Raw genomic sequence first — 57671 nt, 5'->3', positions numbered from 1 at the left:
ACTGCACGTCGGCATCCAGCCCGGCCGATGTGGTGCCGGTCTGCAGTTGTAAAATGTCTCCCAGTTTGACGGGGGCGGCACTGAGCGCCGCCGCTTGCAGGTTGCCTAGAGCGGTAATCACTTCGGCAGTCGCACCATTGGCCTGAACTACGGTCGCAGCGGCCTGAATCAGCTGGGTCACCGAGGCTTGGGTGTTGAGTAGCTGGGTGTAATCGCCGGCGGCCACATTAAGGTTGATCGCCAGTTGGTCCAGGTATTTGAGCAGATTGATGTCCGTGTGGAGCAACCCGTCCCAGCCGAGTAACGTCAGGTTGACGTTGCCTCCGAGCAACCCCGAAAACACTGGGTTCAGAATATTCGATCGCGCTGTGTTGATACTGCCCAGCGTACTGCGGATGCTCAATTGGGCAACCGGTGGCTGTGGCTGGGCAGCAACGGCAGAAGCACGAAGTACGGTGTTGAGGCTGACCGACGCCCCACTGAACAACGCATACACAGCATTGGCAAAACTGGTGGCTACGGTGTGACTGGCGGCGACTTTGATGGCGGTCGCCTGGGTTGCACTGACGGTGAAGGTACGCAGACCGGTTGGCCCGGTAAGCAGAGTGCCGCAGGTCGTCGCCAGAGTGTTACTGGCATTGACGGCGAAGCCATTGCGCACGGCGCTTTGCCCGGCGTAACTGGCAGCGGTCAGACCGGACTGACAACTACCACCGCGACTCACGGCCTCAAGCGCCGCGGTGTCGACGACTCGCTGCAGCTTGCGCTGTTCCATGTACAGCCGACCGCTGTCGACCACCACCAGCATCAACACCAGCGCCAACCCCAGGGTCAGCGCCGCCATCAAACCGATTGCCCCCCGCTGCCGGGCCGGACCATTGAACTGCGAACGAGGCGACATGCCGCACTCCTTTGCCGGCGCACTGCCGAGCGCTACCTCCATTGATGGAGTTGAGTGTAGACGGGGCTGAGCGAGACGGCTGGCAGAACGCCACGTCACCTGACGACGAACCCTGTGGGATGGCGTCAACCTGAGGATGGGTTAGCGCGGTGGATAGTTCGCCAGAATCCGGCCGACCGTTTCTCGAACCGCAGCGCTGCGATCCGCCGGGTTGGGGGTGCTGCTGAGCATGCGCTCATCGCTGCCGCGCCACACCAGTTTGCCGTCCTTGCCATCGAGCAGGTCGATCTGGAGGGTCGCGACCTTGTAGGTGATGTTGCGCGTTTCGTTGTACATCGGCGCGCCCCAGTAACCATTCCACGGCCCACCCCAACCGCCGCCATAGTTGGTCGTCACTTGCTGCTGACGATCCTCGACGATCAGGTAAGTCTGCACACTCAAATCACCCTTGGCGCCGGCCGCGGCCGGGCGCAAGCCGCGCTGATCGAGTTGATCGGCGACCGCTTGGCGAATGCGTTGTTCGGTCAGGTCGCTCCTGATCCGAGGGTCATCGGGGCGGTATTGCAGGGCGGGCTCTTTCCAGCTCCAACTGCGATACGCGGCAAAGTCGCGGCTGGCATCGAAATCATGATTGACCGGGTTGGCGGCGCAGGCGCTGAGCAGCGCGGCCATGGCCAGTAAAACGAGACGGCGGAACATGGAATTTCTCCGGTTGAAGACATGAACCTGCGACAGCGCCCCCATTGCTGAGCGCTAACTCGGAGGATACGCCGACAAGGCTTTTTCCACAGCCTCGCGAATGGCATCGGTGCGATCGATCTGGCTGCCCTTGTCCGCCGTTTCGGCGCTGGCACTCCAGACCGGTTGACCGGTGCCGGCATCGAACAAGTCGACCTGCACCACCACTACCTGCTCTTGATAAGTGCGCACGATGGGCACCGTGTTGTACATCCCGTAACCGCGACCATAACGGTCATAGCCGCCGTATCCACCGTAGTAACCGCTGTTGTCCTGCACCTGGCGCAGGCGGGTTTGCAGGCTCAGACGGGCGCTGACCAACAGGTCGGCCGGGCGGTTGTCATGCAACGGGCGCAAGCCGCGCTGGTCCAGCCCATTGCTGACCGCTTCAGCCACTTGCGCCGAATCGGCCCACGCGGTGCCGGGTGGCAATTGTCCGTTGAGCCACGCCCAACTGCGATAACGCCCGTAATCGCGTGGTGGCGCCGGGTAGGCGCTGCGATCAAAGGTGTTGGCCGCTTGCGGCGGCGCGGGCGGCAAGGGTAGCGACTGCGCCACATAGGGGTTGTTGCCCTGGCAGGCGGCCAACCCCAGACACATCAGCAATAACCCGCATTGAGCGTTCATTTCAGGCTCCGATCAGATCGGCCGGCAGATCCAGTGCAAGTAACGCCCAAGCCCGGCGAAGCTTGGGTGACGACGGTGAGCGAGTTCCATCTCGAGCAAATCCACGAGTTCGGCGCGGGCCTGGAATTCGACCGGCATGTAATCGTGGAACACCCTCACCCCGCTTTGGGTTTCGACCTGCCACAGGCCTGCGAGTTGCGTCGCCAGTTCCCGTGGGTCGAGGGGCATCTGCGGGGTCAGGCTTTGTTTTTCGCCGGCCATGACGTTCTTGCGCATCTTCTTGAAATGGCCTTTGAGCAGGTTGCGGTAGATCAGCGCATCACGGTTGTAGAACGCCAGGGACAGCCAGCCGCCGGGCGTGGTCAGTTGATGCAACACCGGCAGGATCGCGTGGGGTTCGGCCAGCCATTCCAGCACCGCGTGGCAGATCACCAGATCGTAGGGTTCGGTGAGTTGCCCGAGCAGTTCCTGCCACGGCGCCTGAATGAACGTCGCGGTTTGCCCGGCATCGGCAAACCGCTGGCGCGCACCTTCAAGCATCGGCTCGGCCGGCTCGGTAAAGGTCACATCATGCCCGCGCTCGGCCAGCCACAGCGACATGTGGCCCAACCCGCCACCGATGTCCAATACGCGCAACGGTCGATCCGGCAGCGCTTCGGCAAGGTCCGCCTGCAACACTGCGAGGCGAATCGCGCCTTTGGCACCGCCGTAGATTTTTTCGGCGAAACGGGTCGCCAACTGATCGAAATGCCGGTCGCTCATCAGCTGAACCGCCGTTCGCTGTCGGCGAGCTTGCTGCGCACCACGTCATTCATGTCCAACCCCAACTCGCTGCACAGCAGTAACAGATACAGGACGATATCGCCGACTTCCTGCCCGGCGTGGGCCAGTTTGTCCGCCGGCAACTGACGCGACTGGTCTTCGCTCAGCCACTGGAAGATTTCCACCAGTTCGGACATCTCGACGCTGGCGGCCATGGCGAGGTTTTTCGGGCTGTGAAATTGCCGCCAGTCATTGCGGTCGCGAATGGCGTGCAGGCGTTCGGTCAGTTCAACAAGGTTCATCGGGCTCTCCTGAAGGCGTATAGCTTCGGGGGGATGCCGGTTGAAGGCAAGGGGCTGTCACAGGATTGAGGCAAACCCTCTATAGTTGCAGGGAACTCGGCCACCCACGTTGTGGCCCAAGGCTCAGCTCTTTCATCAGGATGCACACATGCAGGTAGAAAGCTTTTTCGAATGGCTCGGCCAGGCACTCGGCTCGGTCATCCGCTTTATCGTTGATGGCCTCAGCGGGCTGTTCAACCTGTTGAGCAATGCCGGCGGCAACTTTGTCGACGGTTTGGCCAGGACCTTGGGCATGGATACGTCGATCATCAGCATCATCGCGCTGATCGTCGGCTTGATGCTGCTGTGGTCCGCGATCCGCGCATTCATGAATGCATCGATCATTGCCGGGATCATCTGGTTGCTGCTGGGGTTATGGCTGCTGAGCTGGATCATCCACTGACACCGCAAAACCCTGTGGGAGCGAGCAGGCTCGCCCCCACAATTGATCGCCTTGCAACCCGCATCAATCGCTACAATCCCCGCTCCCCCAAGGAGCCCGCATGTCCAACCTGATTACCGACTGGCGTGACCGCCCGACTCACCGCAAGGTCTGGGCGCTTGCTGCGCCGATGATCCTTTCCAATATTTCCGTACCACTGGTGGCGCTGGTCGACAGCACTGTCATCGGCCACCTGCCTCACGCCCATCAATTGGGCGCGGTGGCGGTCGGGGCCAGCCTGTATACCTTTCTCGCCTGGGCCATGGGTTTTCTGCGCATGGGCACCACAGGCTTCGCCGCGCAAGCGGCCGGGCGCAGTGATGGCGCGGCGTTGCGGCAAATTCTGTTGCAAGGTCTGCTGCTGGCGCTGGGACTGTCGCTGGTGCTCGGCACTTTGGGCGTACCGTTAAGCGGCGTGGCGTTGCACTTCATGCAACCGTCGGCGGAACTTGATCAACTGACCCGCGACTTTTTCCACACCCGGTTGTTCGGCTTGCCCGCCGCGCTGGCCAGTTACGCGCTGGTCGGCTGGTTCCTCGGCACGCAGAACGCCCGGGCGCCGCTGGCGATACTGCTGACCACCAACCTGATCAACATCGTGCTAAACCTGTGGTTCGTCATGGGGCTGGACTGGGGCGTGGTCGGCTCGGCTCGGGCTTCCGTGATCGCCGAATGGAGCGGTGCCCTTCTGGGGCTAATGCTGACCCGCAAAGCATTGCGCGCCTATCCGGGGCATATTGTCTGGGCCGCCCTCAAGGTGTGGCAGAGCTGGCGCCCGCTACTGGCGGTCAATCGCGACATTTTCATCCGCAGCCTGGCGCTGCAATCAGTGTTTTTCATGATCACCGTGCAAGGCGCTCGTCTCGGCGATGCCACTGTCGCGGCCAACGCATTGCTGCTCAACGGCCTGCTGCTGACTGCTCACGCGCTGGACGGTCTGGCCCACGCGGTCGAGGCGTTGTGTGGACACGCCATCGGTGCCCGTGATCGCCTCGCGTTGCGCCGTTCTCTGGTGGTGGCCGGCGGTTGGTCGCTGATCGCCAGCCTCGGATTCGCCACGCTGTTTTTGCTGGCGGGGCATGTGTTTATCGAAATGCAGACCAACATCCAGAGCGTGCGCGACACGGCGTTCATTTATCTGCCCTACCTCGCCGTGCTGCCGTTGATTGCGGTCTGGAGTTACCTGCTCGACGGTCTGTTCATCGGTGCCACCCGTGCGCGCGAAATGCGCAACGGCATGCTGCTGACAGTGCTACTGCTGGTGCCGTTCGCGTGGGCGCTGCAAGGTTTGGGCAATCACGGTCTGTGGATAACGTTTCTGTTGTTCATGGTGCTGCGCAGTCTCACCCTCGGCGCGCAAGCCCTCTGGCTCAAGCGCAACGACGGTTGGTTCAGCGGCGCGACTCACTGAGTCGGCGTGTGTTCGATGAACCCGACCACTTGATCAAGCACCGGCGCCAGTCGACGCAGTGGCCGTGACAGCGTCGCCACCAGTGTTATGTGATTGGGCCGCGAGTAATACAAATCCTGCACCGGCACCCCGACCTCGCGCAGTTTGCGCGCAAGGCCGCCGGTGTTGCGTGTCGGGTTGACCAGATCATCTTTGTTCGCGGCGATCAGCAGAGCCGGTGGAGCGTGGCGACTGACGTGATTGATAGGCTGCGATTGCGGCGGTGAGTCCGGCCAGAAAAACACCGGGCGCACGTCTGGATTCTTGATCGGCAGAAAATCATAAGGCCCGGCCAGACCGATCCAGCCGCTGATGTCACCGGGCGACATGCCCACAGCCGCGAGCCAGTCCTTGTCCAGCGCCAGCATCGCCGCGTTGTAGCCACCGGAGCTGTGGCCCATCAGATACAAGCGCTGCGGATTGCCGGAAAACTCGCGGATGTGCGTTTTGGTCCAGGCAACCGCCCGGGCGCCATCCTGCAAGAACTGCGGGTAACGCACCTGCGGATACAAGCGATAATCCGCCACCACCGCGACTATCCCCCGCGATGCCAGCGCCTCACCGACAAACGTGTAGTCTTCACGCTCGCCACTGTTCCAACTGCCACCGTAGAAAAACACCACCACCGGCGCATCCGGCAACGCATGATGCGGCACATACACATCGAGCTTCTGCCGGGGATCGTCGCCATAAGCAATGCCCCTGGTTTTGTCGAACGTGGTGTCCGGGGTCAGCGCATTGAGCAGTTTGACCGGTGAACAACCGCTCAGTGCCAACAGCAACACGCCCCCCAGCATTGCGCCGAACCCTTGCCGGAAAAAACCTGCCATACGCGCAGAACCTCATCTCAAAATTGATCGCCGTGCCACTGGCGACGTACATGGTCAAGCCGCTCCTGCTGGGTCAGCCCCACCGGGGGAGGCACCAGCACGGCACGCGGATGCAGCAAGCGTAGCCACAACCAGCCATCGAGCACGGTGCGGTCGCTGAACCCCAGCTCCAGGCCTTGCTGGACATGGGAGGCCATTGCCGCGTAATCGGTTCCCAACGATTGGCACCAGCGCCAGATGTGCTGCTCCAGCAGGCAGGTTTGCAGGCGCTCGCGCTGACGACGGGTGAGGTTTTCTTCAATGTTCAGTGGCTCGACGGCCAGCCCGGGGTTACGCAACTGCTGCCAACCCTGACTGCCAATCGCGTAGTCGGCCCAGGTGCCACCGAACCAACGCAACAGGCGGATCGGCCCGAGCCAGCGACTCAATTCGCCAGCGTCGCAGGCGTCGAAAAAATAGCTCGCGGTCTGGCGGTTGTAATAGCTGAGCAAGGCCCGATGGCTCAAGCCGAACGAGACCGTGAGCATGCGCTGCAAGTGGCTGAGCAGCTCCTGCGCCGTTGCCTCGCTGCCCAGCAGCAGACCGCGCCAGGTATCCGGGTCGCTGTGACACAACGACGCCAATGCCGGGCAATCGTGCAAGTCGACCAGCACCGGACCGTGCTCACTGACCGGTTGAAACTCGGTACCGTCAAACAGCCTTAAGCGCCGCACTCCGGGGAAGCCCTGATGCAATATCGTCAATGCTCGTGCGGCATCCGCGCCGTCGAGCAACAGCCATTGCGCCGTCGGCTCATGCGCCGCGCCACTCATGTTGCGCCGCTCTGTTCAAGCGCCGCGACCAGCCGACAACTGCAGACCGACTCTGCGCAGTGGCTGAAACTGCCACCTCCCGGAATCAGGCACAGCAGCAATAATGGTTCGCCCGACGTCAGCAGTTGCTGCAAGCCTTCACTCACCAGCCGGTCCGGCACAGGCACAGGCACCGGCGGCTCATCGCTGATCTGCGCCTCCATGACCGACGGCAGGAGAACGCCGCTGATCACCGGTTGATCTGGATCGCCCTCAAAGAAACTCACCACCACTTCCACGCCATCGCTCAGCGCCGCCAACGGCGCATCGGCCAAGGCCGGTGCGAGCGGCAGCCAACAATGACTCGGCGCCGCACCTTCGCCCTGATAGAGCCAATCGAACTGCACCGCCACCGGCCGACTGCAGTCAGGCTGCGGCTCATCGACCGTCACCACCCAGGCCCGCTGCAGGCTGTGCATGCGTGGTCTCGACGGCATTGCGGCCGCCGCAGACGGCGGCAACTGCAGCGCGCCGAACAGTCGGTTGGCATAGGGCAGATCAAGGGCCGGATCCGCGCTATGTTCAATCCGCGTCAACAACCAATGGCGATTGCACTCGGCGAACGGATGATCGGCCAGGCGCAGCCATTGACCGCTGCGCAACGCCGCCAAATCACTGCGTCCTTCAGCATTTGGCGCCTGCCACGCGCCCTCGCCCTGAAACGATTCCAGCAATTGCCAATGGTGTACCGCGGGAGAAGAAAAAGGATCGGCGTGCTCGCCTTGATACTGCGCGACGTCAGCCAATGGCAACTGTGCCGGATCATCGCCGAACACCAGGCAATGCCGGTCGTGCGCGTGTTCAAAGAAATAGTGAATCCGTGCCTGCGCGCACAAGCGCTGGAGCAGTTGCAGATCGGACTCACGGTATTGCGTGCAGAACGTGCGGGCCGGGTAGTCGCCGCGCAACGCGAAGCGTCGCTGAGCGCCGACAATCCCGTGTTCCCTGAGTACCTGATCGATGATCTGCGGCACCGTTCGGCCACTGAATATCCGCTGACTGATACGCAGGTCAAGGCAACCGAGTTTCGGCCCCAGACGGATCCGGCTCAGCCGCGAACCGTGCCCGTGCTCATGCTGGACAAGACTCTGCAACTGCCCGTGCAAGCCCTCCCCCGACGGTCCGAAACACAGGAACGCCGAACGGTAAAGCAGGCCGGCGAGATCCAGCTGCGGATCGTCGATCAACACATCGATCTCGAACGCAAAAGGCTCGCTGAGGGCTTCGCTACCGGTAAAGGCCAGGACTTCGAAAGGGGCGGACAGGCCCGCTACATCGAGACGAAACGACGACTCGTTGACTGGATCGAACATGGGCGGATCTCTACAGGAGGGGCGGTCGGGGATTCTCGCCGAGACCCCGTGCCGAGTAGAGTGCCGAAGTACAACTTAGGAAATGACCTACGCGAAAAGCAGACCGGATGACTTTGCCGGCCTGGATAGCCAAGCATTTCGCGAAGATTTTGGGATGTATCCCACCGAGCCATCCGATTTTTCCGCAGCGTTTGGGAAAATTTCAGACAACCCGGCGAGATTGCAACCTGGCCTCAGGAGGACAGGTAGGAGGAGCGGGTCAGGCCCAGACGCAAGGCATCGAGAAATTGCGTACGTTCGCTGGCACTGATGCGGGCACTGGCGCATTTGTCGCGGTAGTGAGTCATCAGTTCTTCCGGCGACAAGTGCACGTAACGCAGCATGTCTTCGATGGTGTCGTGGGTTTCGATGCCGGCGTGGTACACGCTGCCATCAGCGTTCTGGTAGATGTTCACCGAGTCGGTGTCACCGAACAGGTTGTGCATGTCGCCGAGGATTTCCTGATAGGCGCCGACCAGGAACACACCCAGCAAGTAGTCTTCACCTTCGTTCAGGCCATGCACGGGCAGGCTGGTCTCGATGCTCTGCTCGTCGACGTACTGGTTGATCTTGCCATCGGAGTCGCAGGTCAGATCCTGCAGCACGGCACGACGCAGTGGCTCTTCGTCGAGGCGGTGCAGCGGGATGATCGGCAGTACCTGATCAATGGCCCAGGTGTCCGGCAGGCTCTGGAACACCGAGAAGTTGCAGATGTACTTGTCGGCCAGCTTGTCGTTGAGCTCGTCGAGTACCTGACGGTGTGAACGCTGACGGGCTTTCAGCGAGTTGTGCAGGCGACGGCACACGGCGAAGTAGCACTGCTCGGCCAGGGCTTTCTCGGCCAGGGTCAGTTTGCCGTCGGCGTACTGAGCTGCCACGTCGCTCATGTAGTGCGTGGCGCGCCAGTAGGTTTCGGTGACCATTTCAATGTCGGTCGGACCCAGCAGGTCAACCAGCCACTGCACGGTTTCCGGCAGCGATTCCTTGTTCTCGATCTTCGGCACGTCGTCGTTGTGTTTCTCGACGTCGGTTACCTGCACCACCAGCATCGCGTGGTGCGCGGTCAGCGAACGGCCGCTTTCGGAGAAGATGTGCGGGTGCGGCAGGCTTTGCGCGTCGCAGAACTCCTTGAGCATCCCGACCACGACACCGGCGTAATCGTCCATGTCGTAGTTGATCGAACTGGCGTTGCGCGAGTGCGTGCCGTCGTAGTCGACGCCCAGACCGCCGCCCACGTCGATGTGATCGACCGGCAGACCAAGATTGCGCAGCTCGCCGTAGTAACGGATCGCTTCCTTGAAGCCGTGCTGATAGTCAGCCAGGTTGGCAATCTGCGAACCCATGTGAAAGTGCAGCAGGCGAATGCCTTGATCCAGGCCGGCCGCGCGGAAGCGCTCGACCACCGACAGCAGTTGCGCCGCCGACAGACCGAACTTGGACTTCTCACCACCGGTGTCCGCCCACTTGGACGACGCCAGCGACGACAGACGCACGCGCAGGCCGACCTGTGGCTTGACCTTGAGCGAGGCGGCTTCGTCGATCACCAGCGCGACTTCGGACTCTTTCTCGATGACGATGAACACGTTGTGACCGAGCTTCTGGCCCATCAGCGCCAGACGAATGAACTCGCGGTCCTTGTAACCGTTGCAGACGATGGTGCCGCCCTTCGGCGCCAGTGCCAGCACGGCCAGCAGCTCAGGCTTGGAGCCGGCTTCCAGACCGATGGAGACGTCCTGAGTGGCGATGATGTTCTCGATCACCGCTTCTTGCTGGTTAACCTTGATCGGGTACAGCGCGGTGTACTTGCTCTGGTACTCCAGGCGCTCGATGTTCGCATCGAAAGCACCGGTCAGTTGACGGACACGGTCTTGCAGGATGTCGGGGAAGCGAACCAGCAACGGCAAGGACAAACCGCTTTGGCGCAGTTGGTCGACTTGCTCGAACAAGTCGATAGGCGAACTGTTCGGGCCGTTCGGACGAACTTCGACGCGACCGGCGTCATTGATCGCGAAATACCCGGCCCCCCAATGGCGAATCCCGTAAACACTGCGGCTGTCCGCAACTGTCCATTGGCTGCCATCGTCTTTGCGTGTGCGTCTTACGGACATCGAAGTCCCCTATAAAGAAGTCATAGTGCGTCGCCTGATCTCAGGCCGGCGCAGTCTAAAGAATGAAAATGACGGTTCGTCAGCGCGGCGGTAGACCGCGCTGACAGCGTGGAGTTTAGAAACCGGTCATGAACAGGCTCTGTGAAACCATGGAGACGACGCCGATGCTGAAACTGTTCAGAACCGGATCAAGCCGCAGGTGGGTTTCACAGAGGCTGCTAGCCGCCGGACTTCTTCGCTTTGAAACCGTGCTTGATCAGCTCAGCCAAGAGTAGCTCGACATGATCGCCCTGGATTTCGATGATCCCGTCTTTCAACGCCCCACCGGTGCCGCAACGTTTCTTCAACGTTGTCGCCAACTCTTTGAGCGCGTCTTCAGCCAGCGGCACGCCGGTGATGGTGGTCACCGTCTTGCCGCCACGGCCCTTGCTCTCGCGACGCACGCGGGCAATGCCGTCACCGGCCGGGATCACGGTTTGTTTGCAGATACAGGCGTCCACCGGTTTACTGCATTCCGGGCAATGACGACCTGCGTCGGTGGAAAATACCAGGCCACCTAGGGCGGCGAAGGATGCGGCTTTTTTGGCCACCGGCAATCCTCTTGGGAGGACAAAGACTGATCGCAACCTTGGGCAAGGTTATCGACCGCGAAGCCCCACTCAGGCAGGGGCAGCGCTACTGCACCGACGCTTCACTGAAAGCAGTCCGGTACAGCTTGAAAAGGTCGCGCAGTGTAACGGCAAAAACGCCGATTGCTAAGAGCCAATCAGCGCCAATTTATGTGTTCTTTGCGACGTCGCTTTGCTGAGCCTTCAGATAGCGCTTGAGCGCAGCCAAAGAGTCCGGGCAATAAGGCTTTTGCTCGATTTCGCGCATCACTTGTTCGACGGGAATGAAGCGCGCTTCCAGCACTTCCTCGGGCTGCAGGATCAGCGGACCATCCCACACCGCGGAAAACGCCGAACACCACAGACGGTTGCCGGTGTCTTCGAAGTAGAAATGGTCGTGAGCGGTAAGTTCAACGCCGCTCACACCCAGTTCCTCTTCCAGCTCACGGGCCGCCGACTCGGCGTAAGTCTCATTCGCCTGAACCATGCCGCCGGCCGCCACGTCCCAGTAACCGGGATAAATGGCCTTGCTCAACGTGCGCCGGTGTACGCAAAGGTCGCCGGCAGAATTGAACAGCATGATGTAAGTGCCGCGACCGATCAGCCCTCTATCGCGCAAATCGGCACGTACCAAGGCACCGAGCAGGTTGTCCTGCTCGTCAACCCAGGCAATGTGTTCGGCATCCGAGGCAGCGCGATGCGCCGCCTCTTTGGCGCTCTGAGTCATGAATCAGCCCTGATTGAGCAGTTGACGCAAATCGATGACGGCGGCATTAGCCCGGGAAATATAGTTGGCCATGACCAGCGAGTGGTTGGCCAACACGCCGAAGCCACTGCCGTTGAGGATCATCGGGCTCCAGACAGGCTCCTGCGAGGCTTCCAGTTCGCGGATGATCTGACGCACGCTGACGGTGGCGTTCTTCTTCGCCAGCACGTCGGCGAAGTCGACTTCGATGGCGCGCAGCAAGTGCGACAGCGCCCAGGCCTGACCGCGAGCTTCGTAGAAAACATTGTCGATCTGCATCCACGGGGTTTCGACAACTTCTTCGTCGACCTGCGGCACTTGGCCAACGGCCGGCGCTTCGGTTTTCAGCGCGGTGTTGAGTTTGACCCGGCCAACGCTTGCCGAAAGCCGTTGCGACAGCGAACCCAAGCGGGTGCCGACATCGCCCAGCCAGTTGTTCAGGTTATCGGCACGGGCGTAGAACAGCGCGTTTTTCTGGGTCGGATCAGACAAGCGTGCCTGATAACGGCTCAAGGAGTTGATGCCTTCCTGATACTCCGACTCACTGGATGGCAGGATCCAGCTCTTGTTGTCGAAGTTGAAACGCGGTTCGGCCTTGGCCAGATCGGCATCTTCCGCCGACTGCGATTGCGAACGGGCGAAGTCTTTGCGCAGGGCACGGGTCAAGTCGCGCACTTGCACCAGTACGCCATATTCCCAGCTCGGCGTGTTGTCCATCCACAGGCCTGGCGGGAAGCGGTCATTGGAAATGTAACCGCCCGGTTTGTCGAGCAAGGTACTGGCAACGGTCTTGAGGGTTTCGACGGTGGTGTAGCCGATCACCATTTGCTTGCCTTCTTTCTCGGCAGCCACCTGCGCGTTTTGTGCCACCGCAAACAGCGCCGGCTCCTGGCTCCAGTACCAGCCAAGGCCGATGGTCACCAATAGATAGATGCCGACCAGCGTGGCCAGCGCACGGCTGAACAACACCCCGCCGGCATAGCTGCGGGTTGCCGACTTCGGCTCGGCAGCACGTTCAGGCGCGCTGCCCGCGCGGTTTTTCCAGTCCAGCATGGCGATATCCTTTCAATCACTTGGGTTCAACGGTTCGACCACAACCATACAACAACGTGCCTTGGGCCGGCACCCGCCATTAAAGATAAGCAGTAATTCGTTCGAGCGAATGAAGCAACATTTGAACTAAGGGTTTCCCTGATACCGACTCCCCACATCCATAGCGTCGCAGGGCAGTGAAAACCCTCGCACAGCGCATTCACTGCACTGATGAGATGGGCACCTGAAAATCACTCAGAGTTAAGCAGATCACACAGCAAATTGCCGATTCAACGGGACTTCGCCGATGAACAGGTCAAAAACAAAACCAACGGGTCAGGAACTGAATAGTGACGCACTGCAGATTATTGACTCATGACACTCGTCTAAGGGAAAAGAGGTGCTAGCATAGAGCCACCAGTCGATCTCAGCATGCAGCCTAACTAGTAGTCAGGATATGACCGAGCCAGAAGACCCCAGCCGTGAGCGTCTCAAGCACCACTTTGCCCAGCGGGTAATTCATCAGGCACGTCAGATTCTTGAGATATGGCAGCGCCTGCAACGCAGTGAGTGGTCCACCGTCGACCTCGCCGAACTGAGCGAGGCCAACTTGCGCCTGCTGCGTTTTGCCGAGCGCTTCGAACAGCCCGAACACACCCAGCTTGCGCGCCACATCGGTCAATCGCTGGAAGCGGTGGATGCCAATCGTGGCCGACTGAGCAGCGGATTGATCACTGAACTCAATCGCCTGATGCAGCGCCTGTCGCGCACCGGCCTGCGCCATGGCGACCAACTCGACCAGACCTTTCTGCCGCCGCTGCGCAAACCGATCTACGTCATGCTGCAGGACCACGACCGCGCAGAGCGGCTGGCCAAACAACTGGAATTTTTCGGCCTGAGCGCTCAGGCGCTTGATAGCGTGCCAGCGTTTCGCTCCTCGATGGTCGAGCGTTTGCCGGCCGCGATCGTCATGGACGTGGATTTCAGCGGCGCTGGCGTGGGTCTGAAGCTCGCCGCCGAAGCGCAAGTGGGCCTGGACGAGCCGCTACCGTTGCTGTTCTTCAGCCTGCACGAAACCGACACCCCGACCCGTCTCGCCGCCGTGCGCGCCGGCGGTCAGGAATTTCTCACCGGCACCCTCGAAGCGTCGAGCCTGCTGGAGAAGATCGAAGTCCTCACCTGCGTCGCTCAGTACGAACCTTATAAAGTGCTGATCATCGATGATTCCCGCGCCCAGGCCTTGCACACCGAACGCCTGCTCAACAGCGCCGGGATCGTCACCCGCACGCTGATCGAACCAATTCAGGCCATGGCCGAACTGGCGGATTTCCAGCCAGACCTGATCATCCTCGACATGTACATGCCGGCCTGCACTGGCACCGAGCTGGCCAAGGTGATCCGCCACAACGACCGCTACGTCAGCGTGCCGATCATTTACCTGTCGGCCGAAGACGATCTGGATAAACAGCTCGACGCCATGAGCGAGGGCGGCGACGACTTCCTGACCAAACCGATCAAGCCACGCCACCTGATCACCACCGTGCGCAACCGCGCCGCCCGAGCGCGCAACCTCAAGGCGCGGATGGTGCGCGACAGCCTGACCGGTTTGTACAACCACACGCACATTCTGCAGTTGCTCGAAGACTGCTCGTTCCGCGCCCGCCGCGAGAACAAGCCGCTGAGCTTTGCGATGCTCGACATCGACCACTTCAAACGGGTCAATGACAGCCACGGCCACCCAATGGGCGACCGCGTGATCAAAAGCCTCGCACTGTTCCTCAAGCAACGTCTGCGCAAAACCGATTTCATCGGCCGGTACGGCGGCGAAGAATTCGCCATCGTCATGCCTGACACCGATATCGAAGCCGCGCACAAAGTGCTCGACGAGATTCGTCAACGCTTTGCCGAAATCCACTACCCCGCGCAACCGCAAGACTTGTGGTGCACCTTCAGCGCGGGCGTGGTGGAAATGCATGACGATTCCGACAGCCTGATGATGGCCAGCCAAGCCGACGAAGCGCTGTACCGCGCCAAGGGTGCCGGACGCAATCGAGTGCAGGCCGCGCGGGACTCAAAGCAAAGTGCCATCTTTTCATCAGAATCAACCGATTCGGTCATAACCTTGTAATAGAACCGCAATAAATTCAGGCGCTTACCATTTCTGCCGTTGGTAGCCGTCATGCGCCTGAAGTTGCTCACCAATCTCAATACTCTGCTGCTGGTCGCCGTGTGCGTGGCACTCGGCGCCACCCTGTGGTGGTCGCAAAAAGCCCTGGAGCGTCCGTATCTGCTGATGGAGCGCTATCTCGGGCTGTCGCAGCAATTTCAGAATGAGGTGGCGCGCAATGTCGAGGACTACCTTGCCAGTGGCGATGCACTGCGCCTGAGCAGCGCCAGCCAGGCCATCGAAGGCTTGCAAAAAGAACTCGGCGACTGGCCTAAGGCACTGGCCGACACGCTGCACCCGAGCCTGTCGAGCCTCGAAGAATTCAGCAAAACCGATCTGCTCGCTGCCGGCAAACTGGCCGGTGATCCGCAGGCACTCCTGCTACAGGCCGAACGCGAACTGAGCGCCAGCCTCGAGCAACTCAGCACTTACGCCAATGGCAACGCGGCCTACCTGACGCCGCTCCTCGTCGCGTCTCAGCACGTGGGCAAACTGTCGTTGGCGCGGGACAAACTGGTCAGCAGCGGACGCAGCGAACTAGCCGCCGACGTTGAGCGAGAAGTCAGCAACATCCGCGCCCAGGCGCAGGTGATCGACGCCCTGCCCCTGCTCGGCGTGGTCGCCAGCAATGAATCGAACAGCGATGACTTCGCCGCGATGATGGGCATCGAGAACACCGAAAAAGCCGTCGCCGAAGACGCCGGTGTCGGCCTCAAGCGTGAACTCAACAGCCTGCTCGGCCGCTACCCGGCGGAACTGGAACGCACCCGCGAGCAGATCCAGAAACGCACGGACCTGAGCAGCGCCACACACTTGAAAATCGCCGCCGTGCAGCAAGCCATCGCCGGACTGGAGCCGGTGGTGCGCGCCCAGCACGGACAAATCCAGGGCGAAGTGCGACTCATGCAGGGCGCGATGATCGGCTTGATTCTGTTGATTGCGCTGCTGATCGATACCCTGCAGCGACGGCTGGCCCGCACCCTGACCCACCTGGCACCCGCACTGTCGACCTGGGCCGAAGGCGATTTCAGCCGTGACATTCAGTTGGGCAAAACCAACCGCGAACTGCACGACATCGAAGCCTCGCTCAACCGCCTGCGTGCCTATCTGGTCGATCTGGTCGGCACCATTCGCGGCAATGCCGAGCAAGTGGCGGGCAGCAGTCGGACCCTCGCCGAACTGAGCAACGATTTGCACAGCGGCGCCGAACATCAGGCCGGTGATACGGCGCTGATCCGTGACTCTCTCGGCGAACTTGAGGCCACCATCCAGCAAGTCGCCGACGATGCTCAGCAGGCAGCGGATGCCAGTCGCCATGCAGGCCTGGCCGTCGAACACGGCCAGACCGTCATCGGCCAGAGCCTGACGGGACTGCACGCACTGGTGGGTGAAGTGCAGGGCAACGCGCAGATGATCGAGCATCTGGCCGAAGAGTCGGCGACCATTGGCGGCGTACTGACGGTGATCCGCTCGATTGCCGACCAGACCAACCTGCTGGCGCTGAACGCAGCGATTGAAGCGGCACGCGCCGGAGAAATGGGCCGCGGTTTCGCCGTGGTGGCCGAGGAAGTGCGCTCGCTCGCGCAGCGGACGGCGGGGGCGACGGCAGAAATCCAAACACTGATCGCTGGCCTGCAAACCGCCGCCCGGCAATCGGTCGAAGGCATGCGCGCGCAGGTCGAACACGCCGAAGCCACGGCCAATCAGGCGCAAGCGGCGGATGGCGCGCTGGATAAAATCGTTGGCGCGATCCAGACCATTTCCGACACGGCAATTCGCATTGCCGATGTCACCGCCCAGCAGAGCGGCGCGGTCAGCGAGATTCGCGATCACAGCGAACGGATTCATCAACTGGGTGGGGATAACTTGCTGCGAATCGGTCAGGGACGTGAACAGGGTGAGAACCTGCTGGTGCTGGGCGGGCAACTGCATACAGCCGTTCAGGCCTTCCGCGTTTGATCGATCGCCTTTGCGGGCAATCTCCCACAATCAATCGGTGTTGTTCACAATCCTGTGTGCGAGCTTGCTCACGAAGGCGTCCAACCATCACAAATGACCGGATTTAATGACACGGTCACAAATTTCGCGCAAACATCGGCCATCGTGCTGGCTATTGCATAGAACTGGACAGTCACAAAGCCTTTGCGGCATAGTCGCCGGGTTCTGACGATTGCTCACTCATGACAAGGACTACGCGGATGGCAACCCTACTGGTGCTGCACGGCCCCAACCTGAACCTGCTCGGCACCCGTGAACCGGGCACCTATGGGTCGACGACCCTGGCGCAGATCAATCAGGACCTGGAACGCCGCGCCCGCGAAGCAGGCCATCATCTGCTGTATCTGCAAAGCAATGCCGAGTACGAATTGATCGACCGCATCCACGCCGCTCGCGGCGAAGGGGTGGACTTCATCCTGATCAATCCGGCGGCTTTTACGCACACAAGTGTCGCATTACGTGACGCGCTGCTGGGAGTGAGCATCCCATTCATCGAAGTGCATTTGTCCAACGTGCACAAACGCGAACCTTTCCGCCATCACTCTTACTTCTCCGACGTAGCGGTAGGAGTGATCTGCGGCCTTGGCGCCAGCGGTTACCGACTGGCCCTGGAGGCTGCACTAGAGCAGCTTGAACACCAAGCTATACGCCCCTGACCGACCCTTGGGAGTTGATGATTCATGGATATCCGTAAAGTTAAGAAACTGATCGAATTGCTGGAAGAGTCCGGCATCGACGAGCTCGAGATCAAGGAAGGCGAAGAGTCCGTACGTATCAGCCGCCACAGCAAGACCCCGGCTCAGCAGTACTACGCGCCAGCTCCGATGCAAGCGCCGGCCGCTGCACCTGTCGCTGCTGCTGCTCCGGTGGCTGCTGCCGCCCCGGCTGCCGCTGCTGCTCCAGCGCTGAACGGCACCGTTGCCCGCTCGCCGATGGTCGGCACTTTCTACCGCAAGTCTTCGCCAACCTCGCCGTCCTTCGTCGAAGTCGGCCAGACCGTGAAGAAAGGCGACACCCTGTGCATCGTTGAAGCCATGAAGATGATGAACCACATCGAAGCTGAAACCAGCGGTGTGATCGAGTCCATCCTCGTCGAAGACGGCCAGCCGGTTGAGTACGACCAACCGCTGTTCACCATCGTTTGAACTGCGGAGAGCCTTTGATGACTGCGAAGTTGGAAAAAGTTCTGATCGCGAACCGCGGTGAGATCGCCCTGCGGATTCTGCGTGCCTGCAAAGAGATGGGCATCAAGACCGTCGCCGTTTACTCCAAGGCCGATAAAGAGCTGATGCACCTGGGTCTGGCAGACGAATCCGTCTGCATCGGCCCGGCGTCTGCCGCCCAGTCTTATCTGCACATCCCGGCCATTATCGCTGCCGCTGAAGTGACTGGCGCTACCGCCATTCACCCAGGCTACGGTTTCCTCGCGGAAAACGCCGATTTTGCCGAGCAGGTCGAGAACTCCGGCTTCGCTTTCATCGGCCCGAAAGCCGACACCATTCGCCTGATGGGCGACAAGGTATCGGCCAAGCACGCGATGATCGAAGCAGGCGTGCCAACCGTTCCAGGTTCCGACGGCCCGTTGCCGGAAGACGAAGAAACGGCGCTGCGCATTGGTCGTGAAGTCGGCTACCCGGTGATCATCAAAGCCGCTGGCGGCGGCGGTGGTCGCGGCATGCGCGTAGTGCACAAGGAAGAAGACCTGATCGCCTCGGCAAAACTGACCCGCTCCGAAGCAGGCGCGGCGTTCGGCAACCCGATGGTCTATCTGGAAAAATTCCTGACCAATCCGCGTCACGTCGAAGTACAGGTGCTGTCCGACGGCCAAGGCCAGGCCATCCATCTGGGCGACCGCGATTGCTCGCTGCAACGTCGTCACCAGAAGGTTCTCGAAGAAGCGCCGGCACCGGGCATCGACGAGCAGGCTCGCCAGGAAGTTCTGGCTCGCTGCGTCAAGGCGTGCATCGACATCGGTTACCGTGGCGCGGGCACTTTCGAGTTCCTGTACGAAAACGGTCGTTTCTACTTCATCGAAATGAACACCCGTGTTCAGGTGGAGCACCCGGTTTCGGAAATGGTCACCGGTATCGACATCGTCAAGGAGATGCTCAGCATCGCCGCTGGCAACAAGCTGTCGTTCACGCAGGATGACGTGGTGATCCGCGGTCACTCGCTGGAATGCCGGATCAACGCTGAAGACCCGAAAACCTTCATGCCGAGCCCGGGCACGGTCAAGCATTTCCACGCCCCAGGCGGCAACGGCGTTCGCGTCGATTCGCACCTGTACAGCGGTTATGCGGTTCCGCCGAACTACGACTCGCTGATCGGCAAACTGATCACTTACGGCGCCACCCGCGACGAAGCCATGGCTCGCATGCGCAATGCCCTGGACGAAATCGTGGTTGACGGGATCAAGACCAACATCCCGCTGCACCGTGATCTGGTGCGTGATGAAGGCTTCTGCAAAGGGGGGGTGAACATTCACTACCTCGAGCACAAGCTGGCAGGCGAGAAGCACTAAGCTTCAGCCCGCACCTGACAGAGCCGCCTTCGGGCGGCTTTGTTGTTTCTACAGTTTTCAAATACCCCTTGCGGGAGCGGGCTTGCTCACGAATGCGGTGTATCAGATACATTTATTTGTCTGGCACACCGCTTTCGCGAGCAAGCCCCACACAGGGTGCAATGCCGCTCCCACAAAACCTGCGCGCTCGCGTAAACTTGCGCGCTTCTCGCTGGCCGCTAGGCTGCAATCATATTTTTTCAAAGGTGCCCGCCATGCCTTGGCTGCAAGTACGTCTGGCCATCAGCCCGGAACAAGCCGAAACCTACGAAGACGCGTTCCTTGAAGTCGGCGCCGTATCGGTGACCTTCATGGACGCCGAAGATCAGCCGATCTTCGAGCCGGAACTCAACACCACCCCGCTGTGGGCGCACACACATCTGCTGGCCCTGTTCGAGGGCGGCACCGAACCCGCACCGGTACTGGCCCACCTGGAACTGCTGACCGGCAGCCCGCTGCCGGAGCATCACAGCGAAGTCATCGAAGACCAGGACTGGGAACGCAGCTGGATGGACGGTTTCCAGCCAATGCGCTTCGGTCAGCGCCTGTGGATCGTGCCGAGCTGGCACGCCGCGCCCGAGCCTGACGCGGTCAATCTGCTGCTGGACCCGGGCCTGGCCTTCGGCACCGGCACCCACCCGACCACCGCGCTGTGCCTGGAATGGCTCGACGGTCAGGACCTGAAAGACTGCAATGTGCTGGATTTCGGTTGCGGCTCGGGGATTCTGGCCATCGCCGCCCTGCTGCTCGGTGCGAAAGAAGCCGTCGGTACCGACATTGACGTGCAGGCACTGGAAGCTTCGCGTGACAACGCCGGACGCAACAACATCGCCGAAGAGCTGTTCCCGCTGTACCTGCCGGAAGATCTGCCGCAGGTCAAAGCTGACGTGCTGGTCGCCAATATCCTCGCCGGGCCGCTGGTTTCGCTGGCCCCGCAACTGTCCAGCCTGGTCAAGTCCGGCGGGCGCCTGGCGCTGTCGGGCATTCTTGCCGAACAAGGTGAAGAAGTCGCTGCCGCGTATGCTCAGGACTTCGACCTCGACCCGATCGCCAATCGCGATGGCTGGGTGCGCATCACCGGACGTCGGCGCTAGAATGGCCGCCTGCATAATCCGGATCGCCGCATGACCGACAGCTTCGTCACCCAGTGTCCGCATTGCCAAACCAGTTTCCGTGTCAGCCATGCTCAATTGAGCGTGGCCCGCGGGGTGGTTCGCTGCGGCGCCTGCCTGCAAGTATTCAATGCCGCCAAACAGCTGCTTGAGCAACACGCCGGCAAGGACGCGGTGATGCCGGTCGCACCGCCGATTGAAGCGCCGCCCGCCGAAGAGCTACCGGCTATCGAGCCACCAGCCATCGTCGAACCGCCCGCGCCGCGCGCCATCAGCCAAAAGCAGTGGAGCGCCTCGGAGCTGGATCTCGACAGCCTGGATCTGGATGAAGAGCTCGCCCGCCTCGAACAACGGGAAATTCAGCCAGCCAGCGAACTCGGTCGCCCGCGCGAAGACGCCCTGAGCGCCCGTCGCGACAGTCACGAGCCGGAAGAGTCGACATGGCCCGACAGCCTGTTCAGCGCACCCGCTGACGAGCGAACGCCGGGACCCGAAGCAGAAAAGGATATCGTCGACATCGAGCCAGTCAAATCGGCGCGGACCGAGCCATCGCTGTCGCTGGAACCGGTGGACCTGGATGACGAACCCGCGATCCCGCAACTGCGCCTGCACGACCCAATCGATCCGAATGCCCGCCGCGAACGCCGGTCCGCCAGTCACGAAGCCGATGACGACGATCTGCCGTTGATCGAACCGCAACGCAAAAAACGCGAGCGCAGCGAAGTCCTGCAAGACCTGACCGACGACCCGCTGCAACTGGACTGGCAGAAACGCCGCTCACCGTGGGGCCGCCGCCTGCTATGGATGCTGTTGGTGCTACTGGCAGCCGGCGCCCTCGCCGGCCAATACATCGCCTATCATTTCGATGAGCTGGCGCGCCAGGATCAATACCGCCCGTGGTTCCAGCAACTCTGCCCGCAGATCGGTTGCACGGTGCCGTCCAAGGTCGATATCGCCCGAATCAAGAGCAGCAATCTGGTCGTGCGCAGTCATCCCGAGTTCAGCGGCGCACTGGTCGTCGACGCGATCATCTATAACCGCGCGACGTTCTCCCAGCCGTTCCCGCTACTGGAACTGCGTTTTGCCGACCTCAACGGTCATCTGATCGCCAGTCGTCGCTTCAAACCGGGGGAATACCTCAGCGGCGACCTGGAAGGTCTGGCGGAAATGCCGCCACAAACACCGATCCACATCGCGCTGGACATTCTCGACCCAGGCCCGAAAGCGGTGAATTACAGCCTGAGTTTTCACTCGCCCGAGTGAACCGCTTCATCGTTTCCTGATTGACGGCAGTTTTCTGACTGCGCCGTGCCCAACCAAACCGCTGGCGATAACAGATTAACTGTTCAGATTTTGTTCAATTCAGCCTTTATCCAGTCATCGAGAGCGGGTATCATGCCAACCCTTTTTCGAACTCTCATGATCCGGCCCCACTTCAGGGAAGTCCTATGTCGGCGGTACGCATCGGCCCATACACATTGCAGAACGGCTTGATTCTCGCCCCGATGGCGGGGGTCACCGATCAGCCCTTTCGTCAGCTCTGCAAGCGTCTGGGCGCAGGGCTTGTGGTCTCGGAAATGGTCACCAGTGACATGAGCCTGTGGAATACCCGCAAGTCGCGCATGCGCATGATCCACGAAGGCGATCCCGAGCCACGCTCGGTGCAGATTGCCGGTGGCGACGCGCAAATGCTGGCAGAGGCGGCACGGGCCAACGTCGAATTGGGCGCACAGATTATTGACATCAACATGGGTTGCCCGGCAAAGAAGGTCTGCAACAAGGCCGCCGGCTCCGCGTTATTGAAAGATGAAGCATTGGTGACCGAGATCCTGCAGGCCGTCGTGGCCGCGGTTGATGTGCCGGTCACCCTGAAGATCCGCACCGGATGGGATCGCGACAACAAGAACGGCCTGACCGTGGCGAAGATCGCCGAGCAGGCCGGGATCACCGCGCTGGCAGTGCATGGTCGCACTCGCGCCGATCTGTACACCGGCGTTGCCGAGTACGACACGATTGCCGCGATCAAGCAGGCCGTGTCGATCCCGGTATTTGCCAATGGCGATATCGATTCACCGGAAAAGGCCCGTTACGTGCTTGACGCGACCGGTGCCGATGGCCTGTTGGTAGGCCGTGCCGCTCAAGGGCGGCCATGGATTTTTCGCGAGATCGATCACTTCCTGCGTACCGGCGAGAAATTGCCGGCGCCGAAGCTGGTCGAAGTGGAACGCATTCTGCTTGAGCATCTGGCCGCACTTCACGCTTTCTATGGAGACGTGATGGGCGTACGCATTGCTCGAAAGCATGTGGGCTGGTATCTCGCAACCTTGCCGGGCGCCAGGGAGTTTCGCGCCCACTTCAATCGTTTGGATGGTACGGAAACACAATGCGCCAACGTTCGGGAGTTCTTCGCCGAGCGTTACAAGAGCCTGACAGGGGACGAAGAAGGGGTGGCCGCATGACGATGATGACCGAGACTTTAGTGAGTGGAACAACACCCGTGAGCGACAACGTGAATTTGAAACAGCACCTCAACACCCCGAGCGAAGAAGGTCAGACCCTTCGCGGGAGTGTCGAGAAGGCGCTGCACAATTATTTCGCCCACCTTGAGGGCGCGTCCGTCACGGACGTGTATAACCTGGTGCTCTCCGAAGTCGAGGCTCCCCTGCTCGAAAGCGTGATGAACTACGTCAAGGGCAACCAGACCAAGGCCAGTGAGCTGCTGGGACTTAACCGCGGCACACTGCGCAAGAAACTCAAGCAGTACGATCTGCTGTAAGCATTCAATCAAACCAGAAAGGCGCCCGCGTAAAACCGGTCGCCTTTTTTGCTGACTTCCTTTGCTTTTGATGGAAATTGAGATGACCGACCAGACTACCCGCCTGCCGATCCGCCGCGCCTTGATCAGCGTTTCCGACAAGACCGGGATCCTCGAATTCGCCAAGGAGCTAGAAGCGCTGGGCGTCGAGATCCTCTCCACCGGCGGGACGTTCAAGCTGCTGCAGGACAACGACGTTGCCGCAGTGGAAGTCGCGGATTACACCGGTTTCGCAGAGATGATGGACGGTCGGGTGAAAACCCTGCACCCGAAAATCCACGGCGGCATTCTCGGCCGTCGCGGCATCGACGACGCGATCATGAACGAGCATGGCATCAAGCCGATCGATCTGGTTGCCGTTAACCTCTACCCGTTCGAAGCCACCATCAACAAGCCTGGCTGCGACCTGCCGACCGCCATCGAAAACATCGACATCGGCGGTCCGACCATGGTCCGTTCGGCCGCGAAAAACCACAAAGACGTAGCGATCGTGGTGAACGCCAGCGATTACGCCAATGTCCTCGAAAGCCTCAAAGCCGGTGGCCTGACCTACGCTCAGCGTTTCGACCTGATGCTCAAGGCCTTCGAACACACCGCCGCCTATGACGGCATGATCGCCAACTACATGGGCACCGTGAACCAGGCTGCCGAGACACTGAGCACTGAAGGTCGCAGCGAATTCCCGCGCACCTTCAACAGCCAGTTCATCAAGGCTCAGGAAATGCGTTACGGCGAGAACCCGCACCAGAGCGCGGCGTTTTATGTTGAAGCCAAACCGGCCGAAGTCGGTATCGCCACCGCGACCCAACTGCAGGGCAAAGAGCTGTCGTACAACAACGTGGCCGACACCGACGCTGCCCTGGAATGCGTGAAGAGCTTCGTCAAGCCAGCCTGCGTGATCGTCAAGCACGCCAACCCGTGCGGCGTGGCTGTGAGCCCGGACGCCGAAGGCGGCATTCGTCAAGCTTACGAACTGGCCTACGCCACCGACACCGAATCGGCGTTCGGCGGCATCATCGCCTTCAACCGCGAACTGGATGCTGAAACCGCCAAAGCCATCGTCGAGCGTCAGTTCGTCGAAGTGATCATTGCCCCGTCGGTGAGCGAACAAGCCCGCGCCATTGTGGCGGCCAAAGCCAACGTGCGCCTGCTGGCCTGCGGCGAGTGGTCGGCTGACCGCGCTGCCGCGTGGGACTACAAGCGCGTCAACGGCGGCCTGCTGGTACAAAGCCGTGACATCGGCATGATCGGCAGCGAAGACCTGAAAGTCGTGACCAAGCGCGCTCCGACCGAGCAAGAGATCAACGACCTGATCTTCGCCTGGAAAGTCGCCAAGTACGTTAAATCCAACGCCATCGTCTACGCGAAAAACCGTCAGACCATCGGTGTCGGCGCCGGCCAGATGAGCCGCGTGAACTCGGCACGTATCGCCGCGATCAAGGCGGAGCACGCTGGCCTGCAAGTGGCGGGCTCGGTCATGGCATCGGACGCGTTCTTCCCGTTCCGCGACGGTCTGGACAACGCGGCCAAGGTCGGTATCACTGCGGTGATCCAGCCGGGTGGTTCGATGCGTGATGCTGAAGTGATTGCAGCGGCCGATGAAGCCGGCATCGCCATGGTGTTCACCGGCATGCGCCACTTCCGTCACTGATTCAACGCGATCCAAATGTGGGAGCGGGCTTGCTCGCGAATGCAATCTGTCAGCGACAACGGTTTCGACTGACACTGCGCTTTCGCGAGCAAGTCGAATCGTCGCACCGCCGCTCCCACAAAAAAGCAGCTTCATTGCTGCCTCCAGAATGAGCGTCATCCGAGGTTTTAGAAATGAATGTTTTGATCATTGGCAGCGGTGGCCGTGAACACGCCCTGGCCTGGAAAGTGGCTCAGGATCCGCGCGTACAGAAGGTTTTTGTCGCGCCGGGCAACGCCGGTACGGCGATCGAAGCCAAGTGCGAGAACGTCGCCATCGACGTGCTGGCCCTTGAGCAGCTTGCCGACTTCGCCGAGAAAAACGTTTCCCTGACCATCGTCGGCCCGGAAGTGCCGCTGGTGGCTGGCGTGGTTGATCTGTTCCGCTCCCGTGGCCTGGACTGCTTCGGTCCGACCGCCGGCGCTGCACAGCTGGAAGGCTCCAAAGCCTTCACCAAGGATTTCCTGGCGCGCCACAAGATCCCGACGGCCGACTACCAGAACTTCACCGAGATCGAGCCAGCCCTGGCTTATCTGCGTGAAAAAGGCGCGCCGATCGTGATCAAGGCCGACGGCCTGGCCGCCGGTAAAGGCGTGATCGTTGCCATGACACTGGCTGAAGCGGAAGACGCCGTGCGCGACATGCTCGCCGGCAATACCTTCGGTGACGCCGGTTCGCGCGTGGTCATCGAAGAGTTCCTCGACGGTGAGGAAGCGTCGTTCATCGTCATGGTCGACGGCAAGAATGTACTGCCCATGGCCACCAGCCAGGACCACAAACGCGTCGGCGACGGCGACAGCGGCCCGAACACTGGCGGCATGGGGGCTTACTCCCCTGCCCCGGTGGTCACCGCCGACGTGCATCAGCGCGTGATGGATCTGGTGATCTGGCCGACCGTGCGCGGCATGGCCGAAGAAGGCAACGTCTACACCGGTTTCCTCTACGCGGGTCTGATGATCGACAAGGCGGGCAACCCGAAAGTCATCGAGTTCAACTGCCGTTTCGGTGATCCGGAAACCCAACCGGTGATGCTGCGTCTGCAGTCGAGCCTGGTTCTGCTGGTCGAAGCGGCTCTGGCACAAGCGCTGGACAAAGTTGAAGCGCAATGGGACCCACGTCCAAGCGTCGGCATTGTACTGGCCGCCGGCGGTTACCCGGGCGACTACGCCAAGGGTGCAGCGATCAACGGTCTGGACGCAGCCGCAGGCCTGGAAGGCAAAGTCTTCCATGCCGGTACTGCGCTGAAGGATGGCAATGTGGTGACGGCCGGTGGTCGCGTACTCTGCGCCACTGCCATGGGCGCCAGTGTCGGCGAAGCTCAGCAGCAAGCCTACAAGCTGGCGGCGGCCATCGACTGGGAAGGCTGCTTCTACCGTAAGGACATTGGCTACCGCGCCATTGCCCGTGAACGTGGCGAAACCCAGGAATAAGCTGTGCATCAAGTCCGGCCTGGGATACCGTTCCTCGCCGGGCTGTTCCGCCGCCGCGCATCGTTATATTCTGGCATCAACCTACGAAGGGATTTCGCCGTGCGCTGGCTCAGGATTGCCATAAGCTTCACCGTCACGCTGCTGACCTTGCTCTGCATGCTCCCGGCCCTGGCCGCACAAGGCAGTGGCTGGTCGGTATTGCTTGATGATCAGGGCAATCTGCAACTGAGCGACATCCGCTCAGCCCGCTACACCAATCAATTCAGCCCCATCGACCTTGACCGCCTCACGGCAGCCGAGCCCGATGGCGCGTTGTGGCTGCGATTCAGACTGGCGCCCGGCAAGCACGAACAAGTGCTGCGCATCTTCGCCCCCGACCTTTCACACCTCAATCTGTACGTGCTGGACGGCGACAAGCTGATCGAGCAACGCAACACCGGCAACGACCAGCCCCAGTCCGAGCGGCCGCTGCCGAGCAGTGACTTCCTGTTGCCGCTGCCCCAGAGCGACAAGCCCCTCGACGTTTATCTGCGGATGGTTTCCGACCATCAGTTGCGTCCGTACATCACCTTGCAATCAGCCGTGATGAGCGCGGCCAACCACAACCAGACGCTGCTCTACGGCCTGCTGTTCGGCTGCCTCGGCATGCTGATCCTGCACAATCTCATCCGCTACGCCTACACCCGCTCTCGCAGCAGTCTGTGGCTTGCGGTCTGCGAAGTTCTGCTCAGTCTGAGCCTGCTACTGTTGCTTAACCTCGCAGGCCCCTGGCTGCCGAACTGGCACGCGATCCAGACCCCGGGGGCTTATCTGGCCCTGCTGCTGACCGCCCCGGCGGGTTTGATGTTCGCCTACCGATTCTTCGCTCCGCTCGGCCCGCACCCGCTGAATAAACTGTTGCTGGGCGACATTCTGTTCATCGTGATCTGCAGCCTGCTGCTGTTGTTCGTCAACACCCTGCCGCTGAACATCATCACCTACGCCTTGGTGGCCCTCGCCGGCCTGAGCATGCTGCTGGTCGGCTCCTACCATTGGCAGAAGGGTTATCGTCCGGCACGCCTGTTCGTCGCAGCAATGGTTGTGTTCAACATCGGCACACTGATTATCCTGCCAGCGCTGCTGGGGCTGACCCTGGTCGCTCCGCAAGGCCTGATCATGACCCTGATGGCGTTCATCTGCATCAGCGGCCTGCTGATGAGCATCGCTTTGGGCGAGCGCCAGCGCAGCATCACCGAAAGTCGTTTCAGCATCAGCCGCGACCTGGCCGCCAGCAATGCCGAGATCAACGCCAAGGCCGAATTCCTCGCCAAGATCAGCCACGAGATCCGCACGCCGATGAATGGCGTGCTGGGCATGACCGAACTGCTGCTCGGCACGCCGTTATCGGTCAAGCAACGCGACTACGTGCAGACCATCCACAGTGCCGGTAACGAACTGCTGACGTTGATCAACGAGATCCTCGACATCTCCAAGCTCGAGTCCGGACAGATCGAACTCGATGACGTGCAATTCGATCTCAACGCCCTGATCGACGATTGCCTGAGCATCTATCGGGCCAAGGCCGAGCAACAGAACGTCGAACTGATCAGCTTCATTCAGCCGCAAGTGCCACGGGTCATCAGCGGTGACCCGACCCGTCTGCGTCAAACGTTGCTGAGCCTGCTGGAAAACGCCCTGAAGAAAACCGATGAAGGTGAAGTGCTGATCGTCGTCGCTCTCGACGAGCGCAGCGCCAAGCCACGCCTGCGTATTGCCGTACAAGACAGCGGCGCGCCAATGGAGCAGGAAGAGCGCGATGCCCTGATGCACGCCGAACTGCACAGCAAGCACTTCCTTTCGGCCAATCGTCTGGGCGGTAATCTCGGGCTGGTGATCGCACGCCAACTGATCCGTTTGATGCAAGGCGAATTCGGTATCAAGAGCGGCGCCAATCAGGGCAGCACCTTGTGGCTGACCCTGCCACTGGACCCCGACCGTCTCGAACACCCCACCTCCGATCTCGACAGTCCGCTGCAAGGTGCGCGGGTACTGGTCGTCGACGATAACGACACCTGCCGCAAAGTACTGGTGCAGCAATGCAGCGCCTGGGGCTTGAACGTCAGCGCCGTGCCATCGGGCAAGGAGGCGCTGGCGCTGCTGCGTACCAAGGCGCACCTGCGCGATTACTTCGATGTGGTGCTACTTGATCAGAACATGCCAGGCATGACCGGCATGCAACTGGCGGCCAAGATCAAGGAAGACCCGAGCCTGAACCACGACATCCTGCTGATCATGCTCACCGGCATCAGCAATGCGCCGAGCAAGATCATTGCGCGCAACTCGGGGATCAAACGCATTCTGGCCAAACCGGTGGCGGGCTACACCCTCAAGACAACCCTGGCGGACGAACTCAACCAGCGCAACAAAGGCCAGGTGGTGTTCCAGCCGCAAGTGGTCACCCCCGCCACGGCGGCAAAAGTGCCGAGCGACTTCCGCATCCTCGTCGCCGAAGACAACACGATTTCGACCAAAGTGATTCGCGGCATGCTCGGCAAGCTCAACCTGCAACCGGACACCGCCAGCAACGGCGAAGAAGCCTTGCAAGCGATGAAAGCCCAGCGATACGACCTGGTATTGATGGATTGCGAAATGCCGATTCTCGACGGTTTCTCCGCGACGCAGCAATTGCGCGCCTGGGAAGTCAGCAACCAACGCATCCGCACGCCAATCGTCGCGCTGACGGCGCACATCCTTGCAGAGCACAAGGAACGCGCGCGCCAGGCCGGGATGGACGGGCACATGTCCAAGCCTGTCGAACTGTCGCAGTTGCGTGAATTGGTCGAACATTGGGTCGCACAGCGTGACCAGCAAAACCGGACGGCATCGACCTTCTGAGTGGCCTTGTATATCGATTCGATCAAATCTGGAGACTGCTCAGGTATTTAAGCGAGCCGGTTATCACCGACTTTTTGACCTTTTCCCGAAACTGGGCGTAGTGAAGTGTGTTGAAGGTGATGACTGCAAATTGCTCAACGCTTTCGCAGACCAGTGATTCATCCTCGGAGTACAGGAATCCGGGCACCTGGCGCTCAATCTTGAACTGTCGAGAATAAATGCCCATCTCCACCTTGTTCGGCCCGCTCATGATGCAGGGGATCAATTGAAAGATACCGACACTGCCGTGCAGGCTGGTGGACTCGAACACATCTCGCGCCGATGCGTTTCGCTCCATCGCCACCAGCGCACGACGCATGGGCTCGGAAAACGCCTCGCCCATGAGGGTTGAGATCCGCTGCGCGCCCTGGCCGGCCATCAGATTGTTCTGCAAGGGCGGCAAGGTTTGTGGCTTCGGCACATCCCAACCGACAAACTTGAGTACGTTGCGGTAGTACTCGAACCAGTCCCCCGATAACCCATCTTCAAACGCCGCGCGCGTAGCCCTTTGTGCATAAGCGGTGCTCATGCAGATGTCATCTCGGTGTGACGCGGGCAGGCCACCGGCAAATGACACAACGCTACCACCCACCACCGCTGCTTGCGGTGTCATCTGATCCGTCATGATTCAATCTCCGTTGGCAGGGTCAACGTCGCAACATTGCCCGCGACCTTGCCGCTGACTTTCAAGGCAATCGCATCACGCGCAGGGCCGTAAAGGGTTTCGGAAAGATTTGCCCGAGCGTGGTGCACGTAAACCAAACCTTGCAGATCACAAGTGGGGTATGGCTGCTGGAATGGATTGGGGCCTAATACTCGTCGAGTTTTGAACTCGACATACGCACTGGTGATCGAGGTGGGAGATTTCGCGCATATCACCAGCAAACGTACATCCGCCAGCGGCGCTGGCTCTGCGCTCGGCTCGGGCTCAACTGATGCCTGCATGCAACGGCGCAGCAGTTGGAGCGCGGGATCGTCGCCCGGCAACTTTGCAATTCGCGCTAGAACCGTGGCGATTGTATGGGTTTCACCCAAAGCACCGTTAGTCAACATGGCAGTAAACACGTCGGGCGCGAGTTCTTCGGCGTCAAGACTGAACTCCCATGTCTGTTTCGTCTTTTTCTGGCGCAACCAGAAGTCATCGAGAACACCTACATAAGCGTCATACCAGTTTATCCCGGTGGATTTTTCGACCTTTTTATTAGCCACCAATTGCGCCAGCAAGGTCGAGTTGAGCAGATCGTCGTAAGCCGCCACACCATCAGCCTCAGGCACAAGCACAATGGAATTACCAACAACCACCGTTAAATATTCGTCGACCATATCATCCCCTTGAATATAAAAACGGGCAGTCGACATTCGACTGCCCTGCGTTACTTATTAAATCTCGAACTCTTCGATTTTAGTAAGCGCATTCAGACCCAATGCATTGCGGATATACTCGCGCGTTGCGTTGGCGACATCATTATTCTTTTCAAATACTGTTTCGCCGCGGTACATTTTTACGTTGCGAATATCCACATCGACAAACAACACTTTGTCCGATGTGTTCCTGCGCAGAAAACGAACGGCACCGACAGCCATTTTGGGTACGCCGTTTACTTCGGTACAGGCACCGGTGGAGATACCACCTACGCCGTTATTCAGAAGGTTTCGTTCATACAGCGTTAACGCCGTCTCACGTTTGCTGAGGGCCGCAACGGCATCAGTTGCCACTTTCAGCATCAATGCGCTGGTCGGACCGGGCACTGCGACACCCGCGAGAACAGAGCCCAGAATCTCCAACACCAGTTTGTCCATGCGGACACTGGTGCCGCCGACTTCAAGATCACTGTAGTAGATACTGGTAGGCGTCCAGCCCGTGGAGGTCATGGCCTTACGGAAATGAAGATACCAATCCTGGCCTTGATCTTCCTGAGGATACTTTTTGTTCGCCGCCAGGCTGGCGAAAAGAAAGGCATTTTGCGCATCGGTTCGATTTACCTCACTGAGGTTACCCGTAAAGGACAAGATACCTTCACCCACGATAGAGCCTTTACCCGGTACTTCAACAGCATCCCCTGCGGTAATACCCGAGGTAAAACTGCGACTATGAATAGCAGGCACTTGATCGACCTCATACTGCTGAATATCTTTTAAGCAGCTAGCAATAAACCCTTGTTGCATTACTTGGTTACTCATAACGAATTCCTTATCATCATTTAAACAAGTCCTCATGAACTTGCGAAAACAACAATAACCAACCCACCAAGAACGCACAAACTTAAACATGTAACACCAATTACCAAAACAAAAAAAACAGCAACTAACAAGCAAACAAACAAACAAACAAACAAACAAACAACTATGCATAACACTCTAAAAGACAATACCCACAAGTCCTTGAACGACTGATAGACTTCTCCCTACACTCTACTGCTGCGAGCCAAGACCATGCTCCACGTGTTATTCAGCGTTTACCTGAAAATGCTGGTTCTCTACAGCCCGTTCTTCGTGCTGTCCTGTTTCATCAGCCTGACCCGTGGCTATTCGCGCAAGGAGCAACGCCGCCTGGCCTGGAAAGTGGCCGTCGCCACGCTGGTCTCCAGCGTTCTGCTGTACTTGTTCGGACGGGTGATTTTCGATGTGTTCGGCATTACTGTGGATGCGTTCCGCATCGGCGCCGGCAGCGTGCTGTTCATTTCGGCACTGGGCATGGCACAGGGCAAACCCGCAGTGCAGGCCGACAATGTGCAGCAGGATGTGACTATCGTCCCCCTGACCATTCCATTGACTGTCGGCCCCGGCACCATCGGTGCCTTGTTGGTGATGGGCGTCAGCCAGCCGCACTGGGACGATAAACTCACGGCGATCATGAGTATTGCGCTGGCCAGTTTTACCGTTGGCGTGGTGCTTTATCTGTCCAACCGTATCGAACGGATTCTCGGCGATCAGGGTTTGCAGATCGTCAGTCGCTTGATGGGATTGTTTGTTTGCGCACTGGCAGCGCAGATTATCTTTACCGGCGTTAAAGGGTATCTGGTGCACTGAGCAGGGTTATCGACAACGTCTACCCAGCGAACGCCGAGCCCGCCAGTGGGCCCATTCCTGCCCGGCATCAAAAATAAAAAGGTCGCGAACTGTTTGTTCACGACCTTTTATTTTTAGTCTGGCTCGATGTTTCAGACGATCTTTTGAATGACCTTTTCAAGGGTCGCAACCCCTTGATCGACTCTGGCTTGCGACAAGGCTTTCAGCCAATGTTCGACCCCATGCATGTGGTGCTGACCATCGATCCGGACACTTATCTGCACTGGCACACCCGGCTCACCCTCATCGGATTTCACGTCCCGCACAATCAGGCTGTGAGCATTGTCCGGATCGGTGAACACCAGTTGCCCATCGACCAGCGACATCATCAGCCGCTCGCTGGCGGCCATGTCCAGAACCAGTGTGCAAGCGCTTGGCATTTGATCTCCTGAAGAACGCCGACTATCGACCACGATGCAGCTCAACCGCTGCCACGCCTGTTCCGACACCCGATAGCTCGACACCTGCGAACCGAAAGCCAGAATCAACGTGTCGACGCCGTCGGGTAACAGCTCCATAACCTGCGCGATCTCACCGCTCAACTCGAGCGACAGGACGTCCTCCTCACGATGCGCATAGTTACCGGGCCCCCACGAACGATCGGCAGCGTCAGGGCTGAAGATCAGGCCGTCAATCGGGTCAAACAGCATCGGTATCGACGCCTGGCGAGTACCGAGAAACACCGCCCACTGCCCGTCGGCCCGTCCTGTAACAGCGAACAGGCGATCCAGTTCCGGCACGTAATACTGATAGCGATCCGCAGACTGCTCGACTTGCAGTACCGAGGCGTGGGATTGCCCATCCAGCAGCGCCTTCAAACGCGCCTGCAACTGTGCAGGCGTCTGCCCCTGAACCTGCGACCACTGATTCTCGACACTGACGATGCGAGCAGGCTGCTGGTCGAGCAGTTCCAGATTGATACCTTCGCGGGTGCGCCCCAACAGACCCTGCCCATGTTTGAGCACCTGGACGAACGCCCATTGCGGCCAGACTTTTTGTACCAACGGCAGTTGCTCGGCAGACACCAGCCGCGTGCCATCGGCAAAAGCCTGGCGCAACGTCTCGAACGTGACCAACGCCTGCCGGTAAAGCTGCCCCACAGAAACATCCAGCAGCCAGACGGCCTGTTTGTCAGGCGTCAGCCCCAGCAGTTCCAGCTCCTTGCCATCGGCGTTGTCGACCAGCACTCCCTGCCCGTCAATGCACCACACAGCCACGAAGCCACTACCGGACACGTTGCTTAACCCGATGATCGGGAAAGGTGCGCCTTTGTACGATTCGGCCAGCGCAGGTAGCGCGGTCAGCCAGTCCGGGTGCCTTTTCAGCCATTGCTGGCCGAGGCCGACAAACTCAAGAGCACCGTGTTTATCGATCTCCAATAGCCGGCCATCGGCCTTGGTGGCGATGTAGCGTTTACCAGCCTGCGTGACCGCGATGACGTCACGCTCAAGCACTTCGTTTCGATAAAAACCACCCGCCACTCCAGGCGCCACGCCTCGGCTGATCAGCCGGCTTTGCTTGCTGTAAAAGAGCATCGCGAAGTCATCAGGCTCATGCGGCATCAGCATTACCATGTCCCGGTCACTGCCCAGTTCGGCGCGAAAGTACTTGCCGGTGCCACCCTCGCCAAGCCAGGCCTGATCGTGCAGACCTTCAAGAATGTAGGCCCGGGCGTGAACGAACAAGGCGGATTGCCAGGTGCTTGTCCCGGCCATCATGCCCGGTGTTTCATCCCTGAAAGGACGTGGCGTCGCGAAGTGATTGATCAGGGAAGCCCAGTACACGGCGCCTGGCTTGTTGACATAGTCGCGCGCAAGAGACGAAGTCTTGATCCCCGTCAGCACCACGTTCCAATCCGCGATCCGGTAATGCAACGTGACCTCGACCTCCGTCTGCTCAAGCATGCGTTGCGATACCCGCAGCGTACCGTCGTCATCCTGTAGGCAGCCGATGATCTTCGAGCCACTCGCCGGGTTCATCAAACGAAAACGGTGAACGACTGTGCCGGTGACCGCGTCGACACACCACACCGTCGCGTGATCAGGGTGGTAGAACCAGGCATGGTCGACGCTGGCACCACCGAGCACGATCCCCTCCCTGACAACAACCGGCAGATTGCGGGCATACAACATTCGATCCCGCAGCACATCATAGAAAGCGGTGGTGAACACCGATCGCTCACCCGGAGTGAAAGGCACCTTGAACGCGTAAAGAGGCACATACCCGGTCACCCATCGCTGCTCGTTTACCCGTTTACGCAGATGTGCCAGAACCTGCGCCATGCTGCGGCTGGCATCAAGCGTGATCGAGACCAGATGCAATCTGAGGTCATTCCAGTCGATCCGGAATAACTCGCCCCCGGCCAGCTCAATAAACCCGTCGAAGGCATTGAGCACAATGCCGTCGACCTTCAGTTGGGGATCGTCGAAGGTCACGCGTTCGAGGCTGGCCCAAGGCGCGCGAACCACCCATTGAGCGCGCCCTTGCGGGAGCGTCACGGCGACAATCCCTGGTGTGAGCCAGAAATGGTAGAGCCCGGTTTGAGCGGTGATTTCATAGGAAACCAGATTTTTCCACTCCGCCGGCAGCTCCGGCACCACCAACTGACGCACATGCTCGTCCAGTTGCACCTCGATCGTCGTCGGCTTATAGACCGGGTGCAGTTTGTAGAGAATGTGCGGAAACGGTGTGTTGACCGTGAAATAGAAACGCTGATGACCATGCTCGTCGTACTCCAGCTTTTCTACTGCGCTGTTACGCAAATCCGGGTACCAGGTTTCAATGCTACCGCTGGCGTAATCCAGCAATGCCAGGCCAGGCACAACGTACGAGGCGAAGGATGTCGGGACCTCGCTGCTGGCCCGTGGTTCGTGCCATTCTCCGGGCATTGGCGTGTAGGCAAAACCCGGCGTTCCGAGTTGGTATTCGTAACCGTAATAACAGGTCGGCGTACACGGCAGCACGACCGTCTGGATATCGTCGGGCACGACCCTGACCAGATCGATTCGCCCGGGCAGTCCCAGCGACTGACGGATATCGATGGCTTGATGAATTCGCTTCGGATCATCGTTGTACTGCGGTAACTCCAACCCTGCGCGATCCATGGGGTAGAACTTCTGGCTGTCAAAATAAACCTGGCTATTTTGCAGATCCAAGCGCGTGACGACCGCCTCCGGTTCGAAGCGCAGCACACGGCCCTTGCGCGTGTAACCGGCCGTTCCGTAAGCATTCTGAATCTTGCGCAAATGGGCACCCACGGCCCGGGCCTTGTCGCTGATCTGCCCCAGGTTACTGGCGATGGCCGATACACCGATGCCAACACCGAGCAACGGCACTGACACAATAGCGGCGGCAGCGCCGACGGTTCCACCCGCGGCCAGTGCGACGATATCCAGCCCCAGCGCTGACGCATCGAACACCAGTTGCGTGGCCAGCCGCGAGCGCTGCTCCTGGTGGGTGGCAACCGCCAGGCCGTAAATGTCGAAGCCGATATTGGCCACGGAAAAAACAGTCCCGACGCCTGTGGCTGCACGCCCCAGAAGCCGTCCGGACAATGACGATTGGCGTAGCGCCAGACTCTGCTCACTGGCCGCCACCTGACGCACCAGGCGGATTGTCTGTAGCGAATCGCTCAACACGCCATACCCCAACTGGGCGTAACTGACATACACCTGCACCTGCAGGGCTATCGACAATGCCGGGACCTGACCGTGGTCGGCCTGATAGTCGCGATGACGCATTTCGGTGATCAGCGTCTGGATCGCAAAGGCAAAACTCAAACGACTGCCGCCATCGGCTTCACCCGATGCGCGGTCAGCGCCTGCCAGGCTTTTCACCAGACGCTGCACATGTTTTTTGACGTTGCTTAGCCGCGAATCGAGGGTGGTGATATTCAAGGTCTTTTGCGGGTTGCGCGCATCCACCAGCGTCACGCTGTAACGGCTATCGGAATCTTCCCGAACCGTTTCCAGCAGGGGTAAATACTCGCGCCCCACTTTGTGTTCAGTGCGCAAGGCATGAGTGGCCTGTTCAAGCTCACCTGCCCAGTACCGAGCATCGAGTTGCGCCAGACTGGCCCCCATCCGGCTGTTGTCGTTCAACGAGCGTGTACGCGCGATGGCTTGTTTGTCCCACACCGTGGCGGTTTGCGTGTCAACAACGGCGGAGTTTTGCACAAAGCCGTCCAGCAGCAGATTCACCGAAACAACCTTTTGCGCAATCGCCGCTGTATTCAACTCGATGACGTTGAAGTGCGGATTAACTCCGTCACCCAGACCGTACAACCTGGCCAAGGCGCCGTTCTCGGCACTCAGGTAATGCGCCACCCCCTGCTTCAGTTCCTGTACACCTGCAAACCCATAGATCGCAAAGTTCGGCTCATAAAAACGAAAGACGTTCTGATCGCCCACTCTGGTTTTCGCCACCAGCAAGGCGTGATTACCGGTATCGAGCAGCATGACGACGGGCGCCGTTTTCGCCTCAAGCGCCTGTGCGATGTGTTCCAGGCTTTGGCTGCCCAACGGTTTGCCGACATCACTCAGAGGCAAGTCATGCAATTCATCCAGCGCCTGCAGCAAGGTCCGGGCGTCTGCGTCTTCAGGGGTCTGGCTGGCGTTGGCCACCCTGCCGATCAACGCCCGCTCCGCTGACTCGCCACGAGGCAGTGCCGCCGCCATCAACAGTGCCAGCGGATAACACCTGCGGCCGGGGTCACCGGTTGTCTGCATCAGCAGGTCTTGCGGCACCTGCCGGGAAGAAACGGCGCCTGCCTTGACAAATGCCTCACGAACCTGGGCACCGCGATTGAGGATGCGCAGGTGATAGTGACGTTGCGCGGTGTTGTTGATTTGCCCGAGGCGCTCGCCCCATTGACTCAGAGTCAGCGGTTCGTTGAGCGCGAGCACTTTGAGTTCGCGCGCCGTGTGTTTGCCGGATACGCCACCGCGCGCAAGGCCTGCCTGAAATGCCGGTGACGGACGCTGGCGCAAGGCTTTTTCAATGGCATTGAAACGGGCAAACACTCCCCCTTCAGAGGTTTCGCGAGCGATAGTCAGCACCTCTTGCCATGCGCCGGCAAACCCGTTGGCATCCAGGTGCATGGCACCGAAAATACCGCCCAGCATGACCCGCTGCAGCGGGCTCAACTGCTCAAGCGTCAGTGAACCGTGAGCAACATGGGAGAACAGCTCGTTCAAGTTTGTGGTGGACTGCGCCCCATGAGAAACGGGTAAGTCACTGTTAGGCTGCGCGAGGATTTCCTGGCGTGCGTCGAATCCGATGGAAACGTTTTTGTTGAAGGTGATGTCACCACTCAACTTGTCCTTCATTGCACGATTGAACGGTTCGCCCAACTCATCCATCAGTTGTTGCAATACCGAGGTCAACAGCACCGGCTTGCCTTCAATCACCGGCCAGCCTTGTTTGAACGTCAGGGTCTGCTGATTCAGCAACTCTGCCAGATTGCCGGCATAACGTGATTTGAGTTTGCCGGTTTGCCATTTTTCCTGCTCTTTCGCCAACCACTCTTCAGGCTGGGCATTGACGGTCCAGCCGGAGATCGTTTCCTCTTCGGTATTGAAGTTATAGCCTTCACTCAGCGCCAGTCTGTTCATGATGCCGACGTAGTCGGTTTGAAGATGAGTTTCGATATATCCCCGCAAACCTATGTTGGCGGCACCGGGGCCCGTCAGGTTTATTGTGCCGCGAGCGTCGATGCGAATACCGTCCTGGTAGTAACTTAAAATGGACTGAGCCAAATGACTCAGAAAATCTTCGACTGATGGCGTGAGCTTTCCTTCTGCTCTTTTTTCGTTCATGACGTTTTCAATCAGACCCGACAACTTGTCGATTTCCGACCAGTTGATACCCGCCTCGGCAGCCCTGCGTTCAACGGTTTGCAAAGCGTCATAATTGAAGCGAATCAACTGCATGATCGACAGGGTCATACCACTACGAGGATGTGCCAGGAAGTGCGCATTCATTTGTCGGTCGAATTGAATGCCCATGCGAAATCCATTCTCGGGCACTCGCGCATCGGCCGATGGAACAAATATGTCACGGGCATCCGGCTTGCCGCGCGCGAAAGCGAGCAGCGACGCCTTGTGACTGGCAGGAATTTTGTCGGTTTTATCCGCATAACGTGCGCGATCCCGTCCCGGCATCAGTGCCTCGTTGTGATTGAGTAACAACTGCAAGACACCCAACCGCTGTACATCATCGAAACCACTGATATCCACCCCACCCAACTTATCGGCCAGCGGTGGCAAGTAATCCATATCGCTGTAACGACCACCCTCCAAATACTCGGCCTGCAACCGCACAACATCACTGGCCGCGGCAAAATTGCCACGCAGGGCGACTTCTCGCTGGTAGACATCCTGTAAAAAGTGGTCGGCGAACTCATGCCTGACGTCACGCAACTGCAGATCCTGGCCGGCCATTGCCAGATGCGTCTCAAGGCAGCGCTGGCGAAAGGCGTCGAGGGTTGCACGGTCCTTGCCGTAAGCGCGGACCATCAGGTCAATGCGTGCCGCGTCCGCTTGACCGCGCCATTGCGGTTGTTCGAGATACTCGAACATCTGGTGTTTCAACACCCGTGCGCGATCCTCGATCATCCGTGCCAGGTAGTTGGGGTGGGTGACCTTGTCGCCTCCCGCCTCCATGGCATGCGCTCTTGCACTGTCGAGAATCACCCGGTTCATCTCAAACGCCAACAATGCATCACTGTCGAACCAGAGATTGAACCGATACCCCTCAGGCTCCAGTACTGCGCGCCAGATGTTCATGTAATCACGCTGGATGTCACCGACTTCACTGCCACCAACCCAGACGAAGTGCATGATCTTCGGCACTGGCCGGGCGACGCCATGAAGCATGTCCACCGTCGCCGACAGCCTCGCCTCCGACTGACTCAGCCAGTTTTTAATCCGATTGATCTCCACAGGCACGGGTGTCTTCTTGCGGTCCAGCAATGTTGTCAGCGACTCTTGGAAAAGTTTCAGCGACAGCCATTGTTCGGCTTCATTGTGCGTTTGATTGAACAATTGATAGTACGTGGCCAGTGCCGTGTATTCGGCGGAACCGGCAAACTCGCTCAATGCCATTTGAAGTGCTGAATAATCTTCAGCCGATATGAACCTGTAGTCATCCGTATTCTTTTTCATCGCTCTCATCCTTGAATCAACTATTCAAAAGTCGGACAAAACTAAGGCGTAAACACGGAGCACTCAAAAGTGAAGAAACGCAAGTAATGTCAAACGAAACATTGAACAACATTCAGCGTCGACAACGGCATAATTCGGCAACAACTGCGCCGGGGCATTTCAAACCAATAAACGCACAAGGCCGCGAACCCGGAAGGTTCGCGGCCTTGTTTATACGCACTGACTTTAAACGCGAAAAGTATTAACCCGATGTCACGTCGACTTGAAGTTGCTTACAACATTCTCGACGCTGCAACGATGGTTTTTTTCAAGAAACCGGTTTTTCCCCATACCAGCGTGGCGTATAGACCCAATCTCCACCGCCGGCACGGGCAAAAGTGCAAGTGGTGGAAGAACCAATCAACACCATGGTGCGCATGTCCACCTGATCGGGGGTCAAGGCGCCGAGGGTCGTCGTACGCAAGGTCTGCCCCGGACGCCCGATGTCTCGCCCCAGTACCACGGGCGTTTCGGCGCTGCGATGTTGCGCCACGATTTCCAGCGCGCGGCCCAATTGCCATGGGCGCGCACGGGAGATCGGGTTGTAGAAGGCCAGTGCCAGGTCCGCTTCGCCGGCCAGATCCAGACGTTTTTCGATAATCGACCAGGGTTTGAGGTTGTCCGACAGCGACATCACACAGAAATCATGCCCCAGCGGCGCGCCGGCCTGAGCGGCGGTGGCAAGCGAAGCAGAGACGCCCGGAAGAATGTCCAGATCAACGCTGTGCCAGGCCGGGTCATCGGACTCGTGCAGCGCTTCGAGCACTGCCGCAGCCATGGCGAACACCCCCGGATCACCGGACGACACCACAATCACCGAACGCCCGGCAGCCGCCAGCCTGAAGGCGTGGCGGGCACGTTGCATCTCTTCACGGTTGTCGGTGCAATGCTGCACCTGATCGTCACGGAACGGGCCGGCCATACGCACATAGGTTTCGTAGCCGAGCACGTCGGTGGCGCGGGCCAGTTCGGCTTTCACCGCTGGCACCATCAGTTCGGCAGCGCCGGGGCCGAGGCCGATGACGGCGAGACGACCGCGCGCACGCCCAACTTGCGCGATGTCCAACGGTTGCTCAGCGAGAGCCAAAGTGATGCCGTGTACAGATTCAATCATCGACACGCCCGGCAATGCCGGGAGTTCGTCCGTTGCGCCAATAAACCGCAGCGGCACGCCCAGTTCCAACGCCGCTTCACGCAGATTCGCCGAAGCCATCTGCGTGTCGATCGCCACCAGACACGCCAACGATTGCACCGCCACTTTCGCGTCGTGCAACGCTGTACGCAGGGTGTTTGGCAGATCGGTGACGTCGGCGCTGACCAGCGCCGCCACACTGCGCGGATAGATCAGCAGCTCATTGGCGCTGGCTTCGCGCTCGGCACTGCTCACATGAATTGAACGCTGCGCCTGCGGATCTTCCGGCAACTGTGCCTGCGCCAGCCACGGCGCGGCGCCTTCGATGCGCACGCTGTGCCCGGCCAGCAGATCGGAGACAAAACGCTTGCCCAGCTCCAGATCCGCCAGTGCGTAGCCGCTCGGGGGATTGAGCAGGCAGGTGCCAAAACGCAGCTCGCCGCTGGTCGTAATGGCCGGGGCGACTTGCAGCCCGGCGGCGATTTCCCGCGCCATGACGTTCACGCCGCCGAGGCCACCAAGCAGCGGCACCACGGCGCTGCCGTCTTCGGCGACGGCGAGAACCGCAGGCTCGGCGCCCTTCTCCAGCAACAGCAGCGCCAGCGTGCGAATGACAATCCCGGCCGCACACAGGGCAATGATCGGCGTGTCCTGCTGATACAAGTCACGCAGCGTGGCGCCGAACTCCGGATAGGTGCAGTCAGCGCCTTCGACCCGACCCGCCAGGCCATGGATCTGCGCAGCGGGGTATACCTGCTGAATACGGCGGGCGGTGGCCAGGCTGCCCTGACCGAGAATGACGATGGCGGGTGTGGAGTAAGTCATCAGCCTTGCCACCGCTCGCCAGGCACGATGATCAGCGAGAAGTACGGCGAGGACATCGGCTCGACCTGATCCATCGGCACGATTTTCTGATTGGCCATGGTCGCGCGCTCGACATACAGCGCGCGCTCAGCCAGACCGAGCTCTTCGAGCACCTGACGCACTTTGGGGAAATTGCGCCCCAGCTTCATGATCACCGCCGCATCGGCATCGGCCAGGCGTCGTTTCAACTCTTCATGGGGCAAGACCCCGGACAGCACCGACAGGCTCTGATTGCGATATACCAACGGCGCGCCGAGTACCGAAGCGCCGCCGAGCATCGAGCACACGCCCGGCACCACTTGCGCCTCGTAACGGCTGGCGAGGCGATCGTGCAAATACATGTAGGAGCCGTAGAAGAACGGATCCCCTTCACAGATCACCGCGACGTCGCGACCGGCATCCAGATGCGCGGCCACCGTTTGGGCCGCTTCATCGTAGAAATCACTGATGACCTGTTCATAGGAAAGCGGTGCCGGCAGCGCTTCGGTGGTCACCGGGTAAACCAATGGCAGCAGGTTCTGTGCTGCTTGCAGGTGCGCTTCGATGATGCCGAATGCGTTGCCCTTTTTGCCCTTGGCCACGAAGTACGCCACCACGGGCGACTCGCGCAGCAGGCGCAGCGCCTTGACGGTAATCAGTTCCGGGTCACCGGGGCCGACGCCCAGGCCAATCAAACGACCTTTTGCCTGCATCATTCGATCTCCGTGGCGAGGGCGTTGACGGCGGCGGCGGCCATCGCGCTGCCACCGAGCCGGCCTTGCATGATCACGAACGGCACGCCTCGGCTGTCGGCCGCCAGCGCGGCTTTCGATTCAGCGGCGCCGACGAAGCCCACCGGGAAGCCGAGGATCAGCGCCGGTTTCGGCGCCCCGGCGTCGAGCATTTCCAGCAGATAGAACAGCGCGGTCGGCGCGTTGCCGATTACCACCACACTGCCTTCCAGATGCGGCCGCCACAGTTCCAGCGCGGCGGCAGAACGGGTGTTGCCCAACTCACGCGCCAGCACCGGCACGCTCTCATCGCGCAGGGTGCAGATCACTTCATTGTTGGCCGGCAGACGCGCGCGGGTCACGCCTTCGCAGACCATGCGTGCATCACAGAGGATCGGCGCACCGGCAGCGAGCGCATCGCGCCCGGCCTTGCCTGCCCCTGCCGAGAATTGCAGACCGTCGACAGCCTCGACCATGCCGCAGGCGTGGATCACCCGCACCGCGAGTTTTTCCAGGTCGGCCGGGATGCGCGCCAGATTGGCCTCGCGGCGAATGATCGCGAAGGAGTTGCGATAGATCTCCTGACCGTCGCGGATGTAATCAAGCATCAAGGGAGCTCCGAGAGCGGGCGTCGAGCAGGGTCGCGGCCGCTTCAATAGTAAGGTTGCTTGCGCGCAACGCGCCGAATCCCGGCAGCAAAGCATCGCGAAAATAGAGGTCGTAATGACCGGGACTGACGGCCAGCAAGGTCACCGGGGCACAGTGGGCGGCGGCGCACGAACGCGGGCAGCCGCACAGGTGCGCACTCACACCCGGGGGCAGCAGTGGCGCCAGCAGGCGGGCATCCTGCTTGGTGTCGGCCAGACCTTTGCCACAGCCGTCAGAACCGGTACAGGCGATCAGTCGCGCCAACGGTTCGAGGGGCTGCGTCAACAGGTTCAGGTGTTGCAGGCTGCGCAGCACCTGCGCCGCGTCACACGGTTTCACGTTGGGCAGCAACAGACTTTGCCAGGGTGTGAAACGCAGGCTGCCATCACCGAACTGACGCGCCAGTTGTGCCGCGCCACGCAGCATGACCGGGTCGAGACGCCCCAGTGGCGGCACGGCACCGACATAGACCCGGTTATCGGTGTGCTGCGGATGAACGCCGATGTGCAAATCATCCGCCGCTGATGCGCGCTGCCAGTCCATGACCGATTTAACCGGCACACGCTCTCGCAACCGCTCAAGAAAGGCCCGCATGGGCAACTCTTCGAGCAAATGACGCATGCGCGTCTGCTCCGGTCGGGTCAGGTCAAGGAACAACGCCAGCACCGCCACGACCAGCGCATGGCCGTTTTCCAGCGACACGGCGCCGACTGCCCGGTCCGTCGGGCATCCGGCAAGCCCGAACGCCAACAGCACTTCGCCGTCGTGTTCGAACGCCGACAGCCACAGATCATGCGGATGTTCGAGCATCGCCAGCGCTTCCCCGCCGTCCAGTTGCACGGCGAACTTGGCGCTCAGCTCAGAGCAGCGTGGGTGGCTTTGCAAGGTGTCGAGAATCTGCGCGGCGAGTGCGCGGGTATCGACACGCATCTGCCGGTCGATACCCGCGGCGGGGCTGAGCATGAGATTGCGTACATCGTCGCCGGCAGCACTTCGCGGCCCTAGACCGGCGGCCAGCAGACTGTCGATCAGGGCGGCGCTGTGCGGGCCGATCCCGCGAATTTGCAGGTTGGCGCGGTTGGTCGCCTCGATCACGCCGCCAGCAAACCGCTGGGCAGCCTGCGCCACGGCATCGGCCTGATCCGCGGTGATCGAGCCGCCATTGAGCTTGATCCGGCAGATGCCACCGTCCAATGCCTGGACGATACGCAGCAACCCCGGGCAGGCCGAGGGGCGTATGGCGGTGGACATCGGGCGTTCGTTCAAGGGGCTGACCGGCTGCGTGGGAAAGGCGCTTCGTGGACGAAGGCGCGGTATTATGCCTGCTTTGTCCGGTGGCATGAAAAGTCTGCCCGTCGGATCGACATGTTTAGAGGAATATAGATGTCACCCTGGCTGACGGTTGTGGGAATCGGTGAAGACGGCTTCAAGGGCTTGGGCAAAAACGCCCGGCGAGCCCTGATGGGCGCCTCGCGGATCGTCGGTGGCCAGCGGCAACTGGATTTACTGCCAGTGTGCATTCGCGGCGAGCGGGCGTTGTGGCCGAGCCCGTTTTCCCTCGCGCCGGTGCTGGAACAACGCGGCGCGGCCGTCTGCGTGCTGGCCAGCGGTGACCCGATGTTCTACGGCGTTGGCGCCAGCCTCGCGCGTCAGGTGCCGAGCAACGAGATGCTGATTCTGCCCGCGCCGTCCTCCTGTTCGCTGGCCGCTGCCCGCCTCGGCTGGCCATTGCAGGACGTGGTGACACTGTCACTGGTCGCCCGGCCGCTGGCGGCGCTCAATGCCCAATTGTTCAGCGGCGTGCGCCTGTTGCTGTTGAGCAACGACGGGCAGAGCCCGGCGGCTGTGGCGGCGCTGTTGCGTGATCGTGGTTTTGGCGCGAGCCGGATGAGCGTTCTGGAGCATCTGGGCGGTGCGGCCGAGCGGCGGCTCGACAGCAGCGCCAATGACTGGAACAACGCGCCGACGGCCGATCTCAATGTGATTGCCATCGAATGCCTGGCCGACAGCCACACTCCGCGTCTGTCGCGCCTCGCCGGCCTGCCCGACTCGGCCTTCCGGCATGACGGTCAACTGACCAAGCGCGACGTGCGCGCCATCACCCTCGCCCGCCTCGCCCCGACGCCGGGCGAATTGCTCTGGGATGTCGGCGCCGGCAGCGGCTCGATCGGCATCGAATGGATGCGCACCCACCCGGGCTGCCGGGCGCTGGCCATCGAAGCCGATGAGGGCCGTCAGCAATTGATCGAACACAACCGCGAGGCGCTGGGTGTGCCGGGACTGCAACTGATCCGTGGTCGTGCGCCGCAGGCTCTCGCCGGTCTGGAGCGCCCGGACGCGATTTTCATCGGTGGCGGCGTAACCCGCGAAGGTGTCTTCGAGGCGTGCTGGGAGCAGCTCAAACCCGGTGGCCGTCTGGTCGCCAACGCGGTGACCCTGCAAAGCGAAATCACCTTGATGAACTGGCGCGAACGTTACGGCGGCGAGCTGACGCGCATCCACGTCGCCCAGGCGCAACCCCTGGGCGAGTTCGACACCTGGCGTCAGGCGCTGCCGATCACCTTGCTCGATCTGGTCAAACCTCTCGATGCGTGACGAAACCGCCGAACAACCCGCACCACTGCGCAGCGGCCTGACCACCGGCAGTTGCGCCACGGCCACCAGCCTCGCCGCCGCACGCCTGTTGCTCGGCGGCACTGCAGCCGACGCCGTGCAAATCGTGCTGCCCAAAGGTAAACAGGTGCAGATGCGTCTGGAGTTCTGTCGACTGACCGACAACGGCGCGGAAGCCGGGACGATCAAGGACGCCGGCGACGATCCGGACGTGACCCACGGCGCGCTGCTCTACTCGCAGGTGCAACTGATGACCGAGCCAGGCGTTCGTTTCATGGCCGGCAAGGGCGTTGGCACCGTGACACGCCCGGGCCTGGTGCTGGCCGTGGGGGAACCGGCGATCAACCCGGTGCCACGCAAGATGATCAGCGACCACCTGAGCCTGCTCGCCGCCGAGACCGGATACGCTGGCGGCTTCGAGGTCACGGTGAATGTCGAGGGCGGTGAAGCGCTGGCGCTGAAAACCATGAACCCGCGCCTGGGCATTCTCGGCGGGCTGTCGATCCTCGGCACCAGCGGCATCGTCCGGCCGTTTTCCTGCGCGGCGTACATTGCATCGATTCATCAAGGCATCGACGTCGCCAAGACCAACGGTTTTCTGCACATCGCGGCCTGCACTGGCAACGCCAGCGAAGACACCATGCGCCGGGTCTACGACCTGCCGGAAATCGCCCTGATCGAAATGGGCGACTTCGCAGGTGCCGTGCTCAAGCATCTGCGCAAGGTGCCTGTGGATAAACTCAGCCTGTGCGGTGGCTTCGGCAAGATCAGTAAATTGGCGGCCGGGCATATGGATCTGCACTCGCGACATTCCAGCATCGACTTGCCGCAACTGGCCGAATGGGCCGCCGCCATCGGTGCCGATGAAGGTTTGCAGCGCGACATTCGTGCAGCGAACACCAGCCAGCAGGCATTGGCCATGGCCAGTGCGGTGGGGATCGCGCTGGGCGATGAGGTGTGTCGCCACGCGCTGAATTTCGCCCGCAGCGTGGTGCCGGCGCAGGTACAGGTCGAAGTGTTTGCGATTGACCGTCAGGGCGGCATCGTCGGTCACGCAGGAGGGTTTGCATGAAGCGCATTTTGCTACTGGGCGGCGTGACCGAAGCACTGGCCATCGCCCGGACTTTAGGGCCTTCGCACATTTACAGCCTGGCCGGGGTGGGCCGTGTGCCCACCGACCTGACCTGCCAGGTGCGCATCGGCGGCTACGGTGGCGCCCAAGGGCTGGCGCAATTCATCCGTGACGAAGGCATTGATCTGCTGTTCGACGCCACCCACCCCTATGCCGCGCAAATCAGCCAGAACGCCGCCACCGCCGCGCAACTGACCGGCATCCCCTGCTGGGCCCTGCGCCGCCCCGCATGGCAGCCGCAACCGGGTGACGATTGGCGCGAAGTCAGCGACTGGACCGAATTGATCAGCGCTCTGGCGCCGTTTCGCCGCCCACTGTTCACCCTCGGTCGCGAACCGTTGCAGCATCTGGACGAAATCCCGGCGGATCAATTCTGGACCCTGCGCGCCCTCGATGTTTATCCCGGCAACGAACGCTGCGAAGTCATCGGCGCGCGCGGGCCGTTTCTGCTGGAGGATGAACGGACGTTGTTCGAGCGACGGCAAATCGATGTGCTGATCAGCAAGAACAGTGGCAGCACCGCGACCGAGCCGAAGCTTGCAGTGGTGCGCGAGCGTGGGGTGCCGGTTCTGGTGTTGAAGCGGCCGGGGTTGCCGGGGGTTGATCGGGAGTTTCTGTCGCTTCAAGAAACACTGGCTGCGTTGGAGGCAATCGACCTGTAGGGCAAGATCCATAGCTTGTGTGATAAGTAACCTATTCGTTACCTTCTGAGCCAGCCGTGATCACACTCGAAGAATATCTGCAGGAAGATGAATCAAGCCCGTTTGGCCGGTGGATTTCCACGCTGAACGTACAGGCGCCAATCAAGGTTTCTAATGCAATGATTCGATTGGAAATGGGCAACACTTCCAACATCAAATGGTTCGACGGTCTAGGCGAATACAGAATCAATTGGGGACCAGGGTACAGAATCTATCTCGTACAAGAAGGAAAACGGCTGATCATTTTGTTCGGAGGAGGAGACAAATCCACACAAAAAAAGACATCAAACAGGCGAAAGCGTTGATAGCCGAATTTCGAACTCGAAAAAAAGCTGAACAGGACCGGAGGTAATTTGATGGTTCTCACTCGAAGCTACAAACGTTCAATTGCAGAACGTGCCCAACGAGACCCGGAGTTTGCTCAAGCATTGCTGGATGAGGCCGCTACGCTGTTCCTGAATGGCGAACCAGAATTGGCGAGGATCATTTTGCGCGATCTTGTTAACGCGACGGTCGGCTTCGAAGAGCTTGCAAGGGAGACCCAAAAACCCAGTAAAAGCCTGCATCGAATGCTGTCAGCCAACGGTAATCCGAGCATGGACAACCTGGCCAGAATATTTTCGGTAATCCGCGCTACGCTTGGTGTCGATATGCAGGTTCATGCCGTACCAGTGAACTGAGCAAGTAATTGAAGAGAGCGCTGCGACACCAAACCGCACGACGCTTTTTTACTTATCGGCCCCGATCAGGCTAAATAGCCGCGCCTGATCGCCCACCCAACGGATCTGTCCCATGAACCGACAACGGCTAGCCATTGCCTGGATCGCCTGCTTTGCAGTGCTGTTCAATATGCTCGCCATGCCGATGACGGGGGCGATGGCGCAAGCGGCCAATTCACCGGCCGAACAACTGCTGTGGAGCAGTTTCTGCACCGGCAGCGGGACGAAAATGGTGGCGATCGACATCGGCGCCACGGATCAGCAAGCCCCGCCCAGCGACAGCCATTCCAACATGCAGCATTGCTGGTGTTGCTCCGGGTCGGCGCCTTTGGTGGCGCTGCCGGGACATGCGCCGCAGCTGTATTTCGCCCGTTACGAAAGCCATCGCAGCGTCGCGCCGGTTTCACTGCAAACACCCACACCGCGCCAGCAATGGCCGAGCCTCAATCCCCGCGCTTCCCCTCTGGTTTGATTTGTTCGCGCAATTGACCTGCGTTTCAAATCGTTCTGGAGAACTGCCATGTTGAAAAAAATCATCGTCCTCGCTGCGTTGCTGTTGCCAGCGTGTTTTGCCCATGCCCATGAATACAAGGCCGGGGAACTGGAAATCGCCCACCCGTGGTCGCAGGAACTGCCGCCCAACGCACCCACCGTCGCGGCGTATTTCGTGATTCACAACGCCGGCAAAACGGCCGATCGACTCCTCAGTGTCGACTCGCCCATCGCCCCCCAAGCGCAATTGCACGAGCATGTGATGCAGGGCGATCTGATGAAGATGCAGCAAGTGCCGAGCGTAGACATTCCGGCCGGCGGCAAGGTGACGTTCGCGCCGATGGCCTATCACGTCATGCTGCTCAACCCGACCGATCGCAGCCTGCTCAGCGACGGCAAACGCTTTCCGCTGACGATGCATTTCGAGAAGGCCGGGGACGTCACCGTCGAAGTCGCCGTGCTGAAGAAACCGCCGCACGACATGCCGGAACACGCGCACGCCCAATAACCGATACGGTTAACGACGCCCATGCGCCCGCTGAGCGCCAGGCCATCCCTGCAACGCCGTCAGACTGAACACCTGACCTGCGGCAGCTGGATTGCCCTGTTCGCCATGTTGATGATTTTCATCGGCCCACTGATTTCTCAGTCGATGCCGATGGATCAACACGCCTCGACCTCCATGCCGATGAGCATGGAGATGTCGATGGACATGCCGGGCATGGATCATGCCGGGCACGATGCCAAACCCAGCGCTGAACACTGCCCGCCGCAATCCTCGCATCATGCGCTGTGGGAAAAGTGCGGTTATTGCAGCCTGCTGTTCAATTGCCCGGCGCTGACCGGTGGCGGCACGTTTACCGCGTTCAGCATCGCCCACGCCAACACGTTCACCCCGCCCTCCCCGCGCCTGGGCCATGCCCGGCCAACCTTCTTCCCCGGCGCCCGCCCCCGCGCCCCGCCCGTCGCCGCGTAAACACCCCCTCTGATTGCACACGGTTGAGAAGACAGCTTCAGGCTGCCGGCTGTGTCGTTTACGACTGTTTGATGGAAATTGTCATGTCCAGGTTTTCTGCTGTTCCACGCTCGGGCGCTGCCCAGGCGTCCTTCGCTTTGAACGAATCGCGTATTCGTTTCAGGCACGCGACCGCCGTCCTTTGCGGCGTCCTGCTGTCCCCCCTGGTGCTGGCCGATGATCACGCCGCACACGCGGATGAACTGAGCCCGACGGTGATCACCGCCATTGCACCGAGTTCGCCACTGACCGTTGTCACCAACCCCCAGGACCCGCGCCAACCGGTGCCGGCCAGTGATGGCGGCGATTACCTGAAGACCATTCCGGGCTTCGCCCTGGTGCGCAACGGCGGCACCAACGGCGATCCGGTGCTGCGCGGCATGTTCGGTTCGCGGCTCAACATCCTCACCAACGGCAGCATGATGCTCGGCGCCTGCCCTGGCCGCATGGACGCGCCAACCTCGTACATTTCGCCGCAAACCTACGACAAGCTCACCGTCATTAAAGGCCCGCAAACCGTGCTTTATGGCCCCGGTGCATCGGCCGGCACGGTGCTGTTCGACCGTGAACCGGAAAGCTTCGGCGAACTCGGCACGCGGGTGAATGCCAGCATCCTGGCCGGCTCCCACGGGCGCTTCGACAAGGTCATCGACGCCGCTGCCGGCGGGCCGTTGGGTTATGTAAGGGTGATCGGCAACACCGCGCATTCGGACGACTATCGCGACGGCAACAATGACACTGTCGCTTCACGCTACGACAAGTGGAACGGCGATGTTGCGCTCGGCTGGACCCCGGACGCCGACACCTTGATCGAGCTGACTGCCGGCAAGGGCGACGGCGAAGCCCGCTACGCCGGTCGCGGCATGGACGGTTCGCAGTTCCTGCGCGAAAGCCTCAGCCTGCGTTTCGAAAAGTCCAACATCAGCGATGTGCTGGAGAAACTCGAAGCACAGGTCTACTACAACTACGCCGACCATGTGATGGACAACTACACCCTGCGCACGCCGTCCGGTACGGGGATGATGGCCGGCCCCATGGCCTCCAACGTTGATCGCCGGACCCTCGGCGCACGCATCAAAGCGACCTGGCGCTGGGCCGATATCCAACTGATCACCGGGCTGGATGCACAGACCAACGAACACCGTCAGCGCAGTTCGATGGGCATCGATACCTACAAGGATCTGCCTTATACCAAGGACGCCGACTTCCATAACTATGGCGTGTTCAGCGAGATGACATGGTACGCCGCGGACCGTGACCGGTTGATCACCGGCGCTCGGGTCGACCGGGCGTCAGCCAAGGATTATCGGCAGAGCACCGGTTCGGGAATGATGTCGCGCCCCAATCCAACCGCCGACAACACCCGTGCCGACACACTGCCAAGCGGCTTCGTGCGTTACGAGCATGACCTGGCCGACAGCCCGGCCACGCTCTTCGCCGGCCTCGGCCATGTGCAGCGCTTCCCGGATTACTGGGAACTGTTTTCGCCCAAGTCGGGCCCCGCAGGTTCGGTCAACGCGTTCGACTCGATCAAACCGGAAAAGACCACCCAGTTCGATTTCGGCGTGAACTACAAGAGCGCCGAACTCGAAGCCTGGGCGTCGGGCTACATCGGCGTGGTGCGCGATTACATCCTGTTCGATTACACCCCCGGGATGATGGGCACGACCTCCCGCGCCGAGAACATCGACGCGCGAATCATGGGCGGTGAACTCGGAACGGCTTACAAACTCACCGATCACTGGAAAGCCGATGCAACCCTGGCCTACGCCTGGGGCAAGAACAGCAGCGACGGCAAAGCCCTGCCGCAGATGCCGCCGCTCGACGCACGTTTGGGCCTGACTTACAGCGAAGACAACTGGAGCGCCGGTGCACTGTGGAGAGTGGTGGCCAAGCAAAACCGTATCGACCAGAACAAGGGCAACGTGGTCGGCAAGGACTACGACAAGAGTTCGGGCTTCGGTGTGTTCTCGCTCAACGGTGCCTACCGGATCAACAAGAACTGGAAGGTCAGTACCGGCGTCGACAACCTGTTCGGCAAGGCTTACGCCGAACACCTGAACCTGGCGGGCAACGCCGGTTTCGGCTACCCGGCCAACGACCCGCAAGCCATCAATGAACCGGGGCGCACGCTCTGGACCAAGGTGGACATGAGTTTCTAACGAAGCTGCCCCCTCCCCTGTGGGGGCGGGCTTGCTCGCGAAAGCGGTGTATCAGGCGCCAGCAATGTTGGCTGTGCCGCCATCTTCGCGAGCAAGTCCGCTGCCACAGGGGTAATGCGGTGTTCCACCCAATGCAGAACAACTAAAAGATCCAAGCCAAGCGGAGCAAACGTGATGCAAAAGCCCAAACCGAATTTCTACAACCTGGCCTGGCGTTGGCATTTCTATGCCGGTCTGTTCGTCGCGCCCTTCATGGTGATGCTGGCCCTGACCGGCATCGTTTACCTGTTCAAACCGCAGCTCGATTCGCTGATGTACAGCAGCCTGCTCAACGTCCCGGCCGGGCACCACACCGTTGCGGCCGACGATTTGCTACAACGGGTGAAAAGCGCCTACCCACAAGGCCAGGTCACGCAATACCTGCCACCGTTGAACGCCGAGCGCAGTGCGCAATTTGTCGTCAAGAACGCCGGGCACGAACTGAATGTGTTCGTCGACCCGTACCACGGCGACATCCTCGGCGAGCAGGATGCCAAGCAGAACCTGCAAGCCATCGCCCGGGCGATCCATGGCGAATTGATGATCGGCACTGTCGGTGACCGTCTCATCGAAATGGCCGCCGGATGGGGCGTGGTGCTGGTGGTGTCGGGGCTTTTCCTGTGGTGGCCGCGCGGTCAGGCAGCGGGGATTCTCTGGCCGCGCTTGAACAGTCGCGGCCGCGTGTTGTGGCGTGACCTGCACGCCGTCACCGGGTTCTGGGGCGCGACCCTGTTGCTGGTGATGCTGCTCAGTGGCATGACCTGGACCGGCTTCTGGGGCAAACAATACGCACAGGTGTGGAACGTGTTCCCGGCCGCCATGTGGGACAACGTGCCGACCTCTGACGTCGAGGCCCGCAGCCTTAACAGCGCCACCCGCCAGACCGTGCCATGGGCGATGGAAAACACGCCGATGCCGATGTCCGGCGATCACGCCGAGCACATGGCCCACGGTGACGCCCACGCAGGCCCCGCCGCGCCTGCCATCAGCCTGCAAGCAGTGCAGGACATCGCCAACCAACGTAAGGTCGAACCGGGTTACAGCATCACCCTGCCAACCACCGCGACCGGCGTATTCACCATCGCCGTGTTCGCCGACGACCCTCGCAACGACGCCACCCTGCATGTCGATCAGTACACCGGCAAGGTCCTCGCCGATGTGCGTTTCGAGCAGTACGGCGCGGTGGCCCGCGCCACCGAAATCGGCGTGATGCTCCACGAAGGCAAGATGTTCGGCACTTTCAATCAGATCGTCGTGCTACTGATCTGCCTGATGATTTTGCTCAGCGCCGTCAGTGGTGTGGTGATCTGGTGGAAACGTCGGCCACAGGGCAAGTTGGGTGTGCCTCCGCTGCGTCATGATTTGCCGAAATGGAAAACCGGGGTGGTGATCATGCTCGCGCTGGCGGTGATTTTCCCGCTGGTGGGCGCTTCGTTGGTGGTGGTGTGGTTGCTGGATCGCCTGCTGTTGTCGCGCCTGGGCCGCCAAGCTGAATCTGCCTCAACTTCATCGTGAAGCAGGCGAGATGCGCGGTTTAGACAGATCTATAAACTGCTGGGGCTTAAACTCCGGCTTTTTTTAGTGTTACTGTATAACGCAAATATGCCGCTCTGCCCGCAACCAAAAGTTGCGGGCTTTCTTTTGAAGAAGTGATTCACCACCCCGATGAACAAGTACCTCTTGTCCAGTCTCTGTCTGTTCGGCCTGAACAACGCCTATGCCGACAACCAGGCGCTGACACTGCCCACCGGCACCATCAGCGCACCGGTCATCGACGACGCAAGCGTCAGCCTCAACACGCCGACCACCGCCGGCTCGCGCCTGAATCTCAACGCCATGCAAACCCCTGCCAGCGTCCAAAGCCTCAGCGGCGAACAGGTTCGCGCCCGGGGCGATCGCAGCGTGCAGGACGCCGTGTCGCGCAGCACCGGCATCAGCCGCACCGGTACGCCAGGCGATGGCGGCACCTCGTTGCAGGCACGCGGGTTTACCGGGCAGAGTTCGGTGATGCAGTTGTATGACGGCAATCGAATGTACAGCGGCATGGGCACAGTGACCTTTCCGGTCGACACCTGGTCGGTGGAACGCGTCGATGTGCTGCGCGGCCCGGCCTCGGTGTTGTACGGCGAAGGCGCGACCGGCGCGGTGGTCAACGTGACCCCGAAGAAGCCGTTCGAAGGTGAAATCGAAAACCATGTGCGCGTCGGCTATGGCTCCTACGACAGCCAGCAGCAGGCCTTCGACAGCGGCGGTTCGCTGACCGACACCCTGAGCTATCGCCTCAATCTCAATCGCTTGCGCAGCAACGGCTGGATTGATCGCGGCGACTCGTCCAGCGATTTCATCAGCGCTGCCCTGCGCTGGCAGGCCACCGATGATCTGGCCTTCACCCTCGCCCACGATTACGGCGACCAGCACCCGCAAAACTACTTTGGCACACCGCTGATCAATGGCCGGTTACACGACAGCCTGCACGACAAGAACTACAACGTGCGCGACGACCAGCAGCACTACAACGATCAGTGGACGCGCCTGACCACGGATTGGCAGATCAACGACGCGGTCAGCGCCAGCAACGAGCTGTATTACCTCAAGGCCCAGCGCCGCTGGCAGAACGCCGAGAACTACAACTTCGACACCGCCACCCAACAACTCAGCCGCAGTGGCTATTTCGGCATCGGCCACCGACAGGAGCAGGTCGGCGACCGTCAGACCTTCACCTTCAAGCACTCGCTGTTCGGCCTCGACAGCCAGACCGTGACCGGCGTCGATTACAACCGCATCCGCTTCCAGCTCGACAGCAACTCGCCGTTCAACGACGTGCTGCCCAAAGGCCAGGCGCTGGATCTGTATCACCCGCAACCGGGCTACTTCGAAAGCGCCAACCCGTACCGGGATCAGTTCGACAGCACCACCAAACAGATGTCGGTGTTTGCCGAGAACCTTACGCAACTGAGCGAGCGCTGGTCGCTGGTGACCGGCGTGCGCCGCGACTACGTGCACGTGGATCGCAACAATCTGGTCGACATTAGCCAGCGCGACAAGACCCTGACCGGCAACAACTGGAAGGCCGGGCTGGTGTTTGCGCTGACGCCGCAGACTTCGTTCTATGGCCAGGTCGCGACCAGCACCGATGGCGTCGGCGGGCTGATTTCCCTGAGCCCGAGCCAGCAGCAATACGATCTATCGACTGCCCGGCAGACGGAAATCGGCCTGAAGCAATTGTTCTGGGATCAGCGCGGCGAGTTCACGCTGGCGGCTTATCGCATCGTCAAGAAGAAGCTGCTGACCGACGATCCGGGCAACCCGACGCTCAAGCAGCAAGTCGGCCAGCAATCGTCCAATGGCCTGGAAGCCAGCCTTGACCTGCAATTGCCGCACGCCTGGCAACTGCAAGCCAACGCGGCGATTGTGAAGGCCAAGTACGACGATTTTTCCGAAGCGGTGAACGGGCAGACCCTGTCGTACAACGGCAACCGTCCGCTGGATGTACCACGTCGTACCGCCAATCTGTGGCTGAACAAAAGCATCAGCGATGACCTGCAGGCCGGTGCGGGTGTGCGTTATGTCGATGCGCGCTACGCCGATATGGCCAACCGCAATAAGCTGCCGAGTTACACCGTGGTGGATGCGACCCTGTCGTGGAAAGCCTTGCGCAACACCACGCTGGGCTTGCAGGTGAACAATCTGTTTGACCGCCAGTACGCACAAAGCCAATACAATGAGGGCCAGCAGTGGATACTCGGCGAGCCGAGGTCGTTCTTTGTCACTGCTGATTACACCTTTTGATTCACCGGCCCCTTCGCGAGCAAGCCCGCTCCCACATTGAAATACGTTCCACTGTGGGAGCGGGCTTGCTCGCGAAGGCGTCATCAGCAGCACCCGATATTTCAGAGTAGACGATGACCTCACTGACAATCGCCAACCTCGCCTGGACACCCCTGGGCCACGGCCACTGCCATCACCAGTTCCAGCTGCGTGACGCCTCCTTGCGAGTGGCCGCCGGTGAGTTCGTCGGGCTGATCGGCCCCAACGGCAGTGGCAAAACCAGCCTGCTGCGGTGCGCCTATCGATTCAGTCAGCCGGAAAGCGGTGAGGTCAGACTCGATCACCACAATGTGTGGAAGCAATCCTCGCGCTGGTGCGCAAAACGCATCGCCGTGGTCTTGCAGGAATTCCCCGATGCCTTTGGCCTGACCGTCGAAGAAGTGGTCGCCATGGGCCGCACGCCGCACAAAGGCCTGTTCGATGGCGACACGCAGGAAGATCGCAACCTGGCGACTCAAGCGCTCAAATCCGTCGGTCTCGACGGCTTCGAAGACCACGCTTTCGCCACGCTATCGGGCGGTGAAAAACAGCGGGTAATCCTTGCCCGCGCCCTGACCCAGCAACCGCAACTGCTGATCCTCGACGAGCCGACCAACCACCTCGACCCGCGTTATCAGCTTGAGCTGCTGCAACGGGTCAAGCGCCTGCAAATCGGCACCCTCGCCAGCATCCACGACCTGAACCTGGCCGCCGCGTTCTGCGATCGACTGTACGTGATCAACCACGGCCGCATCGTCGCCAGTGGCACACCGCAAGAAGTCCTCACCACCCAACTGCTGCGTGACGTCTTCGGCGTCGAGGCATTGATCGACTCTCACCCCCTTCACGACTACCCGCGAATCACCTGGATAACCCGACCATGACTGTGCGTTCCCTGCTTTGCGTCGCTCTTGTGCTGTGCAGTGCCCAAGCCTTGGCCGAGGCCACGAAATACCCGCTGACCGTTCAAAGCTGCAACCGCGAAGTGACGTTCAAGGAAGCGCCAAAACACGCGGTCAGCCACGACATCAACATGACCCAGATGATGCTCGCCCTTGGCCTCAAACCGAGGATGGCCGGTTACAGCGGCGTCAGTGGCTGGAAGTCAGTGACGCCCCAGATGCAGTCACTGCTCGACGGTTTGCCGGAGCTGGCCGCGAAATATCCGTCGGTGGAAACCCTGCTCAACGCCAACGTCGATTTCTTCTTCGCCGGCTGGGATTACGGCATGCGCGTGGGCGGCGATCTCACGCCGCAAACCCTGCAACCGCTGGGCATCAATGTGTATGAGCTGACCGAGTCCTGCGCGTTCGTGATGAAGCGCCCGGCGGCGACGCTGGACGACACCTATAACGACCTGCGCAACCTCGGCAAAATCTTCGACGTGCAGGATCGCGCCAATGCGCTGATCGCCCGGATGCAGGCGCAAGTCGCCGACGTGCGCAAAGACCTGCCCGCCGACAAGCCGCGAGTGTTCCTCTACGACAGCGGCGAAGACCGCGCCATGACGTCCGGCCGTCTCGGCATGCCGCAAGCGCTGATTGATGCCGCCGGCGGGCGCAACATTCTCGATGACGTCGAAGCGAGCTGGACGCGGGTCAACTGGGAGACCGTGGTCGAGCACAATCCGCAGGTCATCGTGATCGTCGACTACAGCGAAATCACCGCCGATCAAAAGATCGCATTCCTGCTGAAGAACAAGGCCCTGCAATCGGTGGACGCGATCAAGAACCAGCGCTTTATCGTCATTCCGTATGTGCAGGCCACACCGGGAATCGACAACGTGCTGGCTGTTGAAACACTGGCCAAAGGTTTCCACGGCGAATGATCAACCGTCGCTACGCCCTGTTGCTGATGGCCTTCGGCGCCCTGTTGCTGGTGTCGTGTGTGGTGT

General features: G+C 60.4%; 47 protein-coding genes and 2 pseudogenes (2 of these 49 cut by a window edge). 29 read left to right on the top strand and 20 right to left on the bottom strand.

The features are described 5' to 3' along the window. The 5 genes from AACY11_RS04790 to AACY11_RS04770 all read right to left on the bottom strand — a co-directional run. Positions 1–901: the 5' portion of a pilus assembly protein TadG-related protein gene (locus AACY11_RS04790; RefSeq protein ID WP_339493990.1), read on the bottom strand. 1097 nt of this gene lie to the left of the window's left edge; 901 of the gene's 1998 nt are visible here — the first part of the coding sequence; the start codon lies at positions 899–901; the stop codon falls past the left edge of the window. Between the two features lie 141 nt (positions 902–1042). Next, positions 1043–1600 carry a DUF4136 domain-containing protein gene (locus AACY11_RS04785; RefSeq protein WP_339431860.1) on the bottom strand — a complete coding sequence of 186 codons (558 nt, stop codon included), beginning with the start codon at positions 1598–1600 and terminating at the stop codon, positions 1043–1045. Positions 1601–1654: 54 nt separating this feature from the next. After that, positions 1655–2266: a DUF4136 domain-containing protein gene (locus AACY11_RS04780; protein WP_339431859.1), complete on the bottom strand. Its 612-nt coding sequence runs from the start codon at positions 2264–2266 to the stop codon at positions 1655–1657. 12 nt (positions 2267–2278) lie between these two features. After that, entirely contained in the window at positions 2279–3028 is a 750-nt protein-coding gene (locus AACY11_RS04775) for a methyltransferase (protein ID WP_339431858.1), read from the bottom strand. After that, a complete protein-coding gene (locus AACY11_RS04770) occupies positions 3028–3330 on the bottom strand; it encodes a MazG-like family protein (protein WP_221732792.1) in 303 nt (100 codons plus the stop codon). Before AACY11_RS04770 ends, AACY11_RS04775 begins: the two co-directional genes overlap by 1 nt. A gap of 148 nt (positions 3331–3478) precedes the next feature. On the opposite strand from AACY11_RS04770, the gene AACY11_RS04765 reads away from it, so the two are divergent. Together AACY11_RS04765 and AACY11_RS04760 are read left to right on the top strand one after the other, a co-directional pair. Continuing rightward, entirely contained in the window at positions 3479–3772 is a 294-nt protein-coding gene (locus AACY11_RS04765) for a hypothetical protein (protein ID WP_339431857.1), read from the top strand. A 100-nt stretch (positions 3773–3872) separates the two neighbouring features. After that, a complete protein-coding gene (locus tag AACY11_RS04760; RefSeq protein ID WP_339493989.1) occupies positions 3873–5222 on the top strand; it encodes an MATE family efflux transporter in 1350 nt (449 codons plus the stop codon). On the opposite strand, the gene AACY11_RS04755 is transcribed toward AACY11_RS04760, so the two are convergent. The 7 genes from AACY11_RS04755 to AACY11_RS04725 form a co-directional block, all read right to left on the bottom strand. Further along, the gene (locus tag AACY11_RS04755) at positions 5216–6091 is read right to left on the bottom strand and encodes an alpha/beta hydrolase (RefSeq protein ID WP_339464616.1); all 876 of its coding nucleotides are present in this window, start codon (positions 6089–6091) and stop codon (positions 5216–5218) included. The two genes, AACY11_RS04760 and AACY11_RS04755, sit on opposite strands and share 7 nt — an antisense overlap. Before the next feature lie 17 nt (positions 6092–6108). Then, the gene (locus AACY11_RS04750) at positions 6109–6903 is read right to left on the bottom strand and encodes a DUF4123 domain-containing protein (RefSeq protein WP_339431854.1); all 795 of its coding nucleotides are present in this window, start codon (positions 6901–6903) and stop codon (positions 6109–6111) included. Next, on the bottom strand, positions 6900–8255 hold the full coding sequence (locus AACY11_RS04745) for a type VI secretion system Vgr family protein (protein ID WP_339493987.1): 1356 nt from the start codon (positions 8253–8255) through the stop codon (positions 6900–6902). The genes AACY11_RS04750 and AACY11_RS04745 overlap by 4 nt, the downstream gene beginning before the upstream one ends. A gap of 233 nt (positions 8256–8488) precedes the next feature. Beyond that, a complete protein-coding gene (speA, locus tag AACY11_RS04740) occupies positions 8489–10402 on the bottom strand; it encodes an arginine decarboxylase (protein ID WP_339431852.1) in 1914 nt (637 codons plus the stop codon). Positions 10403–10620: 218 nt separating this feature from the next. Next, on the bottom strand, positions 10621–10992 hold the full coding sequence (locus AACY11_RS04735; RefSeq protein ID WP_007914613.1) for a translation initiation factor Sui1: 372 nt from the start codon (positions 10990–10992) through the stop codon (positions 10621–10623). A gap of 187 nt (positions 10993–11179) precedes the next feature. Further along, positions 11180–11737 (bottom strand): NUDIX hydrolase, encoded by a 558-nt coding sequence (locus tag AACY11_RS04730; RefSeq protein ID WP_339431851.1) that lies wholly within the window; start codon positions 11735–11737, stop codon positions 11180–11182. Positions 11738–11740: 3 nt separating this feature from the next. Further along, a complete protein-coding gene (locus AACY11_RS04725) occupies positions 11741–12808 on the bottom strand; it encodes a DUF2333 family protein (protein ID WP_339431850.1) in 1068 nt (355 codons plus the stop codon). A gap of 436 nt (positions 12809–13244) precedes the next feature. On the opposite strand from AACY11_RS04725, the gene gcbA reads away from it, so the two are divergent. From gcbA to AACY11_RS04665, 12 genes and pseudogenes are all read left to right on the top strand, one after another. Next, positions 13245–14915 (top strand): diguanylate cyclase GcbA, encoded by a 1671-nt coding sequence (gene gcbA, locus AACY11_RS04720; protein WP_339431849.1) that lies wholly within the window; start codon positions 13245–13247, stop codon positions 14913–14915. Positions 14916–16406: 1491 nt separating this feature from the next. Further along, positions 16407–16913: pseudogene (locus AACY11_RS28305) on the top strand (methyl-accepting chemotaxis protein); the annotation flags it as partial. Between the two features lie 239 nt (positions 16914–17152). After that, entirely contained in the window at positions 17153–17608 is a 456-nt protein-coding gene (aroQ, locus tag AACY11_RS04710) for a type II 3-dehydroquinate dehydratase (RefSeq protein ID WP_064593231.1), read from the top strand. 24 nt (positions 17609–17632) lie between these two features. After that, positions 17633–18097 (top strand): acetyl-CoA carboxylase biotin carboxyl carrier protein, encoded by a 465-nt coding sequence (gene accB / locus AACY11_RS04705; protein ID WP_096819740.1) that lies wholly within the window; start codon positions 17633–17635, stop codon positions 18095–18097. 17 nt (positions 18098–18114) lie between these two features. Beyond that, positions 18115–19473, top strand: coding sequence for an acetyl-CoA carboxylase biotin carboxylase subunit (gene accC, locus AACY11_RS04700; protein ID WP_339431847.1), 1359 nt, complete (start codon positions 18115–18117; stop codon positions 19471–19473). 254 nt (positions 19474–19727) lie between these two features. After that, positions 19728–20606: a 50S ribosomal protein L11 methyltransferase gene (gene prmA, locus AACY11_RS04695; RefSeq protein ID WP_339431846.1), complete on the top strand. Its 879-nt coding sequence runs from the start codon at positions 19728–19730 to the stop codon at positions 20604–20606. Between the two features lie 30 nt (positions 20607–20636). Continuing rightward, the gene (locus tag AACY11_RS04690) at positions 20637–21887 is read left to right on the top strand and encodes a DUF3426 domain-containing protein (protein WP_339493986.1); all 1251 of its coding nucleotides are present in this window, start codon (positions 20637–20639) and stop codon (positions 21885–21887) included. 185 nt (positions 21888–22072) lie between these two features. Beyond that, positions 22073–23083 (top strand): tRNA dihydrouridine synthase DusB, encoded by a 1011-nt coding sequence (gene dusB, locus AACY11_RS04685; RefSeq protein WP_339431844.1) that lies wholly within the window; start codon positions 22073–22075, stop codon positions 23081–23083. Then, positions 23080–23400 (top strand): DNA-binding transcriptional regulator Fis, encoded by a 321-nt coding sequence (gene fis / locus AACY11_RS04680; RefSeq protein WP_002555375.1) that lies wholly within the window; start codon positions 23080–23082, stop codon positions 23398–23400. Before dusB ends, fis begins: the two co-directional genes overlap by 4 nt. Positions 23401–23482: 82 nt before the next feature. Continuing rightward, on the top strand, positions 23483–25090 hold the full coding sequence (gene purH, locus AACY11_RS04675) for a bifunctional phosphoribosylaminoimidazolecarboxamide formyltransferase/IMP cyclohydrolase (protein WP_339493984.1): 1608 nt from the start codon (positions 23483–23485) through the stop codon (positions 25088–25090). Positions 25091–25263: 173 nt separating this feature from the next. Then, positions 25264–26559, top strand: a complete 1296-nt coding sequence (gene purD, locus AACY11_RS04670) for a phosphoribosylamine--glycine ligase (protein WP_339431842.1) — start codon at positions 25264–25266, stop codon at positions 26557–26559. A gap of 99 nt (positions 26560–26658) precedes the next feature. Continuing rightward, entirely contained in the window at positions 26659–29433 is a 2775-nt protein-coding gene (locus AACY11_RS04665) for a hybrid sensor histidine kinase/response regulator (RefSeq protein ID WP_339431841.1), read from the top strand. A gap of 22 nt (positions 29434–29455) precedes the next feature. Here the strand turns inward: AACY11_RS04665 and AACY11_RS04660 are convergent, their stop codons facing one another. The 3 genes from AACY11_RS04660 to AACY11_RS04650 are packed head-to-tail and all read right to left on the bottom strand — an operon-like array spanning position 29456 to position 31653. After that, positions 29456–30097: a hypothetical protein gene (locus tag AACY11_RS04660; RefSeq protein ID WP_339493983.1), complete on the bottom strand. Its 642-nt coding sequence runs from the start codon at positions 30095–30097 to the stop codon at positions 29456–29458. Then, entirely contained in the window at positions 30094–30831 is a 738-nt protein-coding gene (locus tag AACY11_RS04655) for a hypothetical protein (protein ID WP_339493982.1), read from the bottom strand. The genes AACY11_RS04660 and AACY11_RS04655 overlap by 4 nt, the downstream gene beginning before the upstream one ends. Before the next feature lie 21 nt (positions 30832–30852). Beyond that, the gene (locus tag AACY11_RS04650) at positions 30853–31653 is read right to left on the bottom strand and encodes a hypothetical protein (RefSeq protein WP_339431838.1); all 801 of its coding nucleotides are present in this window, start codon (positions 31651–31653) and stop codon (positions 30853–30855) included. A gap of 252 nt (positions 31654–31905) precedes the next feature. Between AACY11_RS04650 and AACY11_RS04645 the strand changes: the two genes are divergently transcribed. Then, positions 31906–32502 carry a MarC family protein gene (locus AACY11_RS04645; protein ID WP_221732815.1) on the top strand — a complete coding sequence of 199 codons (597 nt, stop codon included), beginning with the start codon at positions 31906–31908 and terminating at the stop codon, positions 32500–32502. A gap of 131 nt (positions 32503–32633) precedes the next feature. Here the strand turns inward: AACY11_RS04645 and AACY11_RS04640 are convergent, their stop codons facing one another. The 5 genes from AACY11_RS04640 to cobG all read right to left on the bottom strand — a co-directional run bounded on the left by AACY11_RS04640 (position 32634) and on the right by cobG (position 44348). Beyond that, positions 32634–39704: a TcdA/TcdB pore-forming domain-containing protein gene (locus AACY11_RS04640; RefSeq protein WP_339493981.1), complete on the bottom strand. Its 7071-nt coding sequence runs from the start codon at positions 39702–39704 to the stop codon at positions 32634–32636. Between the two features lie 307 nt (positions 39705–40011). Next, a complete protein-coding gene (gene cobJ, locus AACY11_RS04635) occupies positions 40012–41700 on the bottom strand; it encodes a precorrin-3B C(17)-methyltransferase (RefSeq protein ID WP_339493980.1) in 1689 nt (562 codons plus the stop codon). Then, positions 41700–42434 carry a precorrin-2 C(20)-methyltransferase gene (locus AACY11_RS04630; protein WP_401159178.1) on the bottom strand — a complete coding sequence of 245 codons (735 nt, stop codon included), beginning with the start codon at positions 42432–42434 and terminating at the stop codon, positions 41700–41702. The genes cobJ and AACY11_RS04630 overlap by 1 nt, the downstream gene beginning before the upstream one ends. Then, positions 42431–43057 (bottom strand): precorrin-8X methylmutase, encoded by a 627-nt coding sequence (locus AACY11_RS04625; RefSeq protein ID WP_339431835.1) that lies wholly within the window; start codon positions 43055–43057, stop codon positions 42431–42433. Before AACY11_RS04625 ends, AACY11_RS04630 begins: the two co-directional genes overlap by 4 nt. Continuing rightward, the gene (gene cobG / locus AACY11_RS04620; RefSeq protein ID WP_339493978.1) at positions 43050–44348 is read right to left on the bottom strand and encodes a precorrin-3B synthase; all 1299 of its coding nucleotides are present in this window, start codon (positions 44346–44348) and stop codon (positions 43050–43052) included. The genes AACY11_RS04625 and cobG overlap by 8 nt, the downstream gene beginning before the upstream one ends. A gap of 132 nt (positions 44349–44480) precedes the next feature. Between cobG and cbiE the strand changes: the two genes are divergently transcribed. The 14 genes and pseudogenes from cbiE to AACY11_RS04550 all read left to right on the top strand — a co-directional run. Continuing rightward, complete coding sequence (gene cbiE / locus AACY11_RS04615) at positions 44481–45692, top strand: precorrin-6y C5,15-methyltransferase (decarboxylating) subunit CbiE (protein ID WP_339431833.1); 1212 nt, start codon at positions 44481–44483, stop codon at positions 45690–45692. Further along, positions 45685–46782, top strand: a complete 1098-nt coding sequence (locus AACY11_RS04610; protein ID WP_339464605.1) for a cobalt-precorrin-5B (C(1))-methyltransferase — start codon at positions 45685–45687, stop codon at positions 46780–46782. Before cbiE ends, AACY11_RS04610 begins: the two co-directional genes overlap by 8 nt. After that, complete coding sequence (locus AACY11_RS04605; protein ID WP_339493977.1) at positions 46779–47504, top strand: cobalt-precorrin-6A reductase; 726 nt, start codon at positions 46779–46781, stop codon at positions 47502–47504. Before AACY11_RS04610 ends, AACY11_RS04605 begins: the two co-directional genes overlap by 4 nt. A 56-nt stretch (positions 47505–47560) precedes the next feature. Continuing rightward, a pseudogene (locus AACY11_RS04600) lies at positions 47561–47895 on the top strand (type II toxin-antitoxin system RelE/ParE family toxin). Positions 47896–47899: 4 nt separating this feature from the next. After that, positions 47900–48223 (top strand): helix-turn-helix domain-containing transcriptional regulator, encoded by a 324-nt coding sequence (locus AACY11_RS04595; RefSeq protein ID WP_339494013.1) that lies wholly within the window; start codon positions 47900–47902, stop codon positions 48221–48223. A gap of 112 nt (positions 48224–48335) precedes the next feature. Further along, positions 48336–48734: a DUF2946 domain-containing protein gene (locus AACY11_RS04590; RefSeq protein ID WP_339431830.1), complete on the top strand. Its 399-nt coding sequence runs from the start codon at positions 48336–48338 to the stop codon at positions 48732–48734. A gap of 48 nt (positions 48735–48782) precedes the next feature. Next, positions 48783–49262: a copper chaperone PCu(A)C gene (locus AACY11_RS04585; protein WP_339493975.1), complete on the top strand. Its 480-nt coding sequence runs from the start codon at positions 48783–48785 to the stop codon at positions 49260–49262. Between the two features lie 21 nt (positions 49263–49283). Further along, complete coding sequence (locus AACY11_RS04580; protein WP_339493973.1) at positions 49284–49730, top strand: DUF2946 domain-containing protein; 447 nt, start codon at positions 49284–49286, stop codon at positions 49728–49730. An 83-nt stretch (positions 49731–49813) separates the two neighbouring features. Further along, entirely contained in the window at positions 49814–51931 is a 2118-nt protein-coding gene (locus tag AACY11_RS04575; protein WP_339493972.1) for a TonB-dependent copper receptor, read from the top strand. A 174-nt stretch (positions 51932–52105) separates the two neighbouring features. Then, the gene (locus AACY11_RS04570) at positions 52106–53485 is read left to right on the top strand and encodes a PepSY-associated TM helix domain-containing protein (RefSeq protein WP_339493971.1); all 1380 of its coding nucleotides are present in this window, start codon (positions 52106–52108) and stop codon (positions 53483–53485) included. 150 nt (positions 53486–53635) lie between these two features. Beyond that, positions 53636–55759, top strand: a complete 2124-nt coding sequence (locus AACY11_RS04565; RefSeq protein ID WP_339493970.1) for a TonB-dependent receptor — start codon at positions 53636–53638, stop codon at positions 55757–55759. 113 nt (positions 55760–55872) lie between these two features. Continuing rightward, positions 55873–56661 (top strand): ABC transporter ATP-binding protein, encoded by a 789-nt coding sequence (locus AACY11_RS04560; protein ID WP_339431824.1) that lies wholly within the window; start codon positions 55873–55875, stop codon positions 56659–56661. Next, on the top strand, positions 56658–57605 hold the full coding sequence (locus AACY11_RS04555) for an ABC transporter substrate-binding protein (RefSeq protein WP_339493968.1): 948 nt from the start codon (positions 56658–56660) through the stop codon (positions 57603–57605). The genes AACY11_RS04560 and AACY11_RS04555 overlap by 4 nt, the downstream gene beginning before the upstream one ends. Further along, positions 57602–57671: the beginning of a FecCD family ABC transporter permease gene (locus AACY11_RS04550; RefSeq protein WP_339493966.1), read on the top strand. 941 nt of this gene lie beyond the right edge of the window; 70 of the gene's 1011 nt are visible here — the first part of the coding sequence; the start codon lies at positions 57602–57604; the stop codon falls past the right edge of the window. Before AACY11_RS04555 ends, AACY11_RS04550 begins: the two co-directional genes overlap by 4 nt.

The sequence above is a fragment of the Pseudomonas sp. RA_105y_Pfl2_P56 genome, from assembly GCF_963970845.1.
Classification (GTDB): Bacteria; Pseudomonadota; Gammaproteobacteria; order Pseudomonadales; family Pseudomonadaceae; genus Aquipseudomonas; species Aquipseudomonas baetica_A.
This window is presented reverse-complemented; position numbering and strand designations above follow the sequence as displayed.

What these genes read in the sequence shown, in the direction of transcription:
- AACY11_RS04560 (WP_339431824.1), top strand. Translation starts at nt 55,873, where the DNA reads ATGACCTCACTGACAATCGCCAACCTCGCCTGGACACCCCTGGGCCAC.
- aroQ (WP_064593231.1), top strand. Translation starts at nt 17,153, where the DNA reads ATGGCAACCCTACTGGTGCTGCACGGCCCCAACCTGAACCTGCTCGGC.
- AACY11_RS04625 (WP_339431835.1), bottom strand. Translation starts at nt 43,057, where the DNA reads ATGCTTGATTACATCCGCGACGGTCAGGAGATCTATCGCAACTCCTTC.
- AACY11_RS04725 (WP_339431850.1), bottom strand. Translation starts at nt 12,808, where the DNA reads ATGCTGGACTGGAAAAACCGCGCGGGCAGCGCGCCTGAACGTGCTGCC.
- AACY11_RS04630 (WP_401159178.1), bottom strand. Translation starts at nt 42,434, where the DNA reads ATGATGCAGGCAAAAGGTCGTTTGATTGGCCTGGGCGTCGGCCCCGGT.
- AACY11_RS04565 (WP_339493970.1), top strand. Translation starts at nt 53,636, where the DNA reads ATGAACAAGTACCTCTTGTCCAGTCTCTGTCTGTTCGGCCTGAACAAC.
- fis (WP_002555375.1), top strand. Translation starts at nt 23,080, where the DNA reads ATGACGATGATGACCGAGACTTTAGTGAGTGGAACAACACCCGTGAGC.
- AACY11_RS04750 (WP_339431854.1), bottom strand. Translation starts at nt 6,903, where the DNA reads ATGAGTGGCGCGGCGCATGAGCCGACGGCGCAATGGCTGTTGCTCGAC.
- AACY11_RS04595 (WP_339494013.1), top strand. Translation starts at nt 47,900, where the DNA reads ATGGTTCTCACTCGAAGCTACAAACGTTCAATTGCAGAACGTGCCCAA.
- AACY11_RS04645 (WP_221732815.1), top strand. Translation starts at nt 31,906, where the DNA reads ATGCTCCACGTGTTATTCAGCGTTTACCTGAAAATGCTGGTTCTCTAC.
- cobJ (WP_339493980.1), bottom strand. Translation starts at nt 41,700, where the DNA reads ATGACTTACTCCACACCCGCCATCGTCATTCTCGGTCAGGGCAGCCTG.
- prmA (WP_339431846.1), top strand. Translation starts at nt 19,728, where the DNA reads ATGCCTTGGCTGCAAGTACGTCTGGCCATCAGCCCGGAACAAGCCGAA.
- AACY11_RS04690 (WP_339493986.1), top strand. Translation starts at nt 20,637, where the DNA reads ATGACCGACAGCTTCGTCACCCAGTGTCCGCATTGCCAAACCAGTTTC.
- gcbA (WP_339431849.1), top strand. Translation starts at nt 13,245, where the DNA reads ATGACCGAGCCAGAAGACCCCAGCCGTGAGCGTCTCAAGCACCACTTT.
- accC (WP_339431847.1), top strand. Translation starts at nt 18,115, where the DNA reads ATGACTGCGAAGTTGGAAAAAGTTCTGATCGCGAACCGCGGTGAGATC.
- AACY11_RS04555 (WP_339493968.1), top strand. Translation starts at nt 56,658, where the DNA reads ATGACTGTGCGTTCCCTGCTTTGCGTCGCTCTTGTGCTGTGCAGTGCC.
- AACY11_RS04650 (WP_339431838.1), bottom strand. Translation starts at nt 31,653, where the DNA reads ATGAGTAACCAAGTAATGCAACAAGGGTTTATTGCTAGCTGCTTAAAA.
- dusB (WP_339431844.1), top strand. Translation starts at nt 22,073, where the DNA reads ATGTCGGCGGTACGCATCGGCCCATACACATTGCAGAACGGCTTGATT.
- AACY11_RS04585 (WP_339493975.1), top strand. Translation starts at nt 48,783, where the DNA reads ATGTTGAAAAAAATCATCGTCCTCGCTGCGTTGCTGTTGCCAGCGTGT.
- AACY11_RS04745 (WP_339493987.1), bottom strand. Translation starts at nt 8,255, where the DNA reads ATGTTCGATCCAGTCAACGAGTCGTCGTTTCGTCTCGATGTAGCGGGC.
- AACY11_RS04775 (WP_339431858.1), bottom strand. Translation starts at nt 3,028, where the DNA reads ATGAGCGACCGGCATTTCGATCAGTTGGCGACCCGTTTCGCCGAAAAA.
- purD (WP_339431842.1), top strand. Translation starts at nt 25,264, where the DNA reads ATGAATGTTTTGATCATTGGCAGCGGTGGCCGTGAACACGCCCTGGCC.
- AACY11_RS04580 (WP_339493973.1), top strand. Translation starts at nt 49,284, where the DNA reads ATGCGCCCGCTGAGCGCCAGGCCATCCCTGCAACGCCGTCAGACTGAA.
- AACY11_RS04610 (WP_339464605.1), top strand. Translation starts at nt 45,685, where the DNA reads ATGCGTGACGAAACCGCCGAACAACCCGCACCACTGCGCAGCGGCCTG.
- speA (WP_339431852.1), bottom strand. Translation starts at nt 10,402, where the DNA reads ATGTCCGTAAGACGCACACGCAAAGACGATGGCAGCCAATGGACAGTT.
- AACY11_RS04655 (WP_339493982.1), bottom strand. Translation starts at nt 30,831, where the DNA reads ATGTCGACTGCCCGTTTTTATATTCAAGGGGATGATATGGTCGACGAA.
- AACY11_RS04575 (WP_339493972.1), top strand. Translation starts at nt 49,814, where the DNA reads ATGTCCAGGTTTTCTGCTGTTCCACGCTCGGGCGCTGCCCAGGCGTCC.
- AACY11_RS04730 (WP_339431851.1), bottom strand. Translation starts at nt 11,737, where the DNA reads ATGACTCAGAGCGCCAAAGAGGCGGCGCATCGCGCTGCCTCGGATGCC.
- AACY11_RS04640 (WP_339493981.1), bottom strand. Translation starts at nt 39,704, where the DNA reads ATGAAAAAGAATACGGATGACTACAGGTTCATATCGGCTGAAGATTAT.
- AACY11_RS04590 (WP_339431830.1), top strand. Translation starts at nt 48,336, where the DNA reads ATGAACCGACAACGGCTAGCCATTGCCTGGATCGCCTGCTTTGCAGTG.
- cobG (WP_339493978.1), bottom strand. Translation starts at nt 44,348, where the DNA reads ATGTCCACCGCCATACGCCCCTCGGCCTGCCCGGGGTTGCTGCGTATC.
- AACY11_RS04780 (WP_339431859.1), bottom strand. Translation starts at nt 2,266, where the DNA reads ATGAACGCTCAATGCGGGTTATTGCTGATGTGTCTGGGGTTGGCCGCC.
- AACY11_RS04785 (WP_339431860.1), bottom strand. Translation starts at nt 1,600, where the DNA reads ATGTTCCGCCGTCTCGTTTTACTGGCCATGGCCGCGCTGCTCAGCGCC.
- AACY11_RS04570 (WP_339493971.1), top strand. Translation starts at nt 52,106, where the DNA reads ATGCAAAAGCCCAAACCGAATTTCTACAACCTGGCCTGGCGTTGGCAT.
- AACY11_RS04760 (WP_339493989.1), top strand. Translation starts at nt 3,873, where the DNA reads ATGTCCAACCTGATTACCGACTGGCGTGACCGCCCGACTCACCGCAAG.
- AACY11_RS04770 (WP_221732792.1), bottom strand. Translation starts at nt 3,330, where the DNA reads ATGAACCTTGTTGAACTGACCGAACGCCTGCACGCCATTCGCGACCGC.
- AACY11_RS04660 (WP_339493983.1), bottom strand. Translation starts at nt 30,097, where the DNA reads ATGACGGATCAGATGACACCGCAAGCAGCGGTGGTGGGTGGTAGCGTT.
- cbiE (WP_339431833.1), top strand. Translation starts at nt 44,481, where the DNA reads ATGTCACCCTGGCTGACGGTTGTGGGAATCGGTGAAGACGGCTTCAAG.
- AACY11_RS04755 (WP_339464616.1), bottom strand. Translation starts at nt 6,091, where the DNA reads ATGGCAGGTTTTTTCCGGCAAGGGTTCGGCGCAATGCTGGGGGGCGTG.
- purH (WP_339493984.1), top strand. Translation starts at nt 23,483, where the DNA reads ATGACCGACCAGACTACCCGCCTGCCGATCCGCCGCGCCTTGATCAGC.
- accB (WP_096819740.1), top strand. Translation starts at nt 17,633, where the DNA reads ATGGATATCCGTAAAGTTAAGAAACTGATCGAATTGCTGGAAGAGTCC.
- AACY11_RS04765 (WP_339431857.1), top strand. Translation starts at nt 3,479, where the DNA reads ATGCAGGTAGAAAGCTTTTTCGAATGGCTCGGCCAGGCACTCGGCTCG.
- AACY11_RS04605 (WP_339493977.1), top strand. Translation starts at nt 46,779, where the DNA reads ATGAAGCGCATTTTGCTACTGGGCGGCGTGACCGAAGCACTGGCCATC.